The organism is Shinella agrisoli, from assembly GCF_046557955.1.
Classification (GTDB): Bacteria; Pseudomonadota; Alphaproteobacteria; order Rhizobiales; family Rhizobiaceae; genus Shinella.
Window position 1 is genome coordinate 1 of sequence record NZ_JBJIEP010000034.1, and the last position, 41817, is coordinate 41817.

The following is a 41817-nucleotide window of genomic DNA, read 5'->3' on the forward strand; positions in this document are numbered from 1 at the left end:
CTGTCGAGCGGCTTCTTCTTCGCCTTCATGATGTTCGGCAGCGAGGCATAGCGCGGCTCGTTGAGGCGAAGGTCGGTCGTCACCACCGCCGGAAGCTTCACCGCGATCGTCTGGAGCCCGCCGTCGACCTCGCGCGTGACCGTCGCCTTGTCCTCGCCGATCTCCACCTTCGAGGCGAACGTCGCCTGCGCCCAGCCGAGCAGCGCCGACAGCATCTGGCCGGTCTGGTTGCTGTCATCGTCGATCGCCTGCTTGCCGACGATGACGAGGCCGGGAGCTTCCGCTTCCGTCACGCCCTTGAGGATCTTGGCCACCGCCAGCGGCTCGACGGCATCGTCCGTCTCCACCAGCACCGCCCGGTCCGCGCCCATCGCGAGCGCCGTCCTCAGCGTCTCCTCGGCCTTGGCAGGGCCGATCGACACCACCACCACCTCCTCCGCCTTGCCCGCCTCCTTCAGGCGAAGCGCCTCCTCGACAGAGATCTCGTCGAACGGGTTCATCGACATCTTCACATTCGAAAGCTCAACACCCGAGCCGTCCGCCTTCACTCGGATCTTAACGTTGTAGTCGACAACACGCTTGACTGGTACGAGGATCTTCATCGGTTCCTTCCTTCATCTCGCCGGTTCGTTACATGCGGCCGCGCAGGGCCTGCGGATCGTAGGGCGATTCCGCGATCACCCGCGCCTTGCGCTTTTCGCCGAGGATCGGCACCTCCAGCTCCGTTCCCGGCGTGCCGAGCTCGACCGGCAGCAGCGCGAAGGCGACGTCGTGGCCGAGCGTATAGGCATAGCCGCCCGAGGTGATACGGCCGACAAGCGCGCCGTCGCGATAGACGCCCTCGTGGACCAGCGAGCTTGCGCCGTCCGTATCGATGGCGATCGTCACCGAGCGGCGCTTCACGCCTTCCTGCTGCTGGCGCACCAGCGCCTCGCGGCCGATGAAATCGCCCTTGTCGAGCCGGATGAAGCGGTCGAGGCCGCTTTCCCAGGCCGTCAGCTCGGGGTTCATGTCGCGGTACATGGCGCGGTAGGATTTTTCGAGGCGCAGCGATTCCAGCGCGTGGAGGCCGACGAGGCGCAGGCCATGGGGCTCGCCGGCCGCCAGCAGCGCCTCCAGCAGGTGCCGCTGATAGGGCAGCGGGTGGTAGAGCTCCCAGCCGAGCTCGCCCTCGTAGTTGACGCGCAGCAGGCGCACGTCGCTCGCAAGGCCGACCGTGCCGGACTTGACCCCGAACCACGGGAAGGCCGCGTTGGAAAGATCGATCTCCGTGAGGCCCTGCAGCACCTCGCGCGCCTTCGGGCCCACCACCGTGAAGCAGCCGCGCTCGTTGGTGACGTTGCGCAATTGCACGCTGCCGTCCTTCGGCAGACGCTTCGACAGGTCGTCGAAATTCCAGCGCTCGGCGCGCGGCGTCGAGACGAGGTAGAAGGTGCCGTCCTCCAGGCGCGAGACGATATATTCCGCCTGCACGCCGCCGGTCTCCGTCAGGTGATGGCTGAGGTTGACGCGGCCGGGCTTCGGCAGGCGGTTGGCGAGGATGCCGTCGAGCCAGGCCTCCGCGCCGGGGCCGGACACCTCGAACTTCGTCATCGGCGTCATCTCGACGAGGCCGACGGCGGTGCGCACCGCCCTCACCTCCCCGGCGACGTAGTGCCCCTTCTGCGTCCAGCGCCAGCTGTACTGGTCCCTGGCCTCCACGCCTTCCGGCGCGAACCAGTTCGGCATTTCCCAGCCGTTCAGCACGCCCCAGACGGCGCCGCGCCGCGTCAGGATGTCGTAGGACGGCGCGGTCTTCTGCGGGCGGGCGGCGGGCATGTCCTGGCCGGGGAAATGCAGCTCCGCATGCGTGCCCCAGCTTTCCCTGACCTTCCGGCGCGTCCATTCCTTGTTGGCGTAGTCGCCGAAGCGGCGCGGGTCGAGCTCGGACGTGTCGAGGCTGTTGGCGCCCTCGACGATGCGCTCGGAGAGGTAGTAGCCGATCGCCCCGCCCCACAGGATGCCGCCCGGAACGCCCTCGGCGATCCAGACATTCTCGAGCCCCCAGGCCGGCCCCACCAGCGGCAGCTCGTCGGCCGTCATCTGGAAGGGGCCGCGCACATTCGCCTTGATGCCGACGCGGCCGAGCGCCGGGACGAGGTCCATGGCGCGCTCCCAGTTCCACGAGACGGACTCGAAGTCCTCCTCCAGAAGGTCCGCGCCGAACCATTCCGGCACGCCGTCCTCGGCGAAGAGCTTCAGGTGCTCGGTCCTCTCGTAGGGGCCGAACATCAGGCCGTCGCCCTCCTCGCGCAGATACCCCTCGAAGCCCTCGTCGCGCAGGATCGGCATTTCCGGCAGGCCCCGGCGCTTGCGCTCGACGACTTCCGGCACGGCATCGGTGATCCAGTACTGGTGGACGATCGGGATCGCCGGGATTTCGAGGCCGAGCATGACGCCGGTCTGGCGGGCATAGTTGCCGGTGGCGGAGATGACGTGCTCGCAGATGATCTCGCCGTTGTTGGTGACGATCTTCCATTCGCCGCCGGCAAGGCGCTCGAAGCCCTTCACCTCGGTGTTGAGGTAGATCTTCGCGCCGCGGTCGCGCGCGCCCCTGGCCATGGCCTGCGTGACGTCGGCCGGCGCGATGTGGCCGTCGTCGGGGTGATAGAGCGCGGCCAGCATCTCGTTGTTTTCGAGCAGCGGCCAGAGGGAGAGCGCCTCCTTCGGCGTCAGCAGCTCGGCGCGGATGCCCTGCACGGCGGCGACGCTCATGTAGCTCTTGTACTCGTCGAGGCGGTCGCGCGTGTTGGCGATGCGCAGCTGCCCGCACTTGTGCCAGCCGACGTGCTGGCCGGTCTCCGCTTCGAGACCCTCGTAGATCTCGATCGTCTTGGCGATCATGCGGCCGATATTGATGCTGCGGGCATAGGAGGGGATGAGGCCGGCGGCGTGCCAGGTCGAGCCTGCCGTCAGCTGTGTGCGTTCCAGGAGCGCGACATCGGTCCAGCCGCGCTTGGCGAGGCCGTAGAGGATGGCGGCGCCGACGCAACCGCCGCCGATGACGACGGCGCGAGCATGAGTTTGCATGGAGTGGTTCCCTCGAATTGGTTTCCATCACCGTACAAAGACGTCATCCACCTGTAATCTTGCTAAAAATTGCCGAGGGGCATAACCTGAAATTATGCACAGGCTTCGCTCCCTCATCCCGTCCGCCAACTACCTCTTCTGCTTCGAGGCCGCCGCGCGAAGGCGCAGCTTCACGGCCGCCGCGGAGGAGCTGAACGTCAGCCAGCCGGCCGTCAGCAAGACGATCCGCCTGCTGGAGGAGGCGACGGGCCTCAAGCTCTTCCGGCGCGAGCACACGCGGCTGGAACTGACGGCGGAGGGCCAGCGGCTCTACAAGGAGGTCCAGCAGGCGTTCGACCACCTGCACATGGTCATCTCCTCGCTCCAGAAGAAGCATTCGAACGATGTGGTGCGCGTCTCCTTTTCCGCATCCTTCGTGCAGCTCTGGCTGCTGCCGCGGCTGAAGGACTTCAAGGCCAGGCATCCAGACGTGTCGCTGCGCATCGAGGAAAGCAGCCGCGACGACCAGGATCTGGTCGAGGAGGACATCGACCTTTCCGCCCGCCTCGGCAACGGCAAATGGCCGGGCATCCATTCCTGGCATTTCGTCACGGAGGAGGTGCTGCCGGTGTGCAGCCCCGACTACCTGAAGGAACACGGCCCGATCAGCGAGCCGGCCGACCTGCTCCGGCACACGCTCCTGAATTTCGAGGAACGGCATCGCACCCGGCTCGGCTGGCGCGAATGGCTGGAGCGCCAGGCCGTCCCGGTAGCCAGGCTGAAGCAGGATTTCGTGTTCACCGACGCGCTCGGCTCGATCGAGGCGGCGGTCCTCGGCCAGGGTATCGCGCTCGGCTGGAAACACCTGGTGCATGACCATATCCAGGCCGGCAGGCTGGTCGCGCCCCTCAAGGAGGTCTATCGCTCGGGCATGGCGGTCCACATCGTCATGCCGGCGCAGCGCCCGCCGAAACGGGGAACGGAGCTCTTCCGCGACTGGCTGATCGAACAGAACGCCGATGCCTGCGCGGGGGCGCCCGGCCCGGAATGATCCCGGCGCCTCCGGGCGGTGTCAGTCCTCGCGGCCCTTCGGCCGGCCGAAGGCATAGTCCGTCACCTTGGGCAGGAAGGTGTGGGAGCGATAGGTCCGCGGTTTCTCGCCCACCGTGCTTCCGGTGTTCAGGATGCCGGCCTGGTAGTCGTCGGCAAAGAGGCTGTAGGGATAGGGCGCATCGACGGCGCTCGCCGCGTCGAGCGCCGCGCGCTCTGCGGCGGGCAGCTCGAAATCGAGCGCGGCAAGGTTGTCGCCGAGCTGCTCGATGCGGCTTGCGCCGACGATCGCCGCCGCGACGCCCGGACGGTTGGCCACCCAGTTGAGGGCGACCTGCGCCATGCTGCGGCCGACCGCCTGCGCCACGGCCTCGAGCGCGGCGACGATGCGGACATTGCGTTCGGTGAAGAGGCCGAGTCCGCCGCCCGACGCGTCGAGCGCGAGGCGGCCCTCGTTCGCACCGGAACGGTACTTGCCGGACAGGAGCCCCATGGCGAGCGGACTCCAGGCGGTGATGCCGAGGCCGAGCGTTTCGGCGAGCGGAACGAATTCGTGCTCGATGCTGCGCTCGACCAGCGAATAGGGAAGCTGGAGGCTGACCGGCGGCGACAGGGCATGGGCCTCCGCCCAGGTCTGCGCCCGCGCCGCGTACCAGCCGGGCACGTCGGAAAGGCCGGCATGGCGGATCTTGCCCGCGCGCACGAGGTCGTCGAGCGTGCGCATCACCTCCTCGACGGGGGTCATGCGGTCCCAGGTGTGCAGGAGGTAGAGGTCGATATAGTCCGTCTTCAGCCGCTTCAGCGAGGCATCGACGGCGCGCATGATGTTCTTGCGCCCGTTGCCGCCGGCATTCGGGTTGCCGGGCGAAAGGTTGTTCGAGAACTTCGTGGCGATGACGACATGGTCGCGAAGCCCGGCCTCGGCGACGAAGCTGCCGACAAGGCTCTCGCTCATGCCGCCGGCGTAGGAATCCGCCGTGTCGATGAAATTGCCGCCGGCCTCGACGTAGCGGTGGAAGATGGCGCGTGCGCTCGCCTCGTCGCTGCCCCAGGAGCCGCCGATGCCGCGGATGCCCGCGTTGCCGAAGGTCATGGTGCCGAGCGCAAGGCGGCTCACGCGCAGTCCGGAACGGCCGAGGAGGAAATAATGATCGAGCGGCATCGTCGGTCCTGCTGTCCTGTGCGGGGTCCTGCGGCTACATGCTGCCCGCATAGGGGCGGCGAGCCGTGCTCTGCTGCACGTAATCGATCATGGTGATGAAGTCGAAGACCGGCAGGCCGGTCGCCGCCTGCACCGCATGGGCATAGGGCGGCAGGTCGCTGCATTCGAGGAGGATCGAGCGGACATCGGGATTGTCCTCCACCAGGCGGCGCGCCACCTCGGTCACCTCCCGCTCGATCGCGGCGGAATCCAGCGTGCCGCGCTCTTCGAGAATGGCCTCGCGGAACTCCGTCTGCCCCTCCATGCCGGCGATGGCGAGCGGCACGCGGTCCGCCACGTTGCAGGCGGCGAAATGGCGCGGGGTCAGCCGCGCCGCATTGGCGGTGATGACGCCGACCCGCCCGCCGCACAGCGCGTGCATGAAGGGGATCTGCATCAGGCTGGAGAGGAAGACGGGAATATCGACCTGCGCCGCGACCTCTTCCTGGAAGTAGGCCATGAAGCCGCAGGCGCCGGTGATCGCCTTGACGCCGCGGTCCTGCAACTCGACCGCCGCCTCGATGAAGGCCTCCTTCAAGGCCGGATCGCGCTGGTTCAGCAGGCGGTCGATCGAGGCGCCCCGCACCTCCTGGAACCGCACGGGATAACGGTAGGTGGTCGCATTGCCGACATTCCCCGGCACGCACGGATAGGCCGCGTCGAGGATCAGGATGCCGATCTGCTCGCCGTACCACGACTGCGTCTTGCGCGTGACCGTATAGACAGTCATCGTTGGTCTCTCCGGTAAATCGTTTCGGGAAAAGGCGGGGGGAGCACGCTCTCCCCCGCCCTGTCGCCTACTCGACGAGGCGCGGCGCGCCCGTGTCGGCCGCCGTGCCGTCGAGGCCGTAGGACTTGAGGATCGCGACGATCGTGCCGTCGGCGTGCATCTCGGCGATCGCGGCGTCGAGCGCGACGCCCAGTTCCTTGGCGTTGAACGAATAGGGGAAGGCCGCCTGCGCCGCCTCCTTGGTCGCCTTCACGCGCTCGTCGGGCGCGGCGACATTGACCTTGACGTCGCCGAGCGCGCCCTTCTGCTGGGCGACGACGCCGGTCGAATAGCCGTCGACCGCAACGTCGATGCGGCCGGAGGAAAGGTCCTGCTGCATGTTGACCGAGTTCGGGTAGAGCTTCAGCGAAGAGCCGAGCAGCGCCTTCAGATCGGCGACCCAGAGATAGCCCTGCACCGTGCCGACCTGCTTGCCTTCGAGGTCGGAGACGTTCTTGAAGCCTTCCTTCGAATAGATGCCCATCTGGTCCGTGTAGAGCGGCGCGGAGAGGTTCATCACCTTCGCGCGCTCGGCCGTCCGGTACCAGTCGCCGGTCGCTATGTCGGCCTGGCCCGACAGGACGTACTGGATGGCGGCGGCCGGATCGACGGCGATCGCCTTGACCTTCAGGCATTCGCGCTTGGCGAATTCGGCAGCGATGTCGCCGTCGATGCCCTTCATGTTGCCGCTGTCGTCGAGGAAGGAATGCGGAACGTAGGTGGTGACCGCGACCGTCAGCGTGCCCGACTCGATGGTGGTGAACTGGTGCCTGGGCGTGCAGTCCTGCGCCGACGCGATCTGGGCCGACATCGCAAGGCCGGCGATGCCGGCGAGAAGGAACTGCGCGGTGGTCGTCATTGTGGGCATGCAGGTATCCTTTCAGCTTGGTTTCAACGGTGTGCGTAGAGGCCCGCGCGCCGCTCGACATGGCTGACGAGGAGGGCGGCGGGGATGGAGATGGCGGCGTAGAGCACGCCGGCGCAAAGCAGCGCCGGGAAGTAGCGGAAGGTCGTCGAGCCGATCTCGTAGGCCCGGCTGACGAGCTCCGGCAGCGCGATGGTGAAGCAGAGCGAGGTGCCCTGGAAGATCAGGATGGAAAAGCCGAGCAGCGCCGGAAGGGCGACGCGCAGGCCTTGCGGCAGCAGCACGTAGCGCAGCTCGTCGAGCCGGCTGAGGCCGAGCGCGACCGCCGCCTCGCGCTGGCCGTGGGCGACCGATTGCAGGCTGGCGCGGATGATCTCGCTCGTATAGGCGCCGGTGTTCCAGGCGAGCGCGACCACCGCGGCCAAGAAGGAGCCGAGCGTGAGCCCCGTCGCCGGCAGGCCGAAATAGATGAACTGCAGAAGCACCAGCGCCGGCGCGCCGCGGCCGATCTCGACCAGGAAGAGGCTGAGGCCCTTCACCGCGCGGTTCTTCGCCAGGACGCCGAGCGCCAGGAGGAGGCCGAAGGGAATGCCGATGAGGAGGCTGAGGGCGGTCACCTGCAGGCTGATCGACAGTCCGCCGAGGAGATCCGGCAGCCAGGCGGCGATTTCGTCCCGGGTCGGAAGCATCAGCGCGCCACCCTTGCCTGGAGATAGCCGTCGGCGACGCGCGAGAGCCAGGCGATCGGCAGGCTCAAGAGCACGTAGGACAGCCCGACGAGCGCGAAGACCTCCAGCCCGCGATAGGTCAGCTGCGAGAGCTGGTTGCCCTGGTAGGCAAGCTCCGTCACGCCGATGGTCGAGGCGACCGCGGTCTCCTTCATGAGGCCGATCAGGTAGCTGGCGGCCGAGGGCAGCGCGACGCGGAAGGCCTGCGGCGCGACGATGTCCCTTGCGGTCGACCAGCGGCCGAGATCGAGCGCGGCCGACGCCTCCCATTGGCCGAAATGGATCGAGGCGAGCGCGCCGCGGTAGATCTCGGCCATGTTCGCGGCGGCGATCAGCCCGAGGCCCGTCAGCGCGGCGCCGAACGGGCTGATCGGCAGGAAGCCCATGCCGAGGCCGAAGAAGATGATGAACAGCCAGAGGATCGGCGGGATCGCGCGCACGATCTGGATGATCGCCATGGCGAGGAGGCGCAGCGGCAGGAGCCGGCTCTGGCGGGCGGCGAGCAGCGGCACGCCGAGGACGGCGCCGATGAGGAACGCGCCGGCCGTCAGCGCGATCGTCCAGGTGAGGCCGCGCAGGATGGGCAGGAGGTCCGCCGCGCTCATCGCTCGTGCACCGCGCGCAGGAAACGTTTCGTGCGCTCCTGTTGCGGAGCGCGCATCACCTCTTTCGACGGCCCCTTCTCGACGATGCGGCCGTCGGCCATGATCATGACCGTATCGGAGACGTTCTCGGCAAAGCCCATCTCGTGGGTGACGACGATCATGGTCATGCCGCTTTCGGCAAGCTCGCGCATGACGGCAAGGACCTCGAGGCCCAGCTCCGGGTCGAGCGCCGAGGTCGGCTCGTCGAACAGCATGATTTCCGGATCGAGCGCCAGCGCACGCGCAATGGCGATGCGCTGCTGCTGGCCGCCGGAACACCGCACCGGATATTGCGCGGCCTTGTCGGCAAGGCCGACCCGCTTCAGGAGCTGCATGGAGCGCTCGTCCGCCTCCTGCCGGCTCCGCCCGAGCACGCGCTCCTGCGCAAGGCTGACATTGCGCAGCACCGACATGTGCGGAAAGAGGTTGAAGGACTGGAACACCATGCCGACGCGCCGGCGCAGGCCCGAAAGCTCCGCCCGCGCGACCGGCCGGGCCGCATCGATCGTCATGGAGCCGATGGCGATGGTGCCGCCGTCCGGCGGCTCGAGGTAGTTGATGCAGCGCAGCAGCGTGCTCTTGCCCGATCCGCTCGGCCCGATGATGGCCAGCACCTCGCCCGAGCGGACGTCGAGGTCTATTCCATCGAGGACGGTATGGGTCCCATAGTGCTTGCTCAGGGATTCGAGGCGGATGAGCACGTTGTCCGGCGCCGGCATCGTCATTGCGGGCTGCGTCCCGCTCGACCCGCCGCGCGGCCGGTCCTTGCCTGCGACGTGAAGGATGGCACCGTCCATATCATCGTGACCCCCATAGAACAGCCGTCCACGCGCCGCCTTCGCGGGCTGGTCGTCCGGCTGAACAGCTCTTTCCGTGCGATGCGGCCGTCGGAGTGCCCGGTTCCGGCCGTGTTCCCGTTGTTATTTCTGGAATGTTAGCATTCTGCCGCGCGCTGAGCAGGGCGAAAAAATTGCCGACCTGCCAAACTTCAGGTTATGCAGACATGCCGAAGGAAGGGCGGCGGCTCCTCGCTCCGCCGCCCCTGCCGCCCTTAGATGGAGGCTTTGATCCGCTGATCGACAGCGCGGGAAAAAGCGCAAGCTGCCGGCGGCCTCGACGAAGCGCTGGCGACACGCCATCCGATCCTGCACGGCTATCAAACGCTGCGCATTCGCACGCAGCGAAACGGCGAGTTGAAGGTCAGCCTTCACCGGTGAAGCCTGACGAGCAATACCGATGCAATCGCGCGCCCCACGGCCAGGCGCTGGCGCTGGCTGCCTAACCTGCGGAAAAACGCTCCGGCCTGAAAGTCGCGAGCATGGGATGTTCGGCACCCGTCGCGACCTCGTAGGCGAGGAGTTCGCCGACGATGAGACCGAGCGTCGCGCCGCTGTGGCTGAAAGCGACGTAGTAGCCGGGAATGGCCTTGAGCGCGCCGATCACCGGCTCGCCGTCGCCGGGGATCGGCTTGCCGCCGACACCGACAGAGGCGACTTCGAGCCTCGGATTGCCCTCCATCACCTTTGCGGCCTCGGCCAGAAGGGCCGCGACAACGGCATCGTCGATGTCGTAGCCGCCGTCCGCGCGTGCCTTCACCCCCTCGTCCGCCGCCCAGTCGGCATCCAGCGAGAAGGTGCCGCCCGGCGCCGGGCGAACGGCAACGCGCGGCGTGTTGAGGACGGCGCGCAGGGGATGGGCGAGCGGCCTGGTCTGGACCAGCAGCGCGACCGGGGTATCGTCGCCGATCTTCTGGCCGCTTTCCGCCACCATCTCCGGCACGGCGGGACCGGTCGCGAGCACGACGGCATCGGCCCGGAAGCGCCCGCCCGTCGACGTCTCCGCTCCGACCGCACGGCCGCCTTCGACCGTGACCCGCGCGGCGCCCTGATCCGTCACCAGCGTGCCGCCGAACGCCGAGAACTCCTCGAGAAGCACGCCGATCAATGCCGGCAGGTCGACCCAGCCTTCGCCGGGATTGAAGATCGCGCCCTGCGGCGTGATCGCCCGCGCATCGATGCCGGGCGTGACGCGGGCGACCTCGCCGGCGGAAAGCCGCCGCGCGTCGTAGGCGAGCGAAACCTCGTGGCGATAGGCGGCGTCGATCCCGTTGCGCCCGTCGTCGGCATCCCAGGTCAGGCCGCCGTCGAAGCGGAGCCAGTCCGTATCGGGGCGTTGCGCGAAAAGGGTGCGGTAGCGGTCGATGCCGGCCATGCGCAGGCGGTGATAGGGTTCCGAGCGCATGCGCGCCGAGTTCAGCCAGGAGAGCGAGCGGCCGGAGGCGCCGTTGGCCGGCGGGCCGTCGTTGAGGATCGTCACGCGGATCCCGCGCCGGGCAAGCTGGACGCCCGTGGAAACGCCGAAGATGCCGGCGCCGATGATGACTGCCGAGGAGATGATGCTGTCTGTCATGGGATGTCTTTCAATCGGTTGGTCATGCAGGTGGATGAAGCGGTTCAGGGCTCTTCCCAGCGCCCGCTGACGGCGGAGCGGAACAGCGCGTCGATGGCCTTCATGTTGGCGATCGCATCCTCCAGCCCCGTTTCGGGCGGCGTTCCGGAGAGGACGGCCTCGGCGAAGGCATCCGCCTGCTCGCGGTACTGGTCGACCGGCTCGAGCGCGATCTCCTCCCGTCCGCCGCCGGCAAGGTCGCGGCCGTCGTCGAGGACGAGCACGGTCGGCTCGTCAGCCGGCGCGTTGAAGGGAACGGGGATTTCCAGGCGCCCGCGTGTGCCGAGCACCGTCACCTTCTGCGTGAGGGCAAGCTGCGTGGAACAGGTGAAGGCGAGTTGCCGCCCTTCGGGAAAGGCGAGCAGCCCGCTCGTCAGCCGGTCGGTGCCGAAGGCCGGATCGCGCTCCATCAGGGCGATTGCCCGCAGCGGCTCGGCGCCGAACAGGAAGCGGGCCGTGTTGACGGCGTAGCACCCGACATCGAAGAGGCCGCCGCCGCCGATATCCGCCTGGTTGCGCACGTTCGCCGGGTCGTCGAGATAATAGGCGAAGATCGTCTGGATGGCCCTGACCTCGCCGAGCCGCCCGCCGGCGATCAGCGCGCGCGCCTTTCGCCATTGCGGATGATGGCGCACCATGAAGGCCTCCGCGACGGGCAGGCCGGCGGCCTTCTGCACGGCCGCGAGCCTCATTGCCTGCGCAGCATCGAGCGCGACGGGCTTTTCACAGAGCACCGGCTTGCCCTGCTCCAGTGCCCTGATCGTCATGGGCACATGCAGGTGATTGGGCAGCGGATTGTAGATCGCGTCGATTTCCGGATCGGCCAGCAGGGCCTCATAGCTGCCATAGGCCTTGGCGATGCCGAAGCGCGCCGCCATCGCCTTTGCCCTTTCCGGATCGCGCGAGGCGATGGCCTCCACCCGCCCCAGGCGGCTCGACCGGATGGCGGGGATGACCGCCTTGGCGGCAATGCCCGCGCAGCCGAGGATGCCCCATCGTATCGTTCGCGTCATCGTATCTCCTCGTTCAAAGGACTTCCGCAAGGAAGCGCCGCAGGCGTGGGCTCTGGGGGTTGTCGAAGATCGCCTCGGGGGTGCCCGCCTCCACCACGCGCCCCTCGTCCATGAAGACGACCTGGTCGGCGACGCGGCGGGCAAAGCCCATCTCGTGCGTGACGACGACCATGGTCATGCCGCGCTTGCCGAGGTCGGCCATCAGGTTGAGCACGCCCTTGACCAGTTCCGGGTCGAGTGCGCTCGTCACCTCGTCGAAGAGGATGACCTCCGGCTCCATGGCGAGGGCGCGGGCGATGGCGACGCGCTGCTGCTGGCCGCCGGAAAGGCCACCGGGACGATGGTGCTGGCGGCCCGCAAGCCCCACATCGGCAAGCCGTGCCCTGGCGATGCGCTCGGCCTCGGCTTTCGGCAGGCCCTTGATCTTCGTCAGCGACAGCATGACGTTTTCGAGCGCCGTGTGGTCCGGGAAGAGGTTGAAGTGCTGGAAGACCATGCCGACGCGGCGGCGGAGCCTTTCGGGCTTCATGGCGAGGATGCTCTCGCCGTCGAGCAGGATGTCGCCGCTCTTCGGCTCGACCAGCCGGTTCAGGCAGCGCAGCAGCGTCGACTTGCCGGAACCGGACGGGCCGATGACGCAGGTGACGCTGCCCGGCTTGACCGAGAGGTCCACTCCCTTCAGCACGTCGAGCTCGCCATAGGCCATGCCGAGGCCGCGCACGTCGAGGCTGCCGCCCTTGAACGACGCTCCGGATGCGCGGCTGGCGCCGTCGAGTTCGCTGACCTCTTCGAGCCCGCTGGTGACGGCTGCCGGGCGCTGCTTGCCGAGGCGCAGGCGATTGTCGATCGCGTTGACCACATGGGTGAGCGGCACGGTCACGATGAGATAGAAGACGCCGGCAAGCAGCAGCGGCGAGAGGTTGCCGGTCACGACAGCCTGGTCCTGCCCGACGCGGAAGATCTCGCGCTCGGAGGCAAGCAGGCCGAGGAAATAGACGAGGCTCGAATCCTTCACGTTGCCGATGAACTGGTTGACGAGCGCCGGCAGCACGCGCCGCACGCCCTGCGGCACGACGATGAGCCGCATGCCCTGCCCGTAGCTCATGCTGAGCGCCCGGCAGGCTTCCATCTGGCCCCGGTCGACGCTCTGGATGCCCGAGCGGAAGATCTCGCCGATATAGGCGCCCGCGATGAGGCTGAGCGCCAGGATACCGAGCGGATAGGGCGAGGGACCGAACAGCTCGCGGCCGATGCGGGCAAAGCCCTGCCCGATCAGCAGGATCGTGACGATGGCCGGCAGGCCGCGGAAGACGTCCGTATAGACGCGGGCGGGAATGCGCAGCCAGGCGGAGCGGGAAATGCCCATGATGGCGAGCACCATGCCGATGACGACGCCGAGCACCGTCGAGGCCGCCGCGAGGATCAGCGTGTTCTTGAGGCCGACCGTGATCATGGTCGGCAGCACTTCGGCCATCGCGTTCCAGTCGAGGAAGCTGCGGCGCAGGTTTTCAAGCCAGTTCATCAGGCGGGCCCTTCGGGGAAAAGGCCGGCCCGGCCGCGGCCGGGCCGGCAGCCGGCATCAGGTCTTGGGGAGGTATTCGGCCGGCATCGGCGTGCCGGGGAACCACTTCTCGTGGATCTTCTTCCAGGTGCCGTCCTGCATGGCCTCACGCAGCGCCTTGTTCAGCGCCTCGCGCAGCTTGTCGTTGCCCTTGCGCACGACGAAGCCGGCCGGCGCGTCGAAGCTCGGGATGTTGACGGCGATCTTCAGGTCGGGATAGCGGCCCGAATAGTCCTTCGCCGCCTCGTAGTCGAGGAAATGGGCATCCACGGTGCCGTTGTTGAGCGCGGCCACCGCGGAATTGTTGTCGGGGAACTTGACGAGGTCGGCGCCCGTGAAATTCTTCTGGGCGTAGATCTCCTGCAGCGTGCCCTGCACGACGCCGAGGCGCTTGCCCTGAAGGCCGGCGGCGTCCTTGGTCGCGGCGTCCGGCGTCAGGACCGACAGGTAGCCGGCGAGATACCCGTCCGTGAAATCGACGGTCTCCTTGCGCTTGTCCGTCGTGCCGATCGCCGCCGCCGCGACGTCGAAGCGGCTGTTGGCGACCGACGGCATCAGCGCGGCGAATTCCTGGCCGGTGAAGATCACCTGCTCCTTCTTGAAGCCGATGCGCTCGGCGACGTTAAGGAAGAGCTCGATGTCGAAGCCGGTGAAGGTGCCGTCGGAGGTGGTGAAGGCATAGGGCTTGGCATCGCCCATCGTACCGACGCTGATGACGGCGGGGTCGATCAGGCCGAGGGGGTTGTCCTCGGCAAGCGCCGGCATCGAAAGGCCTGCGGCAGCAAGGCCGACGGCGAGCGCGACGGCGGCGGCGCGCACGCGGGCAAGCGGTGACGGTATCGTCATGGAAAATCGCATGGTTCAGTCTCCTCTGGTGGTGGTGTCAGCGATGTCTTCACGGCGCACGGGTCCCACCCGGACGGCGGCATGTCCCGCGCGTCCGGCCCATGCTCATTGCATGCCGGGATTCTTGTCTTCTCATTTTGAGACCGGTCTCAAATTGAAAGAGACCGGTCTCTTTGACTTTTGGCAATTGTTATCTTCGCATTTGCCAGTCGTCAATATCTCTTGTAAGGCTAGCGCCCATGGACCAGAGCCCTCCCCGTTCCGCCTCCGCCACGGTCGCCGACGTCGCGCGCAAGGCGGGCGTGTCGAAGGCCACCGCCGCGCGCGTTCTGGGCGGCTACGGCACGGTGAGCGACCGGGTGCGCGACGCCGTGACGGCCGCGGCCCGCGCCCTCGACTACCAGCCCAACGAGCTTGCCCGCAGCATGACGACCGGCCGCTCCGGCACGATCGGCGTCGTCGTGGGCGATATCGAGAACCCGTTCTTCAGCCTCGCCATGCGGGGGATCACCGATGTCGCACGCCAGGCCGGCTTCACGGTCGTCCTCATCAATTCCGGCGAGGACGCCGACGCCGAGAAGGCCGCGATCCGCACCCTGCTCGCGAAACGGGTCGACGGCCTCATCGTCTCGCCCGCCAAGGAGAGCGATGTCGGCCACCTCAGGGAGGCCGCCCGCTCCGGACGGCCGCTCGTGCTGCTCGACCGCGGCAGCGAGGCGCTCGACGTCGACACGGTGATCGCCGACGACCGGCACGCCGCCGAGGGCATCACCCGCCGGCTCGTCGCGCTCGGCCACCGCCGCATCGCCTATCTCACCGCCTGCGACACGCCGGACCACCGCTTCCGCACGCCGGCCGACATCAACACCGGCTCGGTGCGCCGGCGCATCGAGGGCTTCCTCGGCATCTGCCGGGACGCGGGCCTTGCGGCAATGGAGAACTGGGTGCATGTCGGCGCGGTGACGCCGGAGCACACGCGCCGCATCGCCGCGGCGATGCTCGAAGCGCCGGAGCGCCCGACGGCGATCATCGCATCGGACAGCGTGATCGGGCTCGATGTCTTCAAGGTGTGCCGCGCGCGCGGCCTCGACATTCCGGGCGACCTGTCGCTGGTCTCCTTCCACGATGCGGACTGGACATCCGTCACGACGCCGCCGGTCACGGTCGTGCGCCAGCCTGTCTACAGCCTCGGCGAGACGGCGGCGAGGCTCTTGGTCGAGCGGCTGAACGGCAGCGCCGCGGAGGCGAGCCGCGTCGTCCTCAAGACGGAGGTCATCGAGCGCGCCTCCGTCGCAGAGGCCCCCGCCTGATCGCCGCACGCGCTCAGAACTGCACGCCCAGCCGCAGCGCATCCAGCATGGCCGCGTGGACGGAGCGGCTGCTCACCGCATCGCCGATCCGGTGCAGCTCGAAACCGCCGGCCGGCCGGGCGCGCAGCGCTGCGGGGCCAACGAGGGTTTCGATCTCCGTCACGCCGTCGTTCACCGAGAGGGGCCGCAGGTCGTCGAAGAGGTCGCTCACCGGGATCGTGCCGTGCTCGATAATGACCTGCGCATGGCTTGAGCGCCGTTCCCGGCCCGTCAGCAGGTGGCGCAGCACCGCCTCGCGCCGCCCGTCCCGCGCGGTGACCGACACCAGCTCGTGTTCCAGCAGAACCGTCACATCGTGCGCCGCGAGCGCCTTGCGGTAAGTGATGCCCGAATGATGCTCCATCTCCGGCGCCACGGAGGGATCGCGGGCGACGAAGGTCACGGCCTTGCCCGCCGCGGCGATCTCGGCGGCGAGCGAGGGCGCGGGATGACGGCCGGTCGCGTCATAGACCAGCACGTCGTCCGCGACCTGCGCCGGGTTGCCGAGCGCGTCGAAGACGCTGAGACAGAGCCCGCTCCCCGCGACGGGACCGAAATCCGGAATGCCGCCGGTCGCCAGGAGCACGAGGTCGGGCGCCTCGGCCAGGACGTCCGCCGCCTCGGCATAGGCGTTGAGCCGGACCTCCACGCCGAGCCGCTCCAGCTCTGAAACGCGCCAGTCGACGATGCCGGCGAGATCGCGCCGAAGACGCGCCTTCGCGGCGAGGACGAGCTGGCCGCCGAGCCGGTCGGCCGCCTCCAGCAGCACGACGCGGTGCCCCCGCTCGGCCAGCACCCGCGCGGCCTCCAGCCCCGCCGGCCCGCCGCCGACGACGACCGCCCGCCGCCCCGCCTGCGGCGAGCGCTCGATCACCTGCGGCAGCCAGGTCTCGCGTCCGGTCGCCGGATTGTGGATGCAGTGCACCGGGCGGTAGAGACAGTGCGAGGCGCCGACGCAGGGCCGGATCTCCGCTTCCCGGCCCGCGCGCAGCTTGTTGACGATCTGCGGATCGGCCATGTGCGCCCGCGTCATGCCGACCATGTCGACGAGCCCCGCCTCGACCGCGTAGCGCGCCGTGGCGATGTCCGCGATCTTGGCGGCATGGAACACCGGCAGGCCGGTTTCCGCCTTGAACGCGCCGACCTGGCGCAGCCAGGGCGCGGAGGGGGCCGTCATGTCGGGGATGTTGTAGACGAGGAGGTTGAGGCGGGTATCGAAGCGGCCGAAGATGCAGTTGAAGAAATCGACCAGCCCCTCGCGCTCCAAAACGTTGGCGACCGCGACCGCCTCGGCGAAGCTCAGGCCGTCCGCATGGTCCTCGTCGATCGTGTAGCGGATGCCGAGCGGGTATCCCGCACCGACCGCCGCGCGGATCTCCTCATGGACCATGCGCAGGAAGCGCATGCGGTTTTCCAGCGGACCGCCGAAGGCGTCGCCGCGGCGGTTGACGAGCGGCGACAGGAACTGCCCGATGAGGTGGCCGCCGGTCATGGTCTCGATGCCGTCGAGCCCGCCCTCCTTCGCCCGCCGGGCCGCCGCACCGAATTCGCGCACGATGCGGGCGATGTCGTGGCGGTCCATCTCATGGGCGAAGGCGCGGTTGTAGTCCTCGCGGGAATGGGAGGGGCCGAGCGCCGGAAGCCAGGCGCCGACCGTGGCGTTCGCCCGCCGGCCGACATGAGAGATCTGGCACATCACCGCCGCGCCATGGCGGTGGATGCGTTCGGAAAAGGCCCGGAACGCCGGAACGACCGCATCGCTCGACACGTCGAGCTGCGTGCCGCCCCAGCTCGTATCGGCGGAGATGCGGGCCGAGCCGCCGAACATCGTCAGCGCGAGGCCGCCCTTCGCCTTCTCCTCGTGATAGCGCTGGTAGGCCTCGAGCGGATGGCCGCCCTCGTCGAGGGCGGTCTCGTGGCTGGTGCTCATGATGCGGTTGCGCAGGGTGAGCCGGCCGACCTGCAGCGGCCGCAGCAGCGGGTCGGTCCTCTCCCGCTTGCCGGGTGGCGTCCGTTCGTCCATCTCCCCCTCCCTATGCCGGGCCGAGGGCCTTGCGCATCGCCTCGACGCATTGCCTCAGGGGCGGGGTGGGATCGACATTGTATTTCCAGTTGGTCAGCTCGACCGTCAGCGACCCCTCGTAGTCCTGGCTGCGCAGATAGGCGACAAGCCCGTCGAGGTCGACGATGCCCTCGCCCCAGGCGAGATGGCTGCCGCCGGCATCCGCGTCGGTGAAATGCACGTGGGCGATCCGGCCGGCGAGATGGGTGAAGTAGTCCTCCGGCCGCTCCTTCGTCATCACGGCGCCCGCGACATCGTAGACCGCGTGCAGCGCGGGGCTTGCGAGCGTGTCCATCAGGGCGCGGATCTCCTTGGCCGAACGGACGATGTTGGCGAAGGAATCGGGCAGCGACTCCATCCAGAGATCGACGCCGAGCCTTGCCGCGCGGTCGCAGAGGATGCCCATGGAATCGACGCAGCGCTCCAGCGCCTCGGCGGCCGGCTCGTCGCGGTAGCCGCCGCCGGCCGTCACCAGCAGGGCCGGCGCGTCGCATTCGACGGCGAACTCCATCGATTCCAGGAAATAGCGCACGGACCGGTCGCGCAGTTCCCGCTCCTTCGCCGAGATGTTGACGGGGTAGATGCACTGTTCGGGCGTGAAGGCGACGATGTCGAGGCCCATGCCGCGCACCTTTCGTCCGAGCGCCCGTGCCTCGGCCAGCGTCCTGTCGCCGATGTAGAAATGCGGGGCGGCCGCCCAGAGCTCGATGCGCGAGACCCCGGTGTCGCACACGTCGGCCAGGAAACGGTCCATCGTGTGCCGGACATAATGGAAGTTCATCACGCTGATGTTGCGCTCGTCGAGTGCCATTGCAGTTCCTCCGCTCGTTGCCGCCTTCGCGGCCTTTTCAGGACAATTTCGTCATTTTATATGAGAACGCTCTCACTTCACTTCGCACGTTCGGCACCGCCTTTCCGCCTCAGCCCGTTTGCGGCCGCAGGCCGAATTCGCGGGCGGTTTCCGCGACGAAGGCGGCGACCTCGGCCGCCGTCTCCTCCGGCGTCCAGCCGAGATGCGGGGCGGCCAGGCGCGCGGCGGTCTGCGCGTGGCGAAGGCCGAGGTCCGGCTCCCAGCCGACGGACAGGCGGCGGCGCAGGATGTCCGAGAGCGTGCGGGCCTGCTCGTGCAGCACCGCATGGGCGACGGAGGCTTCGGTGACGCGGTCGAGGCCGTCGAGGGACGGGGCGGCGGGATCGAGCGGGCGCGGCGGCCCGGACGGCTTCAGCCGGCGGGAGACCGCCCGCGTGAGCCGCCGCCCGGCCTCGCGGTGGGTCATCAGCAAGCCGCCGGTGAAGGTGAAGACGTTCGGCAGCCCCTCGCCCGTGAGGTCGTGCTCCCGCACCGCCGGCGCCGAGCCCCTGCCGTCGGCTGCAAGGCTGCGCGGCCGCACGCCGGCCCAGGAATAGAGCACGTCCTCGCGGCGCGGAGAGAGGCCGGGAAAGAGCCGCCCGAGCTGGTCGAGGATTGCGGCGATCTCCGCCTCGTTCGCCCGGAAACCTTCCGGCCCGCCGTCCGAGGCGGAATCCCACGGGCCGACATAGTGCAGATCGCCCCACGGGATCAGGTAGAAGGGCGCGCCGGCGGCGGTGACGGTCTCGAAGCCGATGCCGCGCAGGTTCTCCGGCAGGCGCAGGACGATGTTCGTGCCCTTCTCGCCAATGTTCTTGCGGATATGCGGCGCGCCTGCGAGCGCGGTGACCTCGTCGACCCAGACGCCCGCGCAATTGACCACCGCGCGCGCCAGCACGTCGCGCGATCGCTCGGCCGCCGTCAGCGTCACCCGCCACAGGTCGCCCTCGCGCGCGAGCGCCGTCACTTCCGTATGGTTCAGCGCCTCCATGCCGATCGCGCGCGCCTTCATCACCGTGTCGACGACGATGCGCTCGGGCCAGCGGTACTGGTATTCCGTGAAGGTCACCGCGCCGCGGATGCCGTCGAGCCCGGCCATGCCCTTCAGCGCCGGATGCGCCCGCGCCTCGGCGGCGGACAGGATGCGCAGGTCGAGCGGCACCCGGCCGCCGTCGCTCGCCGCCATCAGCCGGAAGGCGAGCCGCGCCTTCCAGCGGGGAATGGCGTTCTCCGGCGTCAGCGGGACGATGAAGGTGACGGGCCTGACCCGCTCGGGCGCGGTGCGCACGAACTCCGCCCGCCCCTGCATGGCGCGGCGCATGAGGCTGAAGCATTCGACCGCGCTTTTCGGCCGGGCGAGAAAGGCGGCGACGGATCCGCTGGCCGCCGAGAGATAGCCGAGCCCGCAATGCTGCAGCCGCGACGTCCTGCTGGAGGTGCCCGCGCCGTAGTCGTCGCGCTCGACGAGCAGCGTGCGGTAGCCCGCCGCCGTCAGGTGCTGCCCGGCCGCCGCGGCGATGATGCCGCCGCCGACGACCACGGTGTCGTAAGTCTGGGTCACGTTCTGGTTACCTTCGGCATGCGCTTCAACGCTCGATGTGAGAACGTTCGCAAAATTTCACGACAGGTGTCAACCCCGCTTGACGCGGCAGGAAAAATTATAATACGTATTATGACGTCATATAGAAAGGTACGCCCATGCCCCTCCCCTCCGCCTTTGACGCCGGCGTCGCCGCGGCACTCTCCGCCCTCGACGCGAAATCGGTGAAGCATGTCTTCTTCGTCGCCTGCGGCGGCTCGCTGTCGATCATGCATCCGGCCAAGTTCCTGCTAGACCAGCATTCGCCGCTGCCGTCGGACGTCTACAACGCCGCCGAGTTCGTCGCCCGCGCGCCCCGCGCGCTCGACGGCAGCTCGCTGGTCATCCTCTGCTCCATGACGGGCACCACGAAGGAAACCGCCGCCGCCGCCGAATTCGCCCGCGCGAAGGGCGCGACGACCATCGGCCTCACGGTCGAGCCCGCCTCCCCGCTCGCCAAGGCGGTCGACCATGTCGTCGGCTTCGAGGCGCCCTATACGACCGGCGTGCCGATCGATGCGAAGGACAGCAACTATTCGCGGATCTACCAGATCGTCATGGGCCTCGTCGCGCTCACCGGCGGCGAGGACCTGACGGAAGCGCTGATCGAAAGCCTCCGGGCGCTCCAGCCGGCCATCGACCGCGCCCAGGCGGCCTTCGCGCCGACGTTCGAGGACTATGCCCCGCGCTTTGCCGGGGAAGACGTGATCTACACGGTCGCCAGCGGCGCGAGCTACGGCGCGGCCTATTCCTTCGCCATCTGCGTGCTGATGGAGATGCAGTGGATCAACAGCCAGGCGATCCATGCCAACGAGTTCTTCCACGGCCCCTTCGAGGTGCTGGACAAGGACCGCGCCTTCATCCTCATGAAGGGCCTCGACAGCACGCGCCCGCTCGAAGAGCGCGCCGACGAGTTCCTGCACCGCTTCGGCTCGGCCGAGAACATCCTGGTCCTCGATGCCGAAAAGCTCGACCTGACCGGCATCGACCCGCGCTTCCGCGGCAATGTCGTGCCGCTGATCTTCTTCGACACGCTCTGGCGTTTCGCCTATAAGATCGCCGACCTGCGCAAGCACGAGATGCTGGAAGCGCGGCGCTACATGAAGAAGATAGCCTACTGACCGGGCCTGGAAGGGTGGATGGACGACCAAGCACACCTCTTGCCGCTCTATGAACAGGTCCGGCGCGCGATCCTGGCCGGCATCGAAGCCGGCCAGTTCGCCGAAGGCAGCTTCCTGCCGGCCGAACCCGAGCTGATGGCGCTCTACGGCGTCAGCCGGATCACGCTCCGGCGCGCCATCGGCGAGCTTTGCGCCGACGGCCGCCTGCAACGCCAGCAGGGCCGCGGCACCGTGGTCATGCCGGGAAAGGTGCGGCAGACGCTCGTCTCGCTCTCCGGCTTTTCCGAGACCATGGACGGCCTCGGGCGAAAGGCCGGCCACCGCGTCCTCGCCCGGGACGACAATCCCGACGCGCCCGCCATCCGCGAGCGCCTCCAGGCGAAAGCCCTGATCCGCTTCGACCGCCTGCTGGAGGACGACGGCCGGCCGATGACGCTGGAGACGCTCTGGTTCGACGCGGCGCGCTTTCCGCAGGTCGTCGAGCCGGTGGCGGCGGGCGGCTCCTTCTTCACGGCGCTGCGCGACAGGGCGGGCATCGTGCCGGCCCATGCGGAGCGGCAGATCGACGTCGGCCTCGCCTCGGCCGGCGAGCGCGGCATCCTCGCGGTGACCGCCGCCCAGCCGGTCTACCGCATCGAGAAGATCGTCACCGACGGCGAGGGATGCCCCCTCGCCCTCTCGCAGCTCGTCACCCCAAGCCATCTGGTCACCTACACGATCAAGACCTGAAAGGTTCGACAATGCATGTTCTCGACGCGGCCGCCGTCCACGCGGCGCTTGACTGGCCCTTCCTGATCGAGGCGCTGCGCAAGGCGCATCTCGGGGCCATGCCCGCCTCGGACGTCGTCGTGCAATCCGACCCGGCCGGCGGCGAGGGCCAGTTCGTCACCCTGCCCGGCTGGGCGCCCGGCGGGCCGGTCGTCGTGAAGATGGTCGGCGTCTTTCCGGGGAACGCGGCCCTCGAGCCGCCGCAGCCGGCCGTCCAAGGGCTGGTGGCGCTCTTCGACGGGGCGACCGGCGCGCCGCTGCTCGCTGCCGACGGCGCGGCCATGACGGCGCGCAAGACCGCCGCCGATTCCGCGCTCGGCGCCGCCCTCCTCGCAAGGGAAGACGTGGAGAACCTGCTGATCGTCGGGGCCGGCGCGCTCGCCCCGCATTTCGCCGAGGCGCATCTTGCGGCCCGGCCCTCGCTCCGCCGGGTGACGATCTGGAACCGCACCGGGCCGCGCGCCGAGGCGGTCGCCGCGCAGCTGCGCGAAAAGGGCATCGACGCCACGGCCGGCACCGATCTCGACGGCGCGGTCGCGCGCGCCGACGTGGTGTCCTGCGTGACCATGTCGGACAAGGCGCTGGTCAAGGGCGCGCTCCTGCGGCCGGGCGCCCATCTCGACCTCGTCGGCGCCTACCTGCCGACGCTCCGGGAGGCGGACGACGCGGCGCTTTCGCGCGGCACGATCTTCGTCGACAGCCGCAACAACATGGAAGGCGGCGGCGACCTCTCGCAGGCCGTCGCGTCCGGCGCGATCACCTGGGATGCCGTGAAGGCCGACCTCTTCGAGCTCGTCCAGGGCCGGCGCGAAGGCCGCACCGGCGCCGGAGAGATCACCGTGTTCAAGAACAACGGCGGCGCGCATCTCGACCTCTTCACCGCCGCCGCGCTGTCGCAGCGGCTCGGCTGACGTCTCACGCCTCGGCCAGCACCCGCGCCAGGAAGGCCCGGGTGCGGTCGTGCTGCGGGCGCGTCAGCACGTCGACCGGCCGCCCCTCTTCGACGATCACGCCGCCGTCCATGAAGATCAGGTGGTCGGCGACGTCGCGCGCAAAGCCCATCTCGTGCGTGACGACGACCATGGTCATGCCGTCGTCGGCAAGCTGGCGCATCACGGCGAGCACCTCGCCGACGAGCTCCGGGTCGAGCGCCGAGGTCGGCTCGTCGAACAGCATGACGTCCGGCTTCATCGCCAGCGAGCGGGCGATGGCCGCGCGCTGCTGCTGGCCGCCGGAAAGCTGCGCCGGGTAATAGTCCGCGCGCTCCTTCATGCCGACGCGCTCCAGAAGCACCATCGCCTCCTCGACCGCCGCGGCGCGCGGCACGCGCTTGACGAGCACCGGCGCCTCGATGACGTTTTCCAGCACCGTCTTGTGCGGGAAGAGATGGAAGCCCTGGAAGACCATGCCCATGCGCTGGCGCTGGCGGGCGAGCTCGTTGAAGCTCATCTCGTAGAGCCGGTCGCCCTTCCAGCGCACGCCGACGGGCTCGCCGCGCAGGAAGATCGCGCCGCCGGTCGGCTTTTCGAGATAGTTGAGGCAGCGCAGCAGCGTGCTCTTGCCCGAGCCGGAGGGGCCGACGATGCAGGTCACGTCGCCGCGCATCACCGAGACGTCGATGCCACGCAGCACCTCATGGGTGCCGAAGCTCTTGCGCAGGCGCTCCACCTTCAGCAGCGGCTCGGCGGTCGTCCGGTCGTTCATCACAGGGCCTCCTGCTGGCGCGCGAAGAGCCGGAACGGGAAGAGCCCGCCCGCCTTCTTCGCGCCGGCGCGGTGTTCGGATTTCAGCCGGTGCTCGACGGCATGCTCGATCACCGTCAGCACCGTGGTGAGCACGAGGTACCAGATGGTCGCGACGAGCAGCAGCGGCACCGTCTGGTAGGTGCGGGCATAGACCATCTGGGCGGAATAGAGCAGGTCGGGCAGCGCCAGCACGGACACGAGCGAGGTGAATTTCAGCATCGAGATCGTGTCGTTGCCGATGGGCGGGATGACGATGCGCAGCGCCTGCGGCAGCACGATGCGGCGCAGCGTCTGGCCGCGCGTCATGCCGAGCGTGGCGGCCGCCTCCGTCTGGCCGACATTGACGGCCTGGATGCCGGCGCGGATCATTTCGGCCGCATAGGCGCTCTCGGTGAAGGCAAGGCCCATGATGGCGGCGCTGAACGGGGTGATGAGCTGGTTGGTGTTCCAGGAGAAGAGCTTCGGCCCGTCGAAGGGAATGCCGATGGAGATCTCGGGCAGGAGAAGCGCCAGGTTGTACCAGAAGATCATCTGGACGAGCGGCGGCACGCCGCGGAAGAACCAGATCCATCCCCAGCTGACGGCCTGGAAGACCCGGCTCGCCGACAGGCGCATGATGGCGAGCAGGATGCCGATCGCAAGGCCGAGCACCATGGCGAGGAAGGTCAGGAGCAGCGTCATGCCGAGGCCCGACAGGATGGCCGGGCTGAACATGTACTCGGCGACGACGCTCCACTGCATGTTCTTGTTGGTGACGAGCACCTGCAGGAAGACGACCGCGAGGACGGCGAGAACCGCGCCGCCGATCCAGTGGCCGATCTTCGGCACCGCGATGGGCTTGACGTCGTGGATCGAGGGGCGGTGTGGCGGTTCTTCGGGCATCGTCGTTTCCTGTGCCGGTCGCAAGCCTGCGCCCCGGCCCGGAGAAGGTCCCGGGCCGGGGAACGGTCCTAGAGGTCAGCCGGATTTTCTTCCGTGATCAGGAGCGCCTTGGTCAGCATCCCGGAATCGTCGAGACCCCACTTGGCCATGATCTTCTCATAGGTGCCGTCGTCGATCATCGACTGAATCGCATCCGTCATGACCTTGCCGAGCGGATCGCCCTTGCGCACGCCGATGCAGCTGTTGACGGGGGAGAGGACCAGTTCGGATACCTTCAGGTCCCCGGTCTGCTTGGCCATGTGGGCGAGCTTGACGGAGCCGGCGACGGTCGCCTGGGCGCGCTTCGAGCGCACGGCAAGCTCGGCCTGGGCCTGCGTGCCGTGCGTCTGCACCGTCAGCGGGTTGTCCTTGCATTCGTTGGCGTTCAGCTTCTCGACGAGCCCGAGGTCCCACGAGCCGTTCAGCACCGCGACCGTGAGGCCGCAGGCATCCGTCGCGGTCTTGATGTCGAGCGTGCTGTCGGCCGGATAGGCGAAGGAGGTGCCGATCTTGCGCTGGGAGACGAAATCGAGCGTCTTCAGGCGTTCCGCGGTGGTGCCGAAGGACGAGAAGCCCGCATCGAAGCGCTTGGACTGAAGGCCGGGGATGATGGCATCGAAGCTCGTCCCCTCGAAGGTGAAGGGCACGCCGAGGCGCTTTTCCATCTCCTTGGCGATGTCGACGCTCCAGCCCTTCAGCTGCCCGTCGGAATCGAGGAATTCGTCGGGCGCCCAGTCGTTGAAGACCGCGGCCTTGATGCCGTTGTCCTTGTATTCCTGCGGCAGGGCATCGTGCAGGGCCGGGATGACGTCGGCAAGCGCGGGCATCGCCAGCACCGCGCTCAGGATGCAACCGGCCAGAATGGACTTGAACATGACAACCTCCTTGTCGTGGCGGCCCCGGCGGGGCCGCGATTGGCGTTCTCTGGTTCCCCTTGCATTTCGTGGCGAGAACGTTCTCACATATGAGACACGGAGATTGCCCGTCCGTCAAGCACCCTCTTGAAGGGATTTATGCGGCAAAAGCGTTGAAAACCGCTATCGATCTGGTAACACCTGAAAAAAGGCCGTCGTTTTCTGCGCAATCCGCATGATGAAATTCTCATTCGGCAGGCCCGAAATGTGAGAGGGAAGTGTCAGGTGGCTCCGAAAAGCAAGGCGACGATCGCGGATGTAGCGCGCGCGGCAGGCGTTTCCACGGCGACCGCGGGGCGCGTGCTCGGCGGCTATGGCTATACCAGCGACGAGAAGAAGGAGCAGGTCCTCAAGGCCGCCCGGGATCTCGGCTATCGGCCCAACGCGCTCGCCCGCAGCCTCATCACCGGCAAGACGCGCACGCTCGGCGTCGTCGCCGGCGACATCCAGAACCCCTTCTACGCCTCGGTGCTGCGCGGCATCTCCAACGTCGCGGAGGCCAACGGCTTCGGCCTGCTCATCACCAACAGCGACGAGGCCCAGCCGAAGGAGGTCCACTCGGTCGAGCTCCTGGCGCAAAAGCAGGTGGACGGGCTGATCGTCACGCCGAGCGACACGCGCAAGGCGCGGCACCTGCACAATCTCAGGGCCATGGGCGTGCCGCTCGTCCTGATCGACCGCGCCGTTGCCGGCCTGATGGTCGACCGCGTGGCGACCGACAACATCGCCGCCGCCGAACAGGCCGTGCGCCACCTCATCGCGGCGGGGCATCGCCGGATCGGCATCGTGGCGGAGCTCGTCGACGAGGAGAGCGGCGGGCTGGACGCGTTCCTCGCGCGCGCCGTCACCGGCGATCCGATCGAGAGCGAGACGCTCTATCCGAGCTGGCAGCGCCTTCTCGGCTATATCCGCGCGCACCGGATCGAGGGCCTGCCCGTCGATCCGCGCCTCGCGCTGCGGGCCGGCAGCTATTCCGCCCTCGCCGCACAGGCGGTCGTCCCCCGGCTGATGACGGCGCCCGACCCGCCGACGGCGCTCTTCACCACCGACGGCACCATGTCCGAAGGCGCCATGCGGGCGCTCACCGAGCTGAAGCTCTCCATCCCGCAGGACCTCTCCCTCATCTGCTTCGACGACCTCGACTGGATGAGCTTCCATCGCCCCGGCATCACCACGGTCGCGCAGCCGCGCCTCGCCATGGGCGAGGCCGCGGCCCGCATGCTGCTCGAGCGCATCCGCGGCGAGGACTATCCCCCGCGCACGGTGCTGATGCCCGCCGAGCTGATCGAGCGCGGCTCCGTCGCCCGGCTCTGATCGCCCGTTTTTCCCGCGCAGATCCGGACCCGAACGGCCTTGCCGACGGAAATCGTTTGCCTTTCGCGACGCGGCCCTGTAATTGAGAGAACGTTCTCACTTCCTTCTCAGGAGAGCTTGTCCAGATGCCGCGCCCCGCCAGAATCCTCGCCTTCGGTGACAATGTGGTCGATTGCTACCGCGATGAGAACCTGATGTTTCCCGGCGGGAACTGCCTGAACCACGCCGTTTTTGCCCGCCGCGCGGGGGCCGAGACGGCCTATGCGGGCGCTGTCTGCGACGACGACGCCGGCCGCCTCATCCGCCGGGCCCTGATCGAGGAAGGCGTCGACGTCACGTCGCTGCGCATCGAGCCGGGCCAGACCGCCTATTGCGTCATCGAGACGCCGGGCGGCGACCGGGTGTTCGTCGGAGCCAATCTCGGCGTGTCGATTATCGCGCCCTCGCGGTCGGACTTCGCGCGACTGCCGGATTTCGATGCCCTCCACACCGGCCGGTCGAGCCATGTCGATGCGTGGCTGCCGCACTTCGCCGCGGCGTCGAAGGTCTCCTACGATCTTGCGACCGTCCACGACCACGGGCGCATCGCCCAGGTGGCCCCGCATTGCTTCCTCATCTCCCTGTCGGCCGGGGGCGTACCGCGCGAGGAGGCGCTGGCGCTGGCGCTGCGCGCGCGGGCAGAAGGCGCGCGCTGGAGCCTCGTCACCCGCGGCGTCGAAGGCGCGCTCCTGGCCGGAGAGCCCGGGGTGTTCGAGGCGCCCGCCCAGCCTGTGGAGGCCATCGACACGCTGGGGGCCGGCGACACCTATATCGCCAACGTCCTCGTCGGGCTGCTGGAGGGCCGCGCGCCCGCGGCGATCCTGACGGCCGCCGCCGCCGCCGCCGCGAAGACCTGCCTGACACGCGGCGCCTTCGGTCATGCGGCCCCGATGAGCGTGGATTTATCGAGCATGATGAGCTTGGAGGACATCTACCGCACGACGCGTCCCGCAAAAGCACCCGAGGAAGCCTGACCGCCGCATCACACATCTAACCCGCCGGGGGCAAGGCCATGCGGCCGCACAATGCGAAATCAAAAGGTGAGTTTGGCAATCAACTATTGTAAGACGCCGCCGCGAGGCCTATGGAGCGTGAGGGGCCGGCGGAAGATGGACGTGAGGCATGGCAAGTTACGATGACGAGATCGTTACAGCTTTTCTGCGCAACCGCTCCCGCATCAGGCGTTATCTCGAACGAAAGACCGGATCGCGCCAGGACGCCGAGGACCTTGCGCAGGAGACCTGGATCAAGCTTGCCCGCAACAGCGCCGCCGCGCTCGCCGCGCCCGTGCCCTATCTCAACCGGATCGCCCAGACGCTTGCCCTCGACCATCTTCGCGGACGAAAACGCCTGCTGACCTCCGGCGAGGTGGCGGATCTGCTGACGGTGGCGGACGAGCGCCCCGATCCCGAGCAGGTGGTCAAGCACCGCGACCAGGTGCGCCTTCTGATGCGCATCATGGAGGAGCTTCCCGAGCGCCAGCGCAAGATCCTTGTCGAGGCGCGGCTTTGCGAGCGTCGGCATGTCGACATCGCCGCCGAGCTCGGGGTCTCCGTGCGAACGGTCGAGCTGGAGATCCGCAAGGCGCTCGACTATTGCAGCAAGCGGCTACAGCAAATAAATCCGGCCTGACACTTCGGCTTTTCGGTTTTCAATCGTTGATGAGATAGTGGAACGCGGATGCACGGGCGTCCGCCGGGAAGGCTCGTCGGGAAAGAGGAACACCTATTGGACGACGATTTCGACGCTCTCAAGCGAGATGCAACGGCCTGGATCGTCCGTATCACGTCGGGTACGGCGACGACCGGTGACGCCGATGCGCTCATCGCCTGGCGCGCGCGCAGCCCCGATCACGAGCGTGCCTTCCAGGAAGCCGCGCGGCTGTGGCGGGACCTCGGCCCGGCGCTCGGCCGGGAGCGCAGGCCCTCCGTCACGCGGCGCTCGTTCCTTGCGCTCGGCGGCGTGGCGGCCGGCCTTGCCGGCGGGGCGGTCGTGATGTCGGAGCTCGGTTTCCTGCCGACGCTTTCGTCGATGCTCGCGGACTATGCGACCGCGGTCGGCGAGCAGCGGACGTTCCACCTTCCGGACGGATCGGTGGCGCTGCTCGACGGCGGCTCGGTCCTTTCGCTCGACTATTCGACCGGGACGCGGCAGCTCCGGCTTGCGGCAGGAGCGGCGGTTTTCGAGGCGAGCGGAGACGATCCGAGACCCTTCGTCGTGGAGGCCGGCGGCGGCCGCTCGAAGACCGCCGGCGCCGCCCTGTCCGTGACGCATGGGGCGGACAGCGTCGCGGTGGAATGCCTGCGCGGCGAGGTCAGCGTCGACTGTCTGGGAACGGCGGACCTGGCCGGGGGCGAGGCGATCAGCTATTCGCCGCGCGGGCTCGGCGAGAAGGTCGCCGCCGACATCGAGACCGCCGCCGCCTGGCGCAAGGGCCTCCTGATCTTCAAGGACCGGCCGCTGGGCGACGTCATCTCCGACATCAACCGCCACCGCCGCGGCAAGGTCATGCTCGCCCGCCGGTCGGTCGGCTCCTACCGGGTGTCGGGGATCTTCCACCTCGACCGGCCGGAAGAGATCCTGGCGCATATCGAAGACACGCTGAAACTCCGGCCCGTCGGGCTCATCGGCGGCATCGTCCTGCTCGTCTGAGAAAAATTCCCGAATTTACCGGCGGGAGATTCGGGTTCGCGATTTCCCATCGTTCTTATCACTAGAGGCCGCGTGTTGGGCGCGGCGACTGTGAATGGGGACATGGAATGGGTTTTCTCACCTTCGATAGACATGAACGCGGTGACGGGTATCGGCGAAGGGGCGTCGCGCTGTCCATATCGGCGGCCACGCTGGCGCTCATGCTTGCCGCACCGCCCGCCCGCGCGCAGGAGGCGGCGGACTATTCCATCTCGGCAGGCCCCCTCGATACCGTCCTTGCCCGCTTCGGCGCGGCAAGCGGCATGCAGCTGCTCTACAGCAGTTCCGTCACGCGGAACCTGCGCAGCCCCGGCGTTGCCGGCAACCTCACCTCGCAGGCCGCCCTCGACCGGATACTGGCCGGCACGGGCCTCACCTACCGCCTCGCCGGGTCGAACCGCGCGACGATCGAGCAGCCGTCGGCGGCAACCGGCGGCGTCGCCGACGGCTCGACGGTCCTCGAGCCCATCGTCGTCAGCCGGAGCGAGGGCGGGAGCTCCGTCTATTCGCCCTACGAGGCGGCGGCTCCGGTCGACTACATCTCCGAAGAGCAGATCGAGCATTTCAGGGGCTCGAGCCCTGCGGACATGTTCCGCGGAACGCCGGGCGTGCTGTCGGGCGAGGCCCGCAACGGGGCCGGATCGATCGACGTCAACATCCGCGGCATGCAGGGCATGGGACGTGTCGCGACGACCGTGGACGGGGCGGAGAACTCCCTCCAGATCTACCAGGGCTACCAGGGGATCTCGAACCGCACCTATGTCGATCCCGACCTGATCGCCGGGATCGACATCACCAAGGGCTCCGACGCCGGTTCGAGCGGCATTGCCGGCACCGTCGCCATGCGCACGCTCGACGCCGCCGACATCGTGGAGGACGGAAAGCGGTTCGGCGTGCGGGTGAAGGGCGGCTTCGGCGGCAACACCAGCAAGCCCGTGCCCGGTTCCGTCGCCGGATACAGCATGCAGAACACGCTCGGCGGCTACCCGATCGTCTCCGCCGGCGACAGCGGCATGGACCGCCCGAACCTGCTCAAGCCGACGCGCGGCTCCGGCAGCATCGTCGCGGCCATGCGGGACGAGGTCGTCGATCTTCTCGTCGGCTATGCCTATCGCAAGCAGGGCAACTACCATGCCGGCGAGCACGGCCCCTCCGCCGAGCCGGTCTATCTCGGGCCGCGGCCCTATTGCTATGTCAGCGGCACATGCGTTCCGGCCTTCGACTACAAGGACTACGTGGAGAATGGCGGGCTTGCCAACTACCGCGCCGGCGAGGAGGTCCTGAACACGCAGCTGGAGACCAAGTCCTTCCTGGCGAAGGGAACGGTCCGCTTCGGCGACGGCCACAGCATCCGCCTCGGCTATACCGGGTTCCGCAGCGAGGCGGGCGACCTGCTGGCCTCGGCGCTCGGCAGCGACGTGTCGCGCGCCACGCAGCAGAAGCAGACGTCGGGGACCAAGCTCGACACCGGCACCTTCCGCTACCGCTGGGATCCCGACGAAAACGACCTGATCGATCTCACCGCGAACCTCTGGGTGACCAGCCTCGAGCTGCGCAACCCGGCACGCAACGCCTATGGCGTGCGCCCGGAGACATTGGGCCTGCCGAGCGACTTCCGGCCCGGCTCCGACACGCTGATGTGGGGCGCGGAGGTGACGAACAAGAGCGCCCTGACCTTCGACTACGGCACGCTGGACCTCACCTACGGGCTTTCCTACCGGAGCGAGGACACGAAGCCGAGCGCCTATACGGACATCATCGAGGGCTGGCTCAATCTGCGCGATGCGCGCCGGGAAGAGGCCGCGAGCTTCGTCAAGGCGGCGTATACGCCCGTCGACTGGCTGACGCTCAACGGCGGGATTCGCTATTCCCACTACTGGTCCAAGGACCGCCGCACCGTCGCCAACAGCCCGGACCAGCTGAATTCCAAGCCAAACCGGCAAGAGGGCGGCTTCAGCCCGTCCGTCGGCCTCACGCTCGAGCCGATCGACGGGTTCCAGCTCTACGCGAACTATTCCAATGCGCTGCGCTTCCCCTCGCTCTTCGAATCGGTCTCGGCCTTCACCATCATCCCGAACCCCGCCCTGGGGCCGGAGCGGGCGAGCAACTGGGAGATCGGCGCCAATCTGCGCCACGACGGGCTTTTCACCGAAGGCGACGTCGCCATGGTCAAGCTCGGCTACTTCAACTGGAACATCGACGACTATGTCGCCCGCGCCTTCCGCGCGTTTCCGGGCAACGGCTATACCTGGTACGGCATGCAGGTCTACAACATCGACCGCGCGCGCTTCTCGGGGCTGGAGCTTTCCGCACGCTACGAGAACGGCGGCTTCACCGCCCAGCTCGGCGCGAGCTACTATCTGAACGTCGAGTTCTGCCAGCTGAACGGAATATGCGAAGACAAGACGATGTATGGCGACTACGCGACCAATCACGTGCCGCCGGAATATTCCGTCGACCTCACGCTCTCGCAAACGTTCCTCGACGACCGGCTGACGGTGGGCGGGCGCGTTTCCCATGCCGGGCCGCGCGCGATCGGCCATGGCCAGGTGACCGCACAGGGCCTCAGCCAGTTCATCAGCGCCATCAACTGGAAGCCCTATACGCTCGTCGACGTCTTCGCCGACTACAAGATCAACGAGAACTTCACGGCGAGCTTCCGCGTCGAGAACCTGTTCGACCGCTACTATGTCGACCCGCTCGGGCTCGTCCAGCAGCCCGGACCCGGCCGGACATTCTATGCCTCGCTGACGGCGAAGTTCTAAAGACGCGGCCGGCAATCCCTCAAGCGGACGGGCTCCTGCGCGCAGGCAAGCCACGCAATCGAGGTCACACCGGGCGTAGTGCACCCGCCTTATTGATGAAGCCTCGTTGCAATCGTGGTCGGTCAGGCAACCGCCTGCGCGCCCGTGATCTCCACCAGCGAACCGCACATAAACGCGGCTTCGTCCGATGCCAGGAAGGCGACGAGAGCGGAGACCTCCTCCGGCCTGCCGATGCGGCCGAAAGGCACAAGCTTGTCGAGGTCGGCGATGGTGCGCCCGGAACGCTTCACCCCGGCTTCGAGCATCGGCGTGTGGATCTCGCCGGGGCAGACGGCGTTCACGCGGATCTTGTCGGGCGCGTAGTCGCGGGCAAGGTTCTGCGTGAAGCTCGCCACCGCCGCCTTCGTGACGTTGTAGGCGATGTGGTTGGGCGCCGGATGCAGGCCCCATTGCGAGGCGGTGTTGACGATGGCGCCGCCGCCCGCCGCGATCATGTGGGGCAGCGCCGCCTGGCAGAGGTGGAACATCGCATCGACGTTGACCGCGAAGCTCGCCCGCCAGTCCTCCGGCGTCAGCGACAGCAGGTTGCCGCGCCGGTTGATGCCGGCATTGTTGCAGAGCACGTCGATGCGACCTTCCGTGGTGATGACGTTCTCGATGATGGCGCGGCAGCCTTCGGCCGTCGATATGTCGCTGGCGAACGCGCGCGCCTGCCTCCCTTCGGAAGAGATCTGCGCGGCGGTCGCTTCTGCGCCTTCGCCGTTCATGTCGGTGACGACGACACGCGCCCCTTCGGCGGCGAAGCGGGTGCTGATCGCGCCGCCGATACCGCCGGCAGCGCCGGTTACGATGACGACTTTATCCTTGAAACGCATGGGATTACCTCAGGTAGCTGCCGCCGTTCACGTCCAGCACCGCGCCGTTGAGCGAGGCCTGCGAGGGACGGAAGGCAAAGGCGGTGATCTCGCCGATTTCCTGCGGATCGGCCATCCGGGCGATGGGGATGCCGGCCAGGGCCGCGGCCTCGCCATGTTCGGCGATATAGGCTTCGGCCATTTCGGTGCGCACCCAGCCGGGCGCCAGCGCCACCGCGGTGACGCCCTCATGCCCATGGCTCTGCGCGATGGATTTGGTGAGGTTGATCAGGGCGGCTTTCGACGCGCCATAGGCCATGGCGCCGGAGGTGTAGCCGCGCTGGCCGGCGCGGCTCGCCATGTTGACGATCCGCCCGCCGCCATGGGCGCGGAAATGCTGGATGGCGAGCTTCGACAGGTCGGCCGCCGACAGGAAATTGACCCGCATCTCGCGCGCCCAGACCCGTTGCCATTCCTCCATCGGCGCGTCGACCGCGACCTCGGAGCGGATGCCGGCATTGTTGACGAGGCCTGTCAGCCGGCCGGCGGCAGAGAGCGCCTGATCCCACAGGGCCTGCGGCCCGGCCGGATCCGAAAGGTCGGCCGATACGCACCGGGCCCTTCCATCGAGCGTCTTCACAAGCACCTCGGCGGCATCGCGATTACGGCCATAGTGGGCGATGACATTCGCTCCGTCCGCCGAAAGGGCGCGGCAGATCGCCTGCCCGATGGCACCCGTCGCGCCCGTCACGAGGATGGATTGCCCGGAAAGCCTCATAGTTCCCCCACCTGCGGACCCCAGGTGTCCGACAGGGCAAAGCCCTGCATGAAGGGATCCTGCGGATCGAGCCGCAATTGCTGGCGGCCGAAGACATAGGCCTGGCCGGTGATGCGCGGCAGGACGGCGGGGCGGCCCGCGACCGTGGTCTCGCCGAGAATCTCAGCCGTGAAGGTGCCGCCGATGATGCTGCGCGAAATGCGCCTGTCGCCGGCCTTCGCCTGTCCCCGCGCGTGCAGGATCGCGAGATTGGCCGAGGAACCCGTGCCGCAGGGCGAGCGATCCACCCGGCCAGGCTTCAGTGTCGTGCAGGTGATGACCGATCCGTCGGGCTGATGGTCGCGGAACATCACATAGGCGATTTCGTCGAGGGCGGGGATTTCCGGGTGCTCCACCGCGACCTGCTCCGCCAACAAAGCCTTGATCTCGGTTCCGGCCTCCGCGAGTGCGCGGGCGTGCTCCGGCGCGATCCGCAGCCCCACCCGGTCCACGTCGATCTGCGCATAGAAGACACCGCCGAAGGCGATGTCCCCGGCGATCCGGCCCCATTTCGGCGTGTCGATCGCGACATCGAGCGCATGGACGAAGGCCGGGACATTGTCGAGGCTGACAGACAGGCATCGGCCGTTCCCGCAGCGTGCGCGGGCGACGATCAGTCCGGCCGCCGTATCCAGCCGGACCACCGTTTCCGGCTCGATCATGGCGATGCGGCCGGTTTCCAGCAGCGCCGTCACCACGCAGATGCAGTTGGAGCCCGACATCGGATGGGCGCGATCCGGCTGCAGCACGATGAAGGCGGCATCGGCGTCCGGCCGGGTCGGCGGCAGAACGAGGTTGGTCGTGTGGACGACCTGCGCCCGCGGCTCGCGCGTCAGGAACAGGCGCAGGGACGGGTCCACATCGTTGAGGTGCTTCATCTTGTCGAGGATGGTCGCGCCCGGGATTTCGGGCGCGCCACCGACAAGGACATTGCCGCTTTCGCCCTGGCAATGGACGAGCAGGATATCGAGCGCCTTGTCGAAAGTCATTTCAGATACCATCCCCAGGGCTCCTCGCTGACGAGACGGGTGATCTGCTTGGTCTCCAGATAGTTGTCGAGCCCCCAGCGGCCGAGCTCGCGGCCGATGCCGGACTGCTTGTAGCCGCCCCAGGGCGCCTCGGTGAAGGTCGGCTGCGAGCAGTTGATCCAGACGATACCGGCGCGGAAGGCGGCAGCGACGCGCTCGCAGCGCCCGTCGTCCGCCGACATGACCGCGGCGGCGAGGCCGAAGCGGGAATCGTTGGCAAGCCGGATCGCCTCCTCCTCCGTCTCGAAGGGACGGATGCAGACGACCGGGCCGAAGATCTCCTCCGTCCAGGCATCGCTGTCGAGCGCCATGTCGGTCAGGATCGTCGGGGCGACCCAGTAGCCCTTGCCGAAGCCGTCATATCGCCCGCCGCAGGCGAGGCTCGCCCCCTGCTCCACGGCGCGGTCGATATGGCGCAGGACATCCTCGTACTGGCCCCTGTTGACCAGCGGGCCGAGCAGCGTGCCCGCATCGAGGCCGTTGCCGATCGTGATCTTCCTCGCTTCCTCGACCAGCCGTTCCAGCAGCTTCGGATAGAGCGGGGCCTCCACCAGCACCCGCGAGGTGGCGGAGCAGACCTGGCCCTGGTTCCAGAAGATGCCGAACATGATCCATTCGACGGCCTTGTCGATATCGCTGTCGGCGAAGACGACGAAGGGCGACTTGCCGCCGAGTTCGAGGCTGATGCGCTTGATGTCCTTCGCACCCGCCGCCATGATGCGCGAGCCGACCGGGCCGGAGCCGGTGAAGGCGACCTTGTCGACCGCCGGATGGTCGACCAGCGCCTGGCCGACGACGGAGCCCTTGCCGGAGAGGATGTTCAGCACGCCCTTCGGAAGGCCGGCCGCCCCGGCGATGACGCCGAGCTCCAGCGCCGTCAGCGAGGTGGTCTCGGCGGGCTTGAGGATCATGGTGCAGCCGGCCGCAAGCGCCGGCGCGACCTTCCAGGATGCCATGGGCAGCGGATAGTTCCAGGGAACGATGGCGACGGCGACGCCGAGCGGTTCGCGCACGGCCCTGGAGACGAAGCGCGCATCGGCCAGCTTCACCTCCTCCACCTCGCCGTCCAGCTCCTCGGCGAGCCCGGCGTAGAAATCGAAGCAGCCGGCGGCATCCGTCAGGTCCCATTCGGATTCGGCGAGCGGCTTGCCGTTGTCGCGGGTTTCCAGGCGCGCCAGCTCGGGCAGGCGGTCGCGGATGCCCTGCGCCATGGCGCGGAGGTATTTCGCGCGCTCCTTGCCCGAAAGGCGGGGCCAAGGCCCGTTGTCGAAGGCTTCGCGGGCGGCCCTCACGGCCAGTTCCGCCTCCGCCGCGCCGGCGGCGGCGATGTGGTGGAAGACCTCCTCGGTTGCCGGATCGATCACAGGGAGCATGGCTCCGTCGGCCGGGGCGACCCACTCACCATCGATGAAAAGCTTGTTCTGCATGGTGTCCTCACATGTGTTTCAGAAGCGGTCGACACGATAGGGGCGCATATCGACGGGCGGCGTCCGCCCGGTGATCAGGTCGCCCATCAGGCGCGCGGTCGTGGCGGCATAGGTGACGCCCAGATGGCCGTGTCCGGTGGCGTAGAAGACGCCCGGCACCTTCGCCGAGGCCGACATGACCGGCACGGTATCGGGAAAGGCCGGGCGATGGCCCATCCATTCGGAGAAATCCTCGCAGCGCAGGTTCGGCAGGGCGGTCTGCGCCCGCCGCACGGTGATCTTCGCGCGGCGATAGTCGGGCGCCGCGTCGAGGCCCGCCATCTCCACCGTGCCGCCGACGCGGATGCCGCCGGCGGTCGGCGTGACCATGAAGGCCCGGGCGGGCCAGATGATCGAATGGCGCATGGAAATGCCCGGCGACATGATCTGGGTGTGGTAGCCGCGCTCGGTTTCGAGCGGCATCGGTTCTCCCAGCATTTTCGAGAGCAGGCCGCTATGGGCGCCTGCCGATATCACCACCTCGTCGGCGGCGATGGAACCGCCTTCGGCGAGCTGCACGGCGCTGACGCGGCCGGACCGGTCGAAGCCCGCCGCCGCGCCGTGCCGGATTTCGCCGCCGAGCGCGGTGAAGCGCTCGGCAAGGCCGGTCACCAGTCGGAACGGATCACGCAGGCTCCGGTTCTGCGGAAAGAGCACGGCAAAACCGATGGCGCCCGACAGTTCCGGCTCCAGCTCCCGCGCCTCCGCGCCCGTCAGCCGGCGGTGCGGAAAGTCGAAGCGCTCGAGCAGTTCGATATGCTCGCGGTCGGCGCGGAACTCCGCCTCGTTGCTATAGAGCGAAAGGCAGCCCTCTTGCGTCAGCTCGCCTTCCAGCCCGGTCTCCCGCAGCAGAGGCAGCAGATCGTCATAGACGCGCTTGCACAGAACGGCGCCCTCGGCCTCCAGCCGGCGCAGCTTGCCCGGACGGGAGGCCGCGACGAAGCGCACGAACCACGGAACGAGCTTCGGCATGTAGCCGGGACGCACACGCACCGGCCCTTCGGGATCGAGCATCCAGCCGGGAATCTGCCGCCAGATCGACGGCCGCGAGGCCGGCATGAACTCCGTGACCGCGATCGAGGCCATGTTGCCGTAGGACGCGCCGCGCCCGACGCCGTCCTTGTCGAGGAGGACGACCTGCCGGCCGCGCTTTTGCAGTTCATAGGCGATGGCCGTGCCGATGATCCCTGCGCCGACAACCACGGTGGTCATGCTCGTCTCTTTCCGTCGGGCTTGAGAGGCCGGCCGGGCGGCCCATCCGCCCGGCCGTGCCGGATTACCGGTTGAGGATCGGCTCCATGGCGGCGCGGAACTCGGCCTTCTCCGCCTCCGTCAGGGGGCCGAGCGGTGCGCGGCATTCGCCGACCGGCAGGCCCTGCAATTCGCAGCCATATTTGATCTTCTGGACGAACTTGCCGGATTCGAGGATGTTCATCGCCCTGTAGAGGGTCTTCATCATCTCGCGGGCCTTGCCGAGATCGCCCGACCTGTAGGCCCGGTCGAGATCGCAGCAGGCCTTGGCCATGCAGTTCGCCGGCCCGCAGATCCAGCTTTCCGCACCCCAGAACATGAAGTCGAGCGCGATGTCGTCGGATCCCGACACGAGCTGGATCCTGCCCTCGTAGCGGCTGGCGATATCGACCGCGCGCTGCAGCACGCCGGAGCTTTCCTTGATGCCGATGACGCGCGGATCATCCGCAAAGTGGTCCATCAGCTCGAAGCCGATGTCCGAGCCGTCCTTGGCGGGATAGCTATAAAGCACGAGATTGACGTCGACCGCGGCGAGCACGGTTTCATAGTGCCTGATCAGTTCCTGCTGCGTCGGGCGGGTATAGAAGGGCGGCGCGAGCAGGACCGTGTCGTAACCGATCTCCTTCGCCATGGCCGTCTGTTCGACGACCTCGCGCGTAGCCGGGGCATTGGTGCCGGCGATCAGGATTTCGCCGGGCCTTGCAAACTCCTTTACGAACTGGAGAACGTCGCGGCGCTCCTCCGTCGATTGGCTGAAGTACTCTCCGGTCGAGCCGTTCGGCACCCAGCCGGTGACGCCGGCCTCGCGGAGATGGACGAGCAGCTTTTCAAACGCCTTGAAATCGACCCTGCCGCCGGCATCGAAAGGGGTGACGAGGGCGGGCATGACGCCTGACAGTTTCATGGGAGTCTCCTAGATAGCAAGTTTCTTGAGAATTCGGCTTTCGATGACCGTGACGGCGCGCGTCAGCGGGAAGGCGATGACGAAGTAGATGAGAGCGACGACGGTCAGCACCTCGACGGGCCGGGCCGTGTTGTTGGAGATGTTCTGGCCGACGAACATGAGGTCCGCCATGCCGACGGCCGAGACGAGCGCGCTCTCCTTGAAGAGGCTGACGCAGTTGGACAGCAGCGTCGGCGCGGCACGCAGCACGGCCTGCGGAAGGACGACGCTGGTCGTGCGCGCGAAGGGCGAGAGCCCCAGTGCCACGCAGGCATCCAACTGCTCGCGGCCGACCGATTTCAGCGAGGCCCGGAACGTCTCGCTGCTGATCGCGCCCATGTAGAGCGTCAGCGCGATCACGCCCGACGTCATGTTGGAGAGCTCGACGCCGAGGATCAGGGGCAGGCAAAAGAAGATCCAGAACAGCTGCACCAGCACCGGTGTGCCGCGGAAGAACTCCACATAGACGCTGGAGACGCCCCGCAGGACGGCGCTCTTGGAGGTGCGGGCAAGCGCCAGCACGAAACCGAGGACGCAGCCGAGCGCGATGCAGACCAGGGTCAACCTGAGTGTCGTCCACAGGCCGAGAAGGAGAGCGTCCTGGAACCTCAGCACGATCGCGAAGTCGAAGGTCATCATGCCTCTCCTCAGCTTGCCATGGTTTCGCGACGGCGTTCGAGATAGCCGACGATCTGGGAGACCGGGAATGACACGGCGAAGTAGATGAGCGCGACGATGGTGAAGGTCTCGATCGGACGATAGGTCTGCGTGGCCAGCGTCTTGCCCTGATACATCAGGTCCTGGACGGCGACGATGGCAACCAGCGCGCTCTGCTGGAAGATGCCGATGCCATTGGTCAGCAAGACCGGGACCGAGTTGCGGACCGCCGTCGGTAAAACGATATACAGAACTCTCTGGAGCGGATTGAGGCCGAGCGCCACACCGGCATCGAGCTGCTCGCGCGGCACGGCCTGGATCGCGGCCCGGTAGGCTTCCGCGTTGAAGGCCGCGAGATTGAGGCCGAGCGCCAGAATGCCCATCGTGATCGAGCCGAGGAACACGTCGAACAGCATGGGCACGCAATAGAAGAACCAGACGATCTGGATGATCGCCGGCGTGCAGCGGAAGAATTCGATGAAGAGCGTCGCCGGCAGGCGGATCGCCGCCCAGCGGCTCATGACAAGCAGCGCCAGCACGAAGCCGAGCGTCAGACCGATGGCGTTGGCGGCGATGGTGAGCTGGATCGTGACGACGAGGCCATCCCACAGCGGTCCGAAATTGCGGAAGACGGAACCGAAATCGAAGCTATAGTTCATGTCCGGCTCCTCAGTGCTTGATGTGGAAAACCCGTTCGATGAACTCGCGCGTGCGTTCCTCCTTCGGCGAGCCGAGCACCTGCTCCGGTGGGCCGTCCTCGACGACCACACCGCCCGCGCAGAAAATCACCCGGGACGCGATGTTCTTTGCGAACCACATGTCGTGCGTCACGATGACCATCGGCATCTGCTGCTGGGCCAGCTGCAGGATCACCTGCTCGACCTCGGCCACAAGTTCCGGGTCGAGCGCCGAGGTCACCTCGTCGAACAGCATGAGTTTGGGATCGAGCATCAAGGCGCGGGCAATCGCCACGCGCTGCTTCTGGCCGCCGGAGAGCTGGGCGGGATAGGCATTGGCCTTCTGCGCAAGGCCGAAACGCGTCAGCAACGTCATCGCCCTCGCCCGGGCGTCGGCCTTTTTCTCTCCCCTCACCTTCATCGGCGCGAGGATCAGGTTTCCCATCACATCAAGATGCGGGAACAGCGTATAGTGCTGAAAGACCATGCCGATGGAGCGCCGGACCCTGGCATCGATCGACGTCCTGCCCTTGCCATCGGCAGAGATATAGGGCTTGCCGCCGAAGAGGACGGAGCCGCTGTCGATCTGTTCGAGTCCCATCAAGACCCGCAGGAGGGTGGACTTGCCGCCGCCGGACGGGCCGATGACGACGACGCGGTCGCCCGCCTTCATCTCGATATCGAGACCCTGCAGCACTTTCACCACGCCGCCGTAGCTTTTGTGCAGGCCTTCGATCTTAACCAGCGCAGCCGTATCCGACATTGTCCAAACTTCCTCCTTGAGACAGGGAAGCGGAGCCGCGGTCGGCGGCTCCGATATTGCTCAGTTGGCAGCCTTCAGAACCTCATCCACCGCCTTGCGGATCAGGTTCTCGACATGGCCCGTGGCGACGCGCTCCTCAAGGAAGATGTTGACCACTTCGGCATCAGCCGCCGAGAGGTGGTACGGCAGGCCGAAGGCAACGCCCTGCTTGGCCAGCGCCGGCGCCGGGTTCAGCGCGACCGCCCAGTCCGGGTTCGACTGGATGAAGAGCTGGTTGGTGTCGGAGGCATCGACGAGAATGTCGGCGCGGCGGGAAACGACGGCGAGGCGCGTCTCGTCGTTGGTCGGCAGGCGAAGGATTTGTGCTTTTTTTGCTGCCGCAGAAATCGCCTTGTCCTGCGCCGAACCGGACATGACCGCCATGGTGACGCCCTCCTGATCCACATCGGCGACCGATTTAGCGTCCGCCGGGATCTTCGGGTTGTCCTTGTTGTAGGCAAGCGAGATCTGATACTCCATCGCCGGGATGGAGAACTGAACGGCCATGGCGCGGGCCGGCGTGCGATTCAACGCAAGCGACACGTCCCATTTGCCGGCCTGAAGGCCCGCGACGATGTTGTCCCAGGTCGTATCGACGAATTCGGGCTTCACCTGCAGGACCTCGGCGAACTCGCGGCAAAGATCGGCGAAGAAGCCCGAGTATTCGCCGCTTGCCGGATCGCGCATCACATAGGGCGGGGCAACGGCGGCGCCGCAGCGCAGAACGCCATTCTTCTGAACGCCTTGCCAGTAACCTTCCGCCGTCTGGGCCATTGCCGTGGTCGAAAGGCCCGCCGCCAGGGCGAGCGCTGCCGTCGCCCGCAGTGCGGACGTCATTACATTCGAAAACATGTGCATTCCCCTTTTTGAGCGCTTGGAAAGCGCGGTTCCACCCGTCGGCTTCGGCCGTTCTTGCGGTTCTTTTTGTCGGCTTCGTGTCGACTGCGAAAATAATGTCGTCTCCATGTCGACAAAGTCAAGCGGAAATTTTACGATTGCCGACACGTTGTTTTTCTGGCCCAATGCCCCGC

At 67.6% G+C, this 41817-nt stretch carries 38 protein-coding genes; 10 read left to right on the forward strand and 28 right to left on the reverse strand.

What is annotated here, in order from left to right; genetic code table 11:
• Window positions 1-602, reverse strand: a 602-nt coding sequence (locus ACIIOY_RS24555) for an electron transfer flavoprotein subunit beta/FixA family protein (RefSeq protein WP_411037309.1), incomplete at its 3' end; no start/stop codon positions are given.
• A gap of 28 nt (window positions 603-630) precedes the next feature.
• Complete coding sequence (locus tag ACIIOY_RS24560; RefSeq protein WP_411037310.1) at window positions 631-3069, reverse strand: GcvT family protein; 2439 nt, start codon at window positions 3067-3069, stop codon at window positions 631-633.
• A gap of 94 nt (window positions 3070-3163) precedes the next feature.
• On the opposite strand from ACIIOY_RS24560, the gene ACIIOY_RS24565 reads away from it, so the two are divergent.
• Window positions 3164-4099, forward strand: a complete 936-nt coding sequence (locus ACIIOY_RS24565) for a LysR substrate-binding domain-containing protein (protein WP_411037311.1) — start codon at window positions 3164-3166, stop codon at window positions 4097-4099.
• 21 nt (window positions 4100-4120) lie between these two features.
• Here ACIIOY_RS24565 and ACIIOY_RS24570 read toward each other — a convergent pair whose 3' ends face one another.
• The 10 genes from ACIIOY_RS24570 to ACIIOY_RS24615 all read right to left on the reverse strand — a co-directional run bounded on the left by ACIIOY_RS24570 (window position 4121) and on the right by ACIIOY_RS24615 (window position 14185).
• On the reverse strand, window positions 4121-5260 hold the full coding sequence (locus tag ACIIOY_RS24570) for an aldo/keto reductase (protein ID WP_411037312.1): 1140 nt from the start codon (window positions 5258-5260) through the stop codon (window positions 4121-4123).
• A gap of 34 nt (window positions 5261-5294) precedes the next feature.
• Entirely contained in the window at window positions 5295-6029 is a 735-nt protein-coding gene (locus ACIIOY_RS24575) for an aspartate/glutamate racemase family protein (protein WP_411037313.1), read from the reverse strand.
• A 67-nt stretch (window positions 6030-6096) separates the two neighbouring features.
• Window positions 6097-6936 (reverse strand): ABC transporter substrate-binding protein, encoded by an 840-nt coding sequence (locus ACIIOY_RS24580; protein ID WP_411037314.1) that lies wholly within the window; start codon window positions 6934-6936, stop codon window positions 6097-6099.
• A gap of 23 nt (window positions 6937-6959) precedes the next feature.
• Window positions 6960-7622, reverse strand: a complete 663-nt coding sequence (locus ACIIOY_RS24585; RefSeq protein WP_411037315.1) for an amino acid ABC transporter permease — start codon at window positions 7620-7622, stop codon at window positions 6960-6962.
• Window positions 7622-8266, reverse strand: a complete 645-nt coding sequence (locus ACIIOY_RS24590) for an amino acid ABC transporter permease (protein ID WP_411037316.1) — start codon at window positions 8264-8266, stop codon at window positions 7622-7624. Before ACIIOY_RS24590 ends, ACIIOY_RS24585 begins: the two co-directional genes overlap by 1 nt.
• On the reverse strand, window positions 8263-9024 hold the full coding sequence (locus ACIIOY_RS24595) for an amino acid ABC transporter ATP-binding protein (protein WP_411037345.1): 762 nt from the start codon (window positions 9022-9024) through the stop codon (window positions 8263-8265). The genes ACIIOY_RS24590 and ACIIOY_RS24595 overlap by 4 nt, the downstream gene beginning before the upstream one ends.
• A gap of 559 nt (window positions 9025-9583) precedes the next feature.
• Window positions 9584-10714, reverse strand: a complete 1131-nt coding sequence (locus tag ACIIOY_RS24600) for an NAD(P)/FAD-dependent oxidoreductase (RefSeq protein ID WP_411037317.1) — start codon at window positions 10712-10714, stop codon at window positions 9584-9586.
• A 44-nt stretch (window positions 10715-10758) separates the two neighbouring features.
• Window positions 10759-11766, reverse strand: a complete 1008-nt coding sequence (locus ACIIOY_RS24605) for a Gfo/Idh/MocA family protein (RefSeq protein ID WP_411037318.1) — start codon at window positions 11764-11766, stop codon at window positions 10759-10761.
• Between the two features lie 13 nt (window positions 11767-11779).
• Complete coding sequence (locus ACIIOY_RS24610) at window positions 11780-13288, reverse strand: amino acid ABC transporter permease/ATP-binding protein (RefSeq protein ID WP_411037319.1); 1509 nt, start codon at window positions 13286-13288, stop codon at window positions 11780-11782.
• Between the two features lie 57 nt (window positions 13289-13345).
• Complete coding sequence (locus ACIIOY_RS24615; protein WP_411037320.1) at window positions 13346-14185, reverse strand: ABC transporter substrate-binding protein; 840 nt, start codon at window positions 14183-14185, stop codon at window positions 13346-13348.
• Window positions 14186-14412: 227 nt separating this feature from the next.
• Here ACIIOY_RS24615 and ACIIOY_RS24620 point away from each other — a divergent pair, with 227 nt between their 5' ends.
• Window positions 14413-15483 (forward strand): LacI family DNA-binding transcriptional regulator, encoded by a 1071-nt coding sequence (locus ACIIOY_RS24620; RefSeq protein WP_411037321.1) that lies wholly within the window; start codon window positions 14413-14415, stop codon window positions 15481-15483.
• Window positions 15484-15496: 13 nt separating this feature from the next.
• Here the strand turns inward: ACIIOY_RS24620 and ACIIOY_RS24625 are convergent, their stop codons facing one another.
• The 3 genes from ACIIOY_RS24625 to ACIIOY_RS24635 form a co-directional block, all read right to left on the reverse strand.
• Window positions 15497-17545, reverse strand: a complete 2049-nt coding sequence (locus ACIIOY_RS24625; protein WP_411037322.1) for an oxidoreductase — start codon at window positions 17543-17545, stop codon at window positions 15497-15499.
• A 10-nt stretch (window positions 17546-17555) separates the two neighbouring features.
• Complete coding sequence (locus ACIIOY_RS24630; protein WP_411037323.1) at window positions 17556-18395, reverse strand: sugar phosphate isomerase/epimerase family protein; 840 nt, start codon at window positions 18393-18395, stop codon at window positions 17556-17558.
• Between the two features lie 109 nt (window positions 18396-18504).
• Window positions 18505-19995 (reverse strand): FAD-dependent oxidoreductase, encoded by a 1491-nt coding sequence (locus tag ACIIOY_RS24635; protein WP_411037324.1) that lies wholly within the window; start codon window positions 19993-19995, stop codon window positions 18505-18507.
• 137 nt (window positions 19996-20132) lie between these two features.
• Here ACIIOY_RS24635 and ACIIOY_RS24640 point away from each other — a divergent pair, with 137 nt between their 5' ends.
• The 3 genes from ACIIOY_RS24640 to ACIIOY_RS24650 are packed head-to-tail and all read left to right on the forward strand — an operon-like array spanning window position 20133 to window position 22813.
• The gene (locus tag ACIIOY_RS24640; protein ID WP_411037325.1) at window positions 20133-21134 is read left to right on the forward strand and encodes an SIS domain-containing protein; all 1002 of its coding nucleotides are present in this window, start codon (window positions 20133-20135) and stop codon (window positions 21132-21134) included.
• A gap of 18 nt (window positions 21135-21152) precedes the next feature.
• On the forward strand, window positions 21153-21863 hold the full coding sequence (locus tag ACIIOY_RS24645; RefSeq protein ID WP_411037326.1) for a GntR family transcriptional regulator: 711 nt from the start codon (window positions 21153-21155) through the stop codon (window positions 21861-21863).
• An 11-nt stretch (window positions 21864-21874) separates the two neighbouring features.
• Entirely contained in the window at window positions 21875-22813 is a 939-nt protein-coding gene (locus ACIIOY_RS24650; protein ID WP_411037327.1) for an ornithine cyclodeaminase, read from the forward strand.
• Window positions 22814-22817: 4 nt separating this feature from the next.
• On the opposite strand, the gene ACIIOY_RS24655 is transcribed toward ACIIOY_RS24650, so the two are convergent.
• From ACIIOY_RS24655 to ACIIOY_RS24665, 3 genes are all read right to left on the reverse strand, one after another.
• Window positions 22818-23606, reverse strand: a complete 789-nt coding sequence (locus ACIIOY_RS24655; protein WP_411037328.1) for an amino acid ABC transporter ATP-binding protein — start codon at window positions 23604-23606, stop codon at window positions 22818-22820.
• Window positions 23606-24529 carry an amino acid ABC transporter permease gene (locus tag ACIIOY_RS24660; RefSeq protein WP_411037329.1) on the reverse strand — a complete coding sequence of 308 codons (924 nt, stop codon included), beginning with the start codon at window positions 24527-24529 and terminating at the stop codon, window positions 23606-23608. Before ACIIOY_RS24660 ends, ACIIOY_RS24655 begins: the two co-directional genes overlap by 1 nt.
• Before the next feature lie 68 nt (window positions 24530-24597).
• Complete coding sequence (locus ACIIOY_RS24665; RefSeq protein ID WP_411037330.1) at window positions 24598-25443, reverse strand: ABC transporter substrate-binding protein; 846 nt, start codon at window positions 25441-25443, stop codon at window positions 24598-24600.
• 264 nt (window positions 25444-25707) lie between these two features.
• Between ACIIOY_RS24665 and ACIIOY_RS24670 the strand changes: the two genes are divergently transcribed.
• From ACIIOY_RS24670 to ACIIOY_RS24690, 5 genes are all read left to right on the forward strand, one after another.
• The gene (locus ACIIOY_RS24670) at window positions 25708-26796 is read left to right on the forward strand and encodes a LacI family DNA-binding transcriptional regulator (protein ID WP_411037331.1); all 1089 of its coding nucleotides are present in this window, start codon (window positions 25708-25710) and stop codon (window positions 26794-26796) included.
• A 125-nt stretch (window positions 26797-26921) separates the two neighbouring features.
• Window positions 26922-27809, forward strand: coding sequence for a PfkB family carbohydrate kinase (locus tag ACIIOY_RS24675; protein WP_411037332.1), 888 nt, complete (start codon window positions 26922-26924; stop codon window positions 27807-27809).
• 148 nt (window positions 27810-27957) lie between these two features.
• Entirely contained in the window at window positions 27958-28467 is a 510-nt protein-coding gene (locus ACIIOY_RS24680; protein WP_411037333.1) for an RNA polymerase sigma factor, read from the forward strand.
• A gap of 96 nt (window positions 28468-28563) precedes the next feature.
• A complete protein-coding gene (locus ACIIOY_RS24685) occupies window positions 28564-29487 on the forward strand; it encodes a FecR family protein (RefSeq protein WP_411037334.1) in 924 nt (307 codons plus the stop codon).
• Window positions 29488-29594: 107 nt separating this feature from the next.
• Window positions 29595-32291: a TonB-dependent receptor gene (locus ACIIOY_RS24690; RefSeq protein WP_411037335.1), complete on the forward strand. Its 2697-nt coding sequence runs from the start codon at window positions 29595-29597 to the stop codon at window positions 32289-32291.
• Between the two features lie 122 nt (window positions 32292-32413).
• Here the strand turns inward: ACIIOY_RS24690 and ACIIOY_RS24695 are convergent, their stop codons facing one another.
• The 10 genes from ACIIOY_RS24695 to ACIIOY_RS24740 form a co-directional block, all read right to left on the reverse strand.
• Complete coding sequence (locus tag ACIIOY_RS24695) at window positions 32414-33166, reverse strand: SDR family NAD(P)-dependent oxidoreductase (protein WP_411037336.1); 753 nt, start codon at window positions 33164-33166, stop codon at window positions 32414-32416.
• A gap of 4 nt (window positions 33167-33170) precedes the next feature.
• Window positions 33171-33923, reverse strand: a complete 753-nt coding sequence (locus ACIIOY_RS24700; RefSeq protein ID WP_411037337.1) for an SDR family NAD(P)-dependent oxidoreductase — start codon at window positions 33921-33923, stop codon at window positions 33171-33173.
• On the reverse strand, window positions 33920-34951 hold the full coding sequence (locus tag ACIIOY_RS24705) for a proline racemase family protein (RefSeq protein WP_411037338.1): 1032 nt from the start codon (window positions 34949-34951) through the stop codon (window positions 33920-33922). Before ACIIOY_RS24705 ends, ACIIOY_RS24700 begins: the two co-directional genes overlap by 4 nt.
• A complete protein-coding gene (locus tag ACIIOY_RS24710; RefSeq protein ID WP_411037339.1) occupies window positions 34948-36417 on the reverse strand; it encodes an aldehyde dehydrogenase family protein in 1470 nt (489 codons plus the stop codon). The genes ACIIOY_RS24705 and ACIIOY_RS24710 overlap by 4 nt, the downstream gene beginning before the upstream one ends.
• 18 nt (window positions 36418-36435) lie before the next feature.
• A complete protein-coding gene (locus ACIIOY_RS24715) occupies window positions 36436-37668 on the reverse strand; it encodes an NAD(P)/FAD-dependent oxidoreductase (protein WP_411037340.1) in 1233 nt (410 codons plus the stop codon).
• A 64-nt stretch (window positions 37669-37732) separates the two neighbouring features.
• Window positions 37733-38611, reverse strand: a complete 879-nt coding sequence (locus ACIIOY_RS24720; protein ID WP_411037341.1) for a dihydrodipicolinate synthase family protein — start codon at window positions 38609-38611, stop codon at window positions 37733-37735.
• 9 nt (window positions 38612-38620) lie between these two features.
• Window positions 38621-39289 (reverse strand): amino acid ABC transporter permease, encoded by a 669-nt coding sequence (locus tag ACIIOY_RS24725; protein ID WP_411037342.1) that lies wholly within the window; start codon window positions 39287-39289, stop codon window positions 38621-38623.
• An 8-nt stretch (window positions 39290-39297) separates the two neighbouring features.
• Window positions 39298-39966, reverse strand: coding sequence for an amino acid ABC transporter permease (locus ACIIOY_RS24730; RefSeq protein ID WP_411037343.1), 669 nt, complete (start codon window positions 39964-39966; stop codon window positions 39298-39300).
• Between the two features lie 10 nt (window positions 39967-39976).
• Window positions 39977-40747, reverse strand: coding sequence for an amino acid ABC transporter ATP-binding protein (locus ACIIOY_RS24735; protein WP_411037344.1), 771 nt, complete (start codon window positions 40745-40747; stop codon window positions 39977-39979).
• A 60-nt stretch (window positions 40748-40807) separates the two neighbouring features.
• Entirely contained in the window at window positions 40808-41638 is an 831-nt protein-coding gene (locus tag ACIIOY_RS24740) for a substrate-binding periplasmic protein (RefSeq protein WP_411037346.1), read from the reverse strand.
• Between the last annotated feature and the right edge of the window lie 179 nt (window positions 41639-41817).

Bases quoted from the DNA above. Each gene is read 5' to 3' on its own strand.
- ACIIOY_RS24560 (WP_411037310.1), bottom strand. From the start codon at position 3,069: ATGCAAACTCATGCTCGCGCCGTCGTCATCGGCGGCGGTTGCGTCGGC.
- ACIIOY_RS24565 (WP_411037311.1), top strand. From the start codon at position 3,164: ATGCACAGGCTTCGCTCCCTCATCCCGTCCGCCAACTACCTCTTCTGC.
- ACIIOY_RS24570 (WP_411037312.1), bottom strand. From the start codon at position 5,260: ATGCCGCTCGATCATTATTTCCTCCTCGGCCGTTCCGGACTGCGCGTG.
- ACIIOY_RS24575 (WP_411037313.1), bottom strand. From the start codon at position 6,029: ATGACTGTCTATACGGTCACGCGCAAGACGCAGTCGTGGTACGGCGAG.
- ACIIOY_RS24580 (WP_411037314.1), bottom strand. From the start codon at position 6,936: ATGCCCACAATGACGACCACCGCGCAGTTCCTTCTCGCCGGCATCGCC.
- ACIIOY_RS24585 (WP_411037315.1), bottom strand. From the start codon at position 7,622: ATGCTTCCGACCCGGGACGAAATCGCCGCCTGGCTGCCGGATCTCCTC.
- ACIIOY_RS24590 (WP_411037316.1), bottom strand. From the start codon at position 8,266: ATGAGCGCGGCGGACCTCCTGCCCATCCTGCGCGGCCTCACCTGGACG.
- ACIIOY_RS24595 (WP_411037345.1), bottom strand. From the start codon at position 9,024: ATGCCGGCGCCGGACAACGTGCTCATCCGCCTCGAATCCCTGAGCAAG.
- ACIIOY_RS24600 (WP_411037317.1), bottom strand. From the start codon at position 10,714: ATGACAGACAGCATCATCTCCTCGGCAGTCATCATCGGCGCCGGCATC.
- ACIIOY_RS24605 (WP_411037318.1), bottom strand. From the start codon at position 11,766: ATGACGCGAACGATACGATGGGGCATCCTCGGCTGCGCGGGCATTGCC.
- ACIIOY_RS24610 (WP_411037319.1), bottom strand. From the start codon at position 13,288: ATGAACTGGCTTGAAAACCTGCGCCGCAGCTTCCTCGACTGGAACGCG.
- ACIIOY_RS24615 (WP_411037320.1), bottom strand. From the start codon at position 14,185: ATGCGATTTTCCATGACGATACCGTCACCGCTTGCCCGCGTGCGCGCC.
- ACIIOY_RS24620 (WP_411037321.1), top strand. From the start codon at position 14,413: ATGGACCAGAGCCCTCCCCGTTCCGCCTCCGCCACGGTCGCCGACGTC.
- ACIIOY_RS24625 (WP_411037322.1), bottom strand. From the start codon at position 17,545: ATGGACGAACGGACGCCACCCGGCAAGCGGGAGAGGACCGACCCGCTG.
- ACIIOY_RS24630 (WP_411037323.1), bottom strand. From the start codon at position 18,395: ATGGCACTCGACGAGCGCAACATCAGCGTGATGAACTTCCATTATGTC.
- ACIIOY_RS24640 (WP_411037325.1), top strand. From the start codon at position 20,133: ATGCCCCTCCCCTCCGCCTTTGACGCCGGCGTCGCCGCGGCACTCTCC.
- ACIIOY_RS24645 (WP_411037326.1), top strand. From the start codon at position 21,153: ATGGACGACCAAGCACACCTCTTGCCGCTCTATGAACAGGTCCGGCGC.
- ACIIOY_RS24650 (WP_411037327.1), top strand. From the start codon at position 21,875: ATGCATGTTCTCGACGCGGCCGCCGTCCACGCGGCGCTTGACTGGCCC.
- ACIIOY_RS24655 (WP_411037328.1), bottom strand. From the start codon at position 23,606: ATGAACGACCGGACGACCGCCGAGCCGCTGCTGAAGGTGGAGCGCCTG.
- ACIIOY_RS24660 (WP_411037329.1), bottom strand. From the start codon at position 24,529: ATGCCCGAAGAACCGCCACACCGCCCCTCGATCCACGACGTCAAGCCC.
- ACIIOY_RS24665 (WP_411037330.1), bottom strand. From the start codon at position 25,443: ATGTTCAAGTCCATTCTGGCCGGTTGCATCCTGAGCGCGGTGCTGGCG.
- ACIIOY_RS24675 (WP_411037332.1), top strand. From the start codon at position 26,922: ATGCCGCGCCCCGCCAGAATCCTCGCCTTCGGTGACAATGTGGTCGAT.
- ACIIOY_RS24680 (WP_411037333.1), top strand. From the start codon at position 27,958: ATGGCAAGTTACGATGACGAGATCGTTACAGCTTTTCTGCGCAACCGC.
- ACIIOY_RS24690 (WP_411037335.1), top strand. From the start codon at position 29,595: ATGGGTTTTCTCACCTTCGATAGACATGAACGCGGTGACGGGTATCGG.
- ACIIOY_RS24695 (WP_411037336.1), bottom strand. From the start codon at position 33,166: ATGCGTTTCAAGGATAAAGTCGTCATCGTAACCGGCGCTGCCGGCGGT.
- ACIIOY_RS24700 (WP_411037337.1), bottom strand. From the start codon at position 33,923: ATGAGGCTTTCCGGGCAATCCATCCTCGTGACGGGCGCGACGGGTGCC.
- ACIIOY_RS24705 (WP_411037338.1), bottom strand. From the start codon at position 34,951: ATGACTTTCGACAAGGCGCTCGATATCCTGCTCGTCCATTGCCAGGGC.
- ACIIOY_RS24710 (WP_411037339.1), bottom strand. From the start codon at position 36,417: ATGCAGAACAAGCTTTTCATCGATGGTGAGTGGGTCGCCCCGGCCGAC.
- ACIIOY_RS24715 (WP_411037340.1), bottom strand. From the start codon at position 37,668: ATGACCACCGTGGTTGTCGGCGCAGGGATCATCGGCACGGCCATCGCC.
- ACIIOY_RS24720 (WP_411037341.1), bottom strand. From the start codon at position 38,611: ATGAAACTGTCAGGCGTCATGCCCGCCCTCGTCACCCCTTTCGATGCC.
- ACIIOY_RS24725 (WP_411037342.1), bottom strand. From the start codon at position 39,289: ATGATGACCTTCGACTTCGCGATCGTGCTGAGGTTCCAGGACGCTCTC.
- ACIIOY_RS24730 (WP_411037343.1), bottom strand. From the start codon at position 39,966: ATGAACTATAGCTTCGATTTCGGTTCCGTCTTCCGCAATTTCGGACCG.
- ACIIOY_RS24735 (WP_411037344.1), bottom strand. From the start codon at position 40,747: ATGTCGGATACGGCTGCGCTGGTTAAGATCGAAGGCCTGCACAAAAGC.
- ACIIOY_RS24740 (WP_411037346.1), bottom strand. From the start codon at position 41,638: ATGTTTTCGAATGTAATGACGTCCGCACTGCGGGCGACGGCAGCGCTC.